Below are 57,671 nucleotides of genomic sequence, written 5' to 3'. Positions count from 1 at the left end.
GGCCGCTGCCTGTATTCCACTACGATCCGACACGCAAATCAATTCGTCAATCGCATAATTTATGCCTTACTTTGTCATTCTAAGCGACCGCCAGCCCAGATTCGGCTCGCGGGCAAGGCCGGGCCGGTCATGGTGTTCCATCACCTGTGCGGCGCTGGCACTGTCGACAGTTGCGCGAGACGAGCGTTTCCAATTTCGCGGCGTCATATGGGGCGACATTCCGCAGGTCGGAGGGCGTTTGCCCCCAGCCGTTTGGAAGGGGGATTTCGCCGGCCTGAAGGTGCGGTGAGAGAGTGGGTGGACTTGCGAGGCATGCCGCGTGATCGGCAATCCTCGCTTGACACCGCGCAACTGCCGATCGATAATTAAATCGTCGTGGAAATAATTATACGCGGCGTGGTACATGAGGCGTTATTCCTAGGAAAATGGGAGATTTGTATGACTTGCAACCTTAAGACGCGATTGGCCCTGCTTGCATTGACGTGCGCCACGCCGCTGGCGGTGGTGGCACGCGAGGCGCCCGCAGAGGCGGCGCCGGCCGACGTTGTCCAGGAACTCCATGCCTTCTACGCCGGCCAAGATCAGGCCAATCGTGACGGTTTGACATCGACCGAACTGGCCAAGCGCTTTTACAGCGACGATGTGATTATCACCGGCGAGGGGGATGTTGCGGCGCGGCGCGGGATCGAGGCTTCCGTCAAGGCCCTTGACGACTGGTTTGCCTATCTTGGTCCCAATGGTAATAAGGGCTGCGCGTTCGCCGTCCAGGATACGGTTGTCTCGTCCGAGCGGGACATGGCTTCGGTTTTTGCAGTGCTGACCTGCCAGCCCAACCCGCCCGCGACTACGAAGCAGGAGACGATTCGCCAGCTTTTCGTGCTGAAGCGCAAACCTGAGGGTTGGCGCGTCGTGCGAGAGATGTGGCAGGCCGGCGGCTTCGGTAACTGATTGCTTCCGGGAAGGCCCATTGCGGTTTTTTGAAACAGCCGCTCGAAGCAATGGGCCTTCCTGATAAAGTTTTCGGAGACGCTGCACGCATTGCAATCCCCCGATGATGGACATGGCTCGTTTGGCAGTTACCCGGAACTGGGCGGATTGGTCTTCTTTCTGGACCTTTTGCAGGTGCTTTCAATCCTCGCAGCTTCCATTCGACGATGTCGGGTACGACATCCTCGACATTCCTGTCCCCCGTTTCGTTCTTAATCCGCAGCCACAAGTTGGCGTCTCGCTTTGCTCGACCCGCAGGTATATTGTGAAGCCGCCGCCACCGGCAAGTCTGGCCGGCCCATCACGCCTTTGTCAGGCCTATCGCGACCCGGGCTCTCGAAGAAGACGAGGGGCCAGGTCTGATGCGGCGAGTCTGCTATACCGCCCTCTCGATCAGCGCGGCGGCGACTGCCAAGATCAGCCCCGGCAAGACGGGAATGGCATATCGGCCTTGCTTGGGCCGGGTTCCTCTCCGCTTCGGTCAATCCGCCGCGCACCCTCCTTCACCGCGTGCCAGGGAAGCGAGATCGGGAGCGTCACTCAGATTTGCGGAGGGTGTGCTACTTGTTCGACCGCGTTGCAGCGCGCGCGGTATGCGGCCCGCTGCCGCGGTGAGAACAGTCAAAGCCAGCGGGGCTGATCTCGTCCCAGCAAGGGCGACCCGCAATCGAGAGACAGGCCGGCATGTTCAAACATCAGTGGTGTGCGTAATCCGTCGACCGGGGATGCGCCCGTCCGATCAAATTGTCTCACCAGTCCGCGCGCCGCGATCTGGGGATCGGCCAGTGCCTGCGCGACCGTGTTGATTGGGCCGGCTGGTACTGTCGCGACCTCCAGCGCGCCCAGCAAGTCGTGCCGCAACCAATTTTGCGTGACTGCGCTGATTATGGCGGTCAATTCGTCCCGGTTGGCTACCCGCGAAGAATTGGTCGCGAATGAAGGTGACGCCGGCAGTTCGTCGAGCCCGACGACCTTGCAAAAACGGTCAAACTGACCATCGTTGCCCACCGCAAGAATTAGTCAGCCATCCTTGGCCGGGAACACGGCATAGGGTGCGATATTCGGATGTGCGTTGCCCAGTCGGGCCGGATTTTCCCGCGTTGCCAGGTAGTTCATCGCCTGATTGGCAAGGACGCCGGTCATGCAGTCAAGCAGGGCAACATCCACATGGTCGCCCCGGCCGGTCCGCTCGCGGCGCGTGAGGGCGGCCTGAATACCGATGACGGCGTATAGGCCCGTCACGATGTCAGCCAAGGCCACGCCGATTTTCTGCGGTGCGCCAGCCGGGTCGCCGGTCAGGTCCATGATCCCGCTCAGACCCTGCACGATGAAATCATAGCCGGCACGGGCGGCATAAGGACCCTCCTGACCAAAGCCACTTATGGAGCAATATACGAGGCGCGGGTTCAAGGCCGAGAGGCTTGCATGTTCCAGCCCGAACTTGGCCAGACCGCCCACCTTGAAATTCTCGATAACGACATCGGCTTCGATCGCCAGGCGGCGCACCTCCTCAAGATCTCGGGCATTGCCGAAGTCGGCGGTAATCGAACGCTTCCCACGATTGCAGGCGTGGAAATAGGCTGCATCATGTGTTCCGTTGCCATTGTCGATAAATGGCGGCCCCCAACTGTGCGTGTCGTCGCCGTCCGGACTTTCTACCTTCAATACGTCAGCGCCAAGATCCCCGAGGATCTGGCCGGCCCACGGGCCGGCCAGAATTCGGGCCAGTTCAAGGACCCTCAGGCCCTTTAGCGGCTGGCTTGCGCTTGCGGGTTCTTGCTGCATCAGAAAGCCGCGATGTCCGTGATTGCCCGCCCGATAATCAGGGCGTGGACATCATGAGTACCCTCGTAAGTGTTGACCGTCTCGAGGTTCACCATATGACGGATGACCTGATATTCTTCTGAAATGCCGTTTCCGCCGTGCATATCGCGAGCAGCGCGTGCTACGTCGAGCGCCTTGCCGACGTTGTTGCGCTTGACCATCGAGATCATCTCGGGTGCGAAGCGATCCTCGTCCATCAGGCGGCCCACCCGCAGGCTCGCCTGCAGGCCTAGAGCGATGTCGGTGGCCATATCCGCCAACTTCTTCTGATAAAGCTGGGTTGCTGCCAGCGGTCGCCCGAACTGTTTTCGGTCCAGCCCATACTGGCGGGCAGCGGCATAGCAAAACTCGGCCGCTCCAAGCGCGCCCCAGCTAATGCCGTAGCGGGCACGGTTGAGGCAACTGAATGGCCCGCGCATCCCTTCGACGCCTGGCAGTAGGGCATCTTCTGGCACGAAGACCTCGTCCATCATGATCATGCCCGTAATCGAGGCGCGAAGTGACAATTTTCCGGAGATCTTGGGAGTGTCGAGACCCTTGGTTCCCTTTTCAAGGATGAACCCGCGGATCTTCCCGCCATGAACTTCCGACGTCGCCCAGACAATGAAGACGTCGGCGATCGGAGCGTTCGAGATCCAGGTCTTGGACCCCGTCAGCACGTATCCGCCATCGACCTTGCGCGCTCGGGTCTTCATTCCAGCCGGATCGGATCCGGCATCCGGTTCAGTAAGGCCAAAGCAACCAATTAATTCGCCGCTGGCTAAGCCGGGCAGAAACTTCGCCTTCTGCTCATCCGAGCCAAAGACATGGATCGGGTACATGACCAGGGAGGATTGCACCGACATCATCGAACGATAGCCGGAGTCAACGCGCTCGACCTCTCGAGCGACGAGGCCGTAACTCACATAACTTGCGCCCGTGCCGCCGAACGCTTCGGGTATCGTGATACCGAGTAAGCCTCGACGTCCCATTTCGGCAAAAATCGCCGAGTCTGTGTGTTCTTGTGCATAGGCTTGGGTGACACGGGGCTGCAGCTCGTTTTGAGCGTAGGCCCGCGCCGCATCGCGGATCATGCGCTCTTCTTCCGTCAGCTGGTCTTCAAGCTGAAAGGGGTCCGCCCATGAAAAACGCTGCATCTAAAATCCAATCAGAAATTGAAAATTGCGATGCGAAGCATGCGTCGCTTATGGAAATCAAAGCCAACAAACCGGAGGTCTAGGCTGGAGGTGGAGCTCCCCTTGTTGCATGGATTCCGCCATGCCCGAGGAATGAGGGCCCAGCGACCGTTCGAATTTTTCCGTCCGATATGACGGGATCACGACTCGTCCAGCTGAATGGCGGCGAACCGGGAAGGCCGATACCGGCGCAGCCACAGTCCGAACCCTATGCCTGCGGCCATCGCGACCGGGATGCCAATTGGCAATCGATTGACCACCGGATTCTGGCTACCGCTAAGGTACTCAAAATTGTTGACGGCGAAGTACAGCGCCACCAACAGGCCGACAAACGCCAAAATCGGTGCAATAACGTGCTGCCAAAGGTGGCGCTCGGGATGCTCCCGGAAATACGACACCACCGCCAGGCTGGTGAGCGCCTGCATGAACATCACGCCAACGGCTGCAAAACCCAGGACGATCAGCCCCAGTCCGAGCATCGGGTGCAGCCCCAGATAAGCAGCGCTCGTGAAGACGACGAGCGCGACGACTGAAACGGTGGCGCTGGCCGCAGAGGGCGAGCCATGGACAGGATGCGCCCGGCCGAGAGCGCGGGGCAAGCAGCCCTGACGGCCGAGGACGAATAAATAGCGCGCGGCCACATTATGCATCGAAAGGACGGTAGCAAACATGCTGGTGACCAGCGCGACCTGGATGATGGTGGTGAATGCACCGCTGACGTACTGATTGCTGAGCTTAAAGTAGATGAGTCCGACGTCTGCTTCGGGTATGCCTTTGATGTTGTCGGGTCCTATTGCGCCTACGGTGATCCACGATGTGACGAAGTAGAAGATGCCGATGGTGAATATCGCGATGTAGGTGGCCCGCGACACAGATTTCTGAGGCGATTTAGCCTCCTCGGAAAACAGAGCGGCAGACTCGATGCCGAAGTAGCAGGTGAACGCGAGCAGGATCGCAACACCCGGCGCGCCAGTCGTCAGACCACCGATATCCAACGACTGCGTCGGGAATGCCGCCCCGCCCAACTGTCCGACAAGGATGGCATCGAAAAACAGCAGCAGCATGAACTCGATAAGGATGACGGCCAGCACGACCCGGGCGCTGAAGTCGATCTGGCGAAGGCCGAAGAAACCGATCACGACCCAGGCCGTCAGCGAATAAACTACCCAATGAAGGTTAAATCCGAGCAAGTCGCTGAACGTGGTCTGCATCATATAACCGAGATAACTGAAGCCCCCAGGCACGAACATGGTGTAAGAGACTACCGCGACGCCGGCTGCCCCTAGACCGGTGATCGGGCCAAGGCCGCGTGCAATGTAGGTGTAAAATGCGCCGCCAACCAGCACCTCTCGACTGAACGCGGAATAGCCCACTGCGAACAATGCCGTGACGACCGTCGAAATGACGAAGGCAAGCGGCAGGGCGGTTCCACTGCCGAACACCAACGCTACGGGGAGCACCCCGATAACGCAGGCGAGCGGCGCGACAGCGGCGATGACAAAGACGGCCAGCCGAAAAGTACTCAGCGAGCGCGGCAGTGCAACGGTCTCGCTCTCGACGGGAGACGGAACGAGTGCCGATGCAGTGGCGGCATTAATTTGTGTCATGCGTATCTCCATGAACGGCTTTCGGTTGCGTCAGATGCTGATCGTAACGACGGCGGCCTTGATCTCGACGAGCTCCCCGAAACCGCTGCGCTCTGCGCGCCAGCCTTCGATGGCCCATTGCAGCCCCGAAAAAAGGTATGCGATCAAGAGCGTTTGCTGCGGATATCGCCAAGTCCAGATTGCGCATCCGCCTTGCCCCCATTTCGTTCACGCCCGATTTCACAAGACCCGCGTCGGCGCCAGCGGATGTCAAACTGCCGCTTGCGAGGTCGTTCGAGAAATCGACTCGGCCGCGAGCGTCTCGAATTCGTAGCAATTTCGTCACCGTTCGCAACTAATTTATGCGATTGATGATTTTTTCCAGATGCGGACAGGTGGCAGGTCTGGTGTGACACTGCGGATATTATAACGTAGTTAAATAGTTGATAAAATGATGTTAAACTGTGGGCCACGCTTCCCAGCGGATTTGCGGCCGGGGGTTCTTGCCAGTGGGTTCGCATAACCATTGACAACCACCTTAATTATGCGGCAGAATAATTTACTGCATTTTTGCATGACCGAGCTCCTCCCGATGGCGGATTCTGTTTCCCGCGCAGGGGTGTGAGGTGAGGAAATCTCAAATGCTGAGGGGCGCCTCGGCCGAGGCAAACGGGGAGTGGCTTGCGCATTGGCAGGGTGCTCTCGACCGGCGGGGATGAACTATGCAAAAAAGGGAGAAGTATAATGACTGCTCGATTGACTAGGGGTTCGGCCCGTTCCGCACTGGCGATTTCGCTTGCTTTGCTACCGCTCGCAGCTCCCTCGAAGGCTTATGCCCAGGAGAGTGCGGAGCCTGAATCGGGTGCAACGGCCGCAAGCGGCTCCGGCGATATCATCGTTACCGCACAGCGCCGCGAGCAACGTCTTCAGGACGTACCGGTCGCCATTTCAGCCTTTGGCGGTGAGTCGATCGAGAAGCGCCAAGCGGTGCAGATTTCCGATTTGATTACGCTTTCGCCGAACTCGCAGGTGAACTACCCTTTCGGTGAAGGTGGCCCGCCCAACTTTGTCATTCGCGGTATTTCTTCGACCGACTATTCCGCCAATCAGAGCAAGCCGATCGCAATCTATATCGACGAAGGCATCCGCGGTCTGTCGACGTTCGAGACGATGCCTCTCTATGACGTCGAGCGCGTCGAGGTGCTGCGCGGCCCGCAGGGCACGCTCTACGGCAAGAATGCGACAGGCGGCGCCGTGAACATCGTCACGAAAAAGCCCGGCTTTTCGACCGAGGGCTATGTGACGGGCAGCTATGGCAATTTCAATCGCGTTCGGCTGCAAGGTGCGCTGCAGGCCCCGCTGATCCAGGATGTGCTGGCGGTACGCGTTGCAGCACTTTATGTGCACGACACGGGGGTTCTCAAGAACGTCACGCCCGGCCTTGGGGACCTCGACCAGACTGATGTCTTCTCGTTCCGCGCGGCGCTGCAGTTCGAGCCCGCGGACAACTTCGAGGCGACGCTGCGCTTCAACCACGTCAGGAGCGGTGGCCGCAATTACGCGCCGTTCGCGGGAAACATCGACTTTAACGATCCCGCTATTCTTTTTCCCGGCAACAATCTGTCGAACCTCCCCGGGTCGAACCGCGACGGCCTTGGATTCTTTGAGACGGCTACCAACAGCACGCCCGAACGCACGATCCGCAGCAACGGGTTCAACCTTATCATGAACTGGGACGCGTCCGACGTCCTCAGGCTGACCTCCGTGACGACCTATGACTGGGGAAAATGGGTCGACATTGGCGACGATGACGGTCTCGTTATCGAGGTGGACGATCCTATCGTTACCTTCGGCAAAGACATGAAGCAGTTCGTCCAGGATCTGCGGCTGGCGACATCGTTTGACGGGCCGTTCAATGTCCAAGCGGGCCTCATCTATACCTATGACTCGGTAAACGCCGGCTTTGATTATTCGCTGCTCACGGATCCGGGCTGCGGCGCGGCCTGCACCTTCGGCTTTACGCCCACCGGGACGGGCTTTATCCAGTCGAACAGCTTCGACCAGAAGCGTAGAAGCTATGCGGGTTATCTTCGCGGCGACTTCGAAATAACCGACACACTTTCCATGTACGGCGGTGTGCGTTTCAGCCGGGACAAGGTCGCTGTTTCGAATTTCAACGCATTCCTCGGCGATAACGTAGACCCCGTCGCGGTCCCGACGATCAGCAACTTTTCTGATCGCCGCACCTTCAACAATACCAGTTTCGAGGTGGGGGCCAATTGGAAGCCAACTGAAGACGTCTTGCTCTACGCCTCCATGCGCGAAGGCTATCGCAGCGGCGCTGTGAATGCGCAGGCCTTCAGCGATCCCTCCGAAATCACCTTCGCGCCGCCTGAGACCGCGCGGACTTATGAGTTCGGGTTCAAATCGACCTTGCTCGACCGCGCGCTGACCGTGAACGGTTCGTTGTTCCAGACCGATTACAAAAACCAGCAGGTCGTCGTGACCGAGGCGGGCGGCCTGTTTCCGCTCCGTTCGATCAGTGGCGCGCGTGTCCGCGGTTTCGAGGCTGACATCACCGCGCGGCCGGTCGATCGGGTGACGCTTGGCGTCGGCGTGGGCGTATTGGATCCAAAATATAGCGGTGATGCGACCGTGTCGGGTTCGAGCGGCATCGATGTCTCCGGGAACCAGATATCCAACGCCGCCAAGTTCAGCCTCAATCTCACCGGCGATTTCGTGCTGGCGGAGATCAATGACGGAACGGTCGATCTTAATCTCGACGGCACTTATACCTCGCGCGTCTTTTTCGACATCGCGGAAACGGCGACTGTGTCTCAGTCGGGCTATTGGGTCGCCAATGCGCGACTGGCCTATAATACGGATCGCTTTTCGGTTGGCGCAGGGGTGAAGAACCTCTTCAACGAAAAGTATTTCACCTACGGTCTGGGCCTGAGGTTCGCCGGGCTGGACTATCTGATTCGTGGCACGCCGCGTACATATAGTGTGGATGCTACCATCCGGTTCTAACCGAAGGGACCGTCAACAAGTAATTGGCCAAACACTTCCTCCTCGCTGCATCGCTGCAGTGAGGAGGAGGCAATCCGGGAGAAACGCCAGGCCCGCCCGCTGAGCTTGGGCGGCAGGCGCTGACCTGGGGCAGGGTGCACGGTCGGACGGGCGTCCGGACCAGAAGCAAGGAACTGCCGCGGGGGTAGCTGCTTGTTGTTTTCGATGACTGCGAGCGGGCGTTCGACCGATCTCGAACCGCCTTCATCAATCTTCGGCGCAGGTCGTTGGGGATCGATCTTTCGATGGGTTCTGACCCCAACCCCCCACTGACCGCCTGCTTTTCATTCGATGTATCGCGGCCGTGGCGCGACGCGTTGAACTCGTGAGGGATGCTCACGCGATGGACGACAGGCCGCGAAAATAGCGCACAGGTTCCTGCCAATTCCCCTGGATTCGCGGCGCGGCCGTTTAGCTGCTGGGCAGGAATCATGAGCGCCTTGCAGAAATCCGGCGGGCGCAGAATTTAATCTTGGATCCCGATCCCTTGCTATTGTCGAGCGGCGCGGGTCTCGACCGCCATGGTGCACGGCGTGAGCTGTTCGATTCAAGCTGGAATTTGGTCCTGAGAGGGTATCATAATACCATGTTTTATCTGTGATATTTATGCATGGCATCTTGAAGAGAAGGCGACCTTGCGGTCGCGCGCCGACGCCCCGGCTCAATGGTGCACCCGGAGCCGTTCGAGCGGTCAATTCTCCTTGAATTTATACGAATGACGAATTATTACCACTCCTAGCTACAAGGAGACTCTGATGAGAACCTATCGCATCGGCCAGATCGTGCCGAGCTCCAACGTGACGATGGAAACGGAAATTCCGGCGCTTCTGCGCGCGCGTGAGACGATTTCGCCCGAGCGCTTCACATTCCATTCCTCGCGCATGCGGATGAAGCATGTCACGAAAGAAGAATTGGCCGCGATGGATGCGGCGAGCGATCGCTGCGCGCTTGAGTTGTCCGACGCTGCGGTCGATGTGATGGGCTATGCCTGCCTCGTCGCCATCATGTCGATGGGGCAGGGCTATCATCGCGAGTCACAGGCCCGGCTGCACCAGGTCACCGTCGACAGCGGCAATTCGGCGCCCGTCGTCTCCTCCGCCGGAGCGCTTGTCGATGGCATTAAGGCGATTGGCGCCAAGAAGGTCGCCATCGTTGCTCCCTATATGAAGCCGCTGACGGAGATGGTCGTCGATTATATCCGCAGCGAGGGTGTGGAAGTGGTGGAGTGGCGCGCGCTTGAGATTTCCGACAATCTCGCGGTTGCCGCGCACGACCCGGCCCGTCTTCCCGGCATTGTCGCCAGCATGGAGCAGATCGGCGAGGTCGATGCGGTCGTGCTGTCGGCATGCGTGCAGATGCCTTCGCTGCCCGCCGTCTCGATTGTCGAGGCGCAGGTCGGCAAGCCCGTCCTGACGGCGGCGATCGCCACAACATGGGCGATGCTGAGGTCGCTCGATCTCGACACGCGGGTGCCCGGTGGCGGCACGCTGCTTTCCGGTGCCTATTAAGGGGATGGCGATGCGCGGCTATAACGTCCATGCGAACGGCATCCGGCACCACCTGATCCAGCACGGTGAGGGCGGTCCGCAAATGCTGCTGATACCGGGGATTACCTCGCCGGCGGTCACCTGGGACTTCGTTGCAGAGCCTCTTTCGGCGCATTTCGAAGTCCATGTTCTGGATGTGCGCGGACGCGGGCTCAGCCAAGGGGGCGACCTTGACTATTCGCTCGACGCGATGGCGGACGATGCTGTCGCGCTTGTCCAGGCGCTGGGCATGGAAGCGCCCATCGTTCTTGGTCATTCGATGGGCGCGCGCACGGCGATCCGTTCCGCGCGCAAGGCGCCGAAGGCCTTTGGCGGGCTGATCCTCGTCGATCCGCCGGTAAGCGGACCCGGTCGGCGTCCCTATCCATCGGCGTGGCCCTGGTACGAGGACTCAATCCTGTTGGCGCAGCGCGGCTGTTCAGCGGATGACATGAAGGCCTTCTGTCCTACCTGGACCGAAGAGCAGCGCGCGTTGCGGGCGGAGTGGCTTCATAGCTGTGATCTTCATGCGATCGACGTCGCCTATAAGGGCTTTCACACCGACGACATCCATCAGGACTTGCCGCACCTCGACCTGCCGATGCGCCTGGTGGTGGCCGGCGCCTCCCCGGTGATCGAAGAGGCCGACATCGCGGAGATCAAGAGCCTTGCGCCGCACATTGCAATTACGACGGTCGAGGGCGCGGGGCACATGATCCCGTGGGACGACCTTGATGGTTTTTTGCGCGCCGTGAGCGATTTCAGAATTTGACAGAATTGGAGCGTCCGTAATGGACCGCGCAAGCTTTATCGAAATTTGCCTGCATCAGCTGAAGATGTCCGGAGTGCGTGCGGATGAGCGCCTGGTTGTCCTCACCCAAGGCGACGAGCGTCTCGACTATGCCGATGCCTTCCTTGCCGCGGGCAGAATGTTGGGCGCGAATATCTATCATATGCGCCTTCCCGCGGTTTCGCCCATGGGAGGGTGGGCAGTCGGCCAGACAACGCTTGCGGTCATGCCGGAGGCTATCGAGGCCCTCAAGAACGCCGACATGCTCATCGACTGCATCTTTTTGCTGTTCTCGCCAGAACAGATGGCGATCCAGGCGGCCGGCACGCGCGTGCTGACAGTGGTCGAGCCGCCAGAACTGCTCGCGCGCATGTTGCCGAATCTTGAACTGCGCGAGAAAGTCGAGCGGGCGGGAGAACTGCTGGCGCGGGCCAAATCGATGCACATCACCTCCCCCCACGGCACCGATGTGATCTACAAGCTCGGAACCTATCCCACCATCACCGAATATGCTTGCACGGACCAGCCTGGGCGATGGGATCATTGGCCGTCGGGCTTCGTGTTCACGGGGGGCGACGATGACGGTGTGGATGGTCAGATCGTCGTCGGGACGGGCGATGTGCTCCTTCCGCAGAATATCTATGTTCGCGAGCCAATTATCTACACGATCGAGCAGGGACGGATCACGGATATCCGTGGCGGCCTGGAAGCTGAACTGGTCAAATCCTACATGGCGGACTTCGAAGACGAGCGCGGATTCGCAATGAGTCATATCGGCTGGGGGATGAATCCGGACGCCAAGTGGCATCGGATGACGCCGGGCGAATTCCCCGGGGGCATGGGAATGGAGCCGCGCAGCTATCTGGGCAACGTCCTGTTTTCCACCGGCCCCAACAACGAGCTTGGCGGGTCGAACGATACGGCCTGCCACCTCGATATCCCCATGCGCGGCTGCTCGCTCTTCCTCGATGGCGACCCGGTGCTGATCGATGGCGAAATCATGGTCAAGGAACTCCAGTTCGATCGAAACGATGGTTCGAGCGTGAAGGAAAGCAAGGTGTTCGATGTCGCAGGATGAGGTCTATGACAAGGCCGGATTCGGTCGCAGCGCACCAAGAGGAACCCGTCCGGCGATCGTTGTGGTCGATTTCTCCTACGGCTTCACTGACACCAGCTATCCCACTGCCGCGGATATGCGGGCTGAGATCGCTGCGACTCGTCGGCTCACCGATGTTGCCCGCGAACGCGGCTTTCCCGTTATTTACACCACCATCGCCTATCAGCCGTGGGAGGCGGAGGCATTGCCTTGGCTTCGCAAGGCGACGGGCATGAAAGCGCTGATGGCGGGCACGAGGCTGGTCGAAATCGACAGCGCGACCGGTATCACCTCGGGCGATCCCGTCATCATCAAGCATGGCGCGTCGGCCTTTCATGGCACGAACCTGGCCAGTTTGCTCACCGCTGCCGGGGTCGATACGGTTGTTGTTACGGGGGCGACCACATCGGGATGCGTGCGCGCCACCGTCGTTGATGCCGTGCAATCCGGCTTTATCGTGCTGGTGCCGCGCGATTGCTGCGCGGACCGGGCGTCGGCGCCGCACGAAGCCAATCTTTATGATATCGCCCAAAAATACGGAGACATCACCAGCGCCGACGACATCCTGAACTGGCTCGGCCAGATCAGGTCGTCGGACTGACGTCGCCCAGTTAATAATGGAGAGGTAGATCAATGATCCAGCATGTAATTATCGCCGGAGCGGGGCCGACTGGCTTGCTGACGGCCATCGGCCTCGCGAAGGCGGGGACGCGCGTTACGATCCTCGAGGCCGAGGCCGAACTCAACGACAGCCCGCGAGCACTCGTTTACCACTATCCGGTACTACCGCATCTCGAGAAGTTGGGTCTCCTGCAGGATTGTATCAGCGAAGGCTTCCTTCGTCAGAGCTTCGGCTGGCACATCCACAGCACGGGGGAAATGATCGAGTGGACGGGCTCGCCGGCCTATGAGGACGGACAGGCCCTGCATTTGCATCAAGGCTTGCTCTCCCAGGTTCTCGCCCGGCATGTTGCGATGCTTCCCAATATCGAAATCCGCTACCAGACCCGCTTGCAGGGTTGCAGCCAGAATGCGGACGGTGTGATCGCCGAGCTTGACGGACCGGGCGGGGCGGAACGCCTCGACGGCGATTTTCTTGTCGGTGCCGATGGCGCGAACAGCGTCGTGCGCAGGAATGTTCTCGGGCTGCAATTCTACGGTGTGACGTGGCCCGAGCGCTATATCGCCACTAATACCAAAATCGATCTCTCATCGGTGGGATATTCGCCTACGGTCATGCAGATCGACCAAAAACATGGTGCGGTCATCTGCAAGATCGACCAGTCGGACGTTTGGCGCGTCACCTTCGTCGAGAATCCGGAATTGCCAATCGAAGGGCTGCCCGAGCGAATTGACGCGATGTTCGCCGATCACCTGCCCGATTTGCCGTACGAAGTCCTGGCCGCCTCTCCCTACCGTATGCACCAGCGTGTGGCGGACAAGATGCGCGAAGGCCGGATAATCCTCGTGGGCGATGCCGCACATGTGACCAATCCGACCGGAGGTCTCGGTCTCACGGGCGGGATGTTCGATGCGTTCGCATTGATCGAGGCCCTGAACCGGGTTCTCCACGACGGCGCCGATCACGACATTCTGGAATTCTATGAACAAGACCGGCGGCGCATTTTCACCGAAATCACGTCTCCGCGCGCTTCGCTCAACCTGCGCAGCCTCTATTATCTTAAGGAAGGCCAGGAGAAGGAAGAGCGAATTCAGTTCCTGCGCAACGTTGCAGGGAATGAGGAGCTGATCAGGAAGGAACTGAGCTTCACCGAGCAATTGATCACCCGTTTCTGAATTCATGATGGAGCCCTATATACTCCAGGACTTCGGCGGCCGCTTCCTGACCGGTGAACCCGCTCACGCAGAGGGCAAGATCTGGCCGGGCATCAGTGGTTATGTCGAATGGTTCGTACCCGCGGCGTCACGGCCAGTGTCCGTCCTCTTCGTCCACGGAGGGGGTGGGCAAGGGTCCGAATTTCTGCGGACGCCCGATGGTCGGCCGGGCTGGGCGCACAGCTTTCTGCGCGCGGGCTTTCCGGTTTATATCCTCGATCGGCCAGGGCACGGGCGTTGCGCATGGAACGAACGGGTGCACGGCCCGGCCTTGCCGCTTCCGGATTATGGGTTCCTTTATCCCCGCTTTGTCGAACCGGAACGGCATGATCTCTGGCCCGAGGCGGCGAAGCATGATCGCTGGCCGGACGATCCTCGGGCTGGCGACCGGTTCATGGCGAGCCAAGGGCCGATGGCGACTACTCTTGCGGCGAGCCAGCATCATGTCGAGGCGATCGCCGATGCGCTTTTCGAATTGATCGGGCCGACCATCATCGTCAGCCATTCGGCTGGTGGTCCTTGCGGTTGGGCTCTTGCCGCCAAGGGCGGCGACAAGGTCGAGGCAATCGTCGCGATTGAGCCGCTCGGATATCCCGGAATGGTTCATCCTCTGGGCACGTTCGAGAACGATCTTTGTGCGGCGCCTTATGCCGGAGCGGCCGACCCGTTCGACCGACCCGTGGCGATCGTCACTGGCGAGGCAACCTGGATGCGCGAGGCTAATGCGCGCGCGGCGGCTTTCGTCCGTGATCGGGGGAATGTCTTTGAACATATTCGGCTTGAAGAGCATGGCATTGGGGGCAATGGACACATGTTGATGAGTGAGATAAACAGCGCAGCGATCGCGGATTTGCTTGTCGCGTGGATCGAGCGGTCCCTCGGCGGACGGGCCTCCCTTCCTAGCAGTGACGCCATCCTTGGCTAGAAAAGGGTTCGAACTTGACTGCGGAAAGAATAGAAATGGATTCCAGTGCCACTGTTGCTGTCGCTGAAGACAAGGCGGTGAAGGGTGAGAAAAAGAAATCGGCAAGGAAGCCTGGGCGCCCCAAAAATAATGGCAAATTGAAGGAAAAGATCCTGAATGCCGCGGAAATCGCTTTTGCCGAAGGTGGTTATACCGGGATAAGCGTTCGTGATATTGCGGAGCGTGCCGGCGTAAATCAGGGCCTGATCCGTTATTATTTTGATACAAAAGAACAACTTTTCGACGAAGTCTACAAGCGGCGCGGCGGTCTGCTATCCGGACATCGTCATGTGCTGCTGGACCGGTTGCTCGAATCCGGCAAGCCGCCGCAGGTAAAGGATATCATTCGAGCCTATCTCCAGCCCCAGTGGGACTTGAAGCACAGCGGAGAGGCCGGCGCGGCGTTCGCGCAATTGCAGTCCCGCCTGCACTCCGAACCCGAGGAGCATGCCCTGCGCCTCCGCAAGGAGGTTTATGATGCGTCGGTTAAGCGATATATCGACGTCCTAGCTCAGGCCCTTCCACAATTACCCCGACGGACGATCGGATTGCGGATGTCGTTTTTGGTCGGCACATATATGTTCATGCTGAATGACCTGGGACGTATCGAGGATTTGACGGAAGGCAAGATTCATCATCTGTCGAAGGACGAGATGCTCGATAACATGGTGGCGTTTCTTGCGGCCGGGATGGAGGCTGATCGACCCTAATCGCGCTATCGCGCGGCAAGGCATGGCGCAATCGGCTTGAACTGGCCCGGCGTCCGGTGCCGTGGATCGGAGGCGCGCCGCCGTTCCCGCTGGCACGGTGAGCGCCGAGCCGAAAACTCCGCTTGGGCAGAACATGCTGACGCCTTGCGCAGTATCTCATTGGCTTAGCGCAACTCGCGGTTCTCGCGTTCGAGGGACGCGAGGCGATCGGCCATCTCGGTGGCCCCGAAGCGCTTGCCGCCGGCGACCTTGATCTTCTTCACCCGCCCTTGAAGCGTGTCCGGCACCCGCCGATCTTCGCTGAGATCGACGCGATGGCTGCCCATCGTGATGGATGCTCGTCTTCGTGATCCAGGATCATCCGTACCGCATTTGTGCGACCCCAGGTTCAAATATGTTGGTTGTCTTGCTCGTCGTAGCCCTTCCTCTCAGGAGCTAGGGTCTCCGGCGATCCCGGGCGGTTCAATCGATGCGATATATTATTCATATAACCAATATATCCGTGTCAGATTGGCCGCACAGCAATAGCGAGGGATCCGCGTTTGCAGGAGAAGCTATGGAGAGCTATCGGTTAAAGCGACGCATTTTCGCGAATTTCCGGTTCAGCTCTACATCTCCTCGCGGCGCGCACAGTCGAATATCATATGATGAGAGAGGCCGGTCAGAATATTGACACCAAATATATTATTCGATTATATAATTATATATGTTCGAGTGGGTTCAGCGGCACGATCTAGCTAGCGCATCCCCGGGCCGCGAGAATAGCCGAATAGCCGAATAGCCGAATAGCCGAATAGCCGAATAGCCGAATAGCCGAATAGCCGAATAGCCGAATAGCCGAATAGCAGGAGGTGGGAATGGGTAGTATCTTGGTTACCAAAGCAACCGGGACAACGGGACGACATGTGGTGAGCGGCCTCGCGGAGCGCGGGGCCACGGTCAAGGCCGCAACAAGAAACCCCTCATCCGCAGCGCACGGTAATATCATCCCAGTAGCATTCGATTGGGATGACCGCGCGACCTGGGCTTCGGCACTGGACGGAACCGATGCTATCTATCTCGTCAAACCCGAGTCCGATGAGGTGACTCAGATTGTCCGAGACTTCACCCGTTTGGCCGAGGATTCTGGCGCAACCAAGATCGTGCTCCTCTCGGAGATCGCGGCCGAGACGCGCGCTGACGACGCTCATGAACTGCAGGTCGAGCGAGTTATCGATGAGAGCAATCTCGACTTCGCCATACTGCGACCGAACTGGTTCATGCAGGATCTCGTCGATGAGCGCTTCTTCGGAAACCTGATCCGTCAAGACGGAGTCATCGTGATGACAACTGGGGGCGCTGCAACCGCTTGGATCGATGCGAGGGATATAGCCGCCGTCGCCGTCGAACTTCTGCTCGGCCAGAATTGCGGCAAGCAGGCACTCACACTGACCGGTCCTGAGGCGCTCACCCTTGAGCAACTCACGGACCGGGTAGCGGCAGTCACGGGTGCGGTCATACAACCCGTCGAAGAGACGACGGGAGCGGCAGAAGAGCGGCTGAAAAACGCCGATGCACCCGCGGGATTTATTGAATATTTCTCAAACATCGGGCGTAGCATCATGAACGGGGACACCGCCATTGTCACTGATCTCGTCGCCCGTATAACCGGAAACCAGCCCCGCGGCCTTGACGCTTTCCTCACGGAACACGCGCCATCACTGCAGCGGGCTGGACGGGAATGACAATGCAAGATTCAGACGAAATTCAGCTTTCTCGCAAGAACGAGGATTTGCTCAGGAAGCAAGTAGACGCTTGGGCGCGTAATGATCTCGATGCGCTCTTGTCGCTATACAATGATGACATGGAATATATAGATATTCCTTTCTCGGATTTTCCTGTGCGGGGCAAAAAGGCGTTTCGAGAGTATCTAGAGGACTATAATTCGCAGTTCGTTTCTGGAACCGTTCGCGTCGATTATGTAAATATTATAGCAAGCAGCACGTCGGTTGTCGGCGAATTGCGGGCCGAAGCGAGATATGTCGGCGAGGGAGCGCCAGACGGCGGTGTGGAAATCTCGTGGTCGGTCGTTTTGATCGACACCATTGTTGATGGCAAGGTGAGCACTGAACACGCTCATTTCGACTCACTGGCTTTTGCAAAGGCTATCGAACAAAACAAAACCGGGACTCCAGTCGAAACCGGATGACGATTGGGATTCACATGGTCGCCTGAACATGGCGCCGACCAGAGGAGCGGCCTCCCGTGGCGCCGGACGTAGGTGGCGGCCCCGCCGCCTTTGGACAGAAATCAGGCCCGCCCAGCCGCTGACCTCATAATTATTCTTTTGTATAATTGAGTGGCGGTGCTATCGTCAGCAGAGCGTCGATGCGCGTGAGTTTGTGTGATGCCCTCTTAGGCTGTCGAATTTCCAGGCACACCAAATCCCCGGGCATCGCATGGGAGACGGGACGCAAGATGCTCGAAATTGAAGTGAATGGAACGAAGCACCGGCTTGAAGTCGATCCGGCCGTGCCACTACTTTGGGTTTTGCGCGACAGTATAGGCCTCAAGGGGACGAAATTCGGATGTGGGGCGGGTCTGTGCGGAGCTTGCACGGTTCATGTCGACGGGGCTGCTGTGCGCAGCTGCGCTTATTCGGTTGGGCAGGCCGTCGGATCGAAAATCACCTCTATCGAAGGGCTCGGCGAGAGCGGTGAGCATCCTGTGCAGGCCGCCTGGCGCGAAGCGGGTGTTCCGCAATGCGGCTATTGTCAGCCTGGCATGATCATGGCCGCTGCCGCCTTACTAAAAAACAATCCGTCTCCAAGCGATGACGAGATTGCACAAGGCGTCACCAACATCTGCCGGTGCGGCACCTATAACCGCATCCGCAAGGCTATCCGTAGTGCGGCTGAGAACGGGAGAGCCGGCCGGTGAAGGAACCCGTTCTCACCCGGCGAGGTTTCGTCACGGGCGCACTCGTCACCGCGGCGGGCGTGAGTTTTACGCTCTCGCTCGCGGGCTGTAAGGACCGGACGAAGCTCCCCGATGACGGCGAACCGGGGGTTGAACTCCTCTCGTGGGTCGTGATCCATCCCGACAACAGCGTCACATTGCGCGTGCCCCAGACGGAAATCGGGCAGGGGGTTTCGACAACGATCCCGCAAATGCTGGCCGAGGAACTCGAACTGGATTGGTCTACGCTGAAGAGCGAGTTTTACGATCCGGCGGTTAACGCGGCGCGGGAAAATGTCTACGTGTGGACGGCGGTCTTGAGCAGCCATTCCGCGCAGACCTTGTTCGAACCAACCCAGCGGGCGGGAGCTCAGGTTCGAACAATGTTAATTCGCGCCGCTGCATCGCGCCTGAAGGTGCCCGAAGTAGAACTGGAAGCGATCAAGGGCTCAATCCGTCACAAACCGTCAGGAAAGGAACTGAGCTATGCGTCGGTGGCGGAAGCCGCCGCGAAAATGCCGGTACCCGATCCGAAGGTAGTGAAGCTGAAGGAAGTGGGCGACCGGCAATTGGTCGGCAAGCCAATCCCGCGCCGTGATGTGGATGCCGCGATCCGGGGTAAGATTGTTTACGGGATTGATTTCGAACTGCCGGGCATGCGTTTCGCGGCCGTTCGCCAGAGTCCCACCTTCGGCGGAAAGCTGCGCAGCGTCGACAAGGGCAGCATCAAAGGCATGCCGGGCAATCCCGAGGTCGTCAAGATCAAGGGTGCGAAGGTTGGCTATAATGCGCCGGTGCCAGAGGGCGAAGATCCGGATATTTGGGCAGCGCCGGTCACAATGGACGATGCGGTCGCGGTCGTCGCCGACAGCTGGTGGCAGGCCAAGACCGCGCTCGATGCGCTGGCGATCGAATGGGACGCGGGTCCCCATGCGAAATTTTCAAGCCAAGAGTATATGAAGACGCTCGCGAAGCAGGCCCGGGGCGATGCCCCGGTGGTTGTCGAGGCTGGTGACGCCCGGAGTGCGCTTGCCAAAGCGGTTAAGACGCTGTCGGCAGAATATAGCTATCCCTATATGGATCCGGCGCCGCTGGAGCCGATAAATTGCAGCGCGTATGTCGATGGCGGCGAGGTTCATCTTTGGACAAACAGCCAGTTTCCGGACGATGCCTGGCACATTGCCCACAGCCTGTGCGGGGTGTCGCCGGACAAGGCGCATGTCCATATCCTTCCGGCCGGCGGCGGTTTTGGCCGGCGCCTGCAGAATGATTTCGTCCACCAGGCGGTGCAGATCGCGCTGGCCTGCAAGGGCACGCCTGTGAAACTGCTGCTGACGCGCGAGGAGTGCGTGCGTAAAAGCTATTATGCGCCAATCACCGCGGCGCGCTTCGAAGCCGGGCTGGACGGCGCCGGCAATGTGACAGTCTGGACGTGTTCTGTCGCGAGCGGAACGTCGGCGGAGCAGAGCTATGGCGAGACGCGCTTTCCCTTCCAGCCGCCTAATGTCCGCTTTGCGTATAAGCGTAATCCTGACTCGCCGCTCCCTTTCGGCTGGATGCGCGGCGTCGGCTTCACCCAGCATCTCTGGATGAACTTCGGTTTCCTCGACGAACTACGTCTGCTGACCGGCCGTGACGTGCCTGAATTCTATCGGTCGCTGCTCGATCCTTCCTATATTCCAGCCGATTTAGAGGATCGCGAGATCGCAGTCGCACGGGTGAAGAATCACCTTAAGCTGTTCGACTTCGCGATCGAGAAGGGACGCTGGCACGCTCCGAAAGGAAGGGGACGGGGACGCGGCCTCGCGGTAGGGGACACCAGCTACTATCCGAGCTATCCGTCATCGACAAAGGCGGCGATCGTCGACGTCAGCTTCGACGAAAAGGCCGGCCTGCGGGTCGATCATGTCTTTCTCGCTGTCGACGCCGGCACCGTGATCAATCCGGACATCGTCCACGCCCAGTTGGAGGGGGGGATCGCCTATGCCCTGACGACCGCGCTCCATAGCGAGATAACGGTAGAGAATGGGCAGGTGCAGCAAAGCAATTTTCATGATTATCCGATCCTCAAACTTGACCAGATGCCGGCGGTCACGATCGAAATTCTGCCTTCGACGGAACCGCCGGCCAGCATCGGCGAGGACGCCGTTCCGGTGACGATCGCGGCGTTGGTGAACGCGATCGCGGATGCCGGCGGCCCTCGTTTGCGCAGTCTGCCCATTGCCAAGATCCTGGCGAATTGACTGGATGCGACGACAAATGTTGTCGCCTGAAAAGTTGGTACAGGATTCGAGTTCAGGCCCTTCCAATTTCGCACCGCCAGCGCAGAGCGCACGGGAAGGGTGATGTCGTCTGACCACGCGGCCCTTGCTTATGCGGTAGCCACACAGGTTGCCTTGTGCACTATCGTGGGGATCGATGGCAGCTTCTCGCGTCGGTGCGGCGCGCAACTGGCCGTCGGCCGCGACGGCACGCTGGTAGGGGACATGGCCGACAACTGCCTGCAGAATGAATTGGCGGCCCAGGCGACGATTTCCGCGCGCGAGGGGATCATAAAACTGCTGCGCTATGGCAAGGGGTCGCCATTTATCGACTTTCGTCTCCCTTGCGGGTCGGGCCTCGACATCCTGATCGACCCCGCTCCGCAAGCGCACCAACTGTCGAAGTGCGTGGCGGATCTCGGGGCACGCCGGGCGACCGCGCTGCCGTTAGCCGTTCCGGCCGCTGCGGATCGCCGTTTCTTGCGTGTGAGACGCTACATTCCGCGGCTCCGGCTACTTGTGTTGGGAACGGGGGCAGAGTGCAAGGCTCTGCAGCGGCAGGCCGAGGCAACTGACGTCGATGTCGAATTGCGCGCGGCCGGCCAGCAGTTTGCCCTGAATACGGTCCCCACCGGGATTTCGGCCGATCCCTGGACAGCCGTACTGCTCCTGTTTCACGATCATGAATGGGAGCATGCCCTTCTCGCATGGGCTCTTCGCACGCCGGCGTTCTACATCGGGTGCCAGGGCGGCGCGCAGGCGCGCGCGCGGCGGCTAGAGTTGCTGCGCGCGGACGGGTTTGATGATGCCGCCTTGGCCCGCATCAATAGCCCCGTGGGTCTCGTTCCCCGTGCTCGCTCGCCCGAGGTTCTGGCCCTGTCGATTCTTTCGGAAGTGGTTGGTGCATATGAAGCATTGCATCCCCATCCATGAGCGGCCGTCTTTGCATAGCTATCATGGCGGCCGGCGCGGCCCGCCGTTTTGAAGGACCCAAGCTTGACGCGGAATTTTCTTCAAAACGCCTTGGACGCCATGCGGTGGATGCGGCTCTAGGGCTCGATACCAAAAGCTTGGTCATTGTCGTTGGCGATACCTGCCCCAAATTCGCGAGGGAGGCTGAGGCAGAGGGGCACGCCGGGCTTCTGTTCAATCCGGAGGCCGGGCTGGGCCTTGCGGGATCGATCGCGGTCGGCGTAAGGCATGCCGCGGAGACAAAGTGCGAAAAATTGCTGCTTATGCTGGGCGACATGCCGTTCGTCACATCCTCGACGCTGCGCCGTCTCGCCGACGCGGCAACTGTCGGCGGTCTGTCCGCGACGCATTATCCAGGCGGCAAGGCTGGCATCCCCATATGTGTGACCGACAGGCACTTCGATGATATGCTGTCGCTGACGGGCGATCGAGGTGCCTCATCTTATCTGCGCGGAGAGCCGCAATGTCGCAAGATCGACGTACCGGCTCGCGAGTTAGCAGACATCGATACCAGAATGGACCTTGCAACATTATCTATTGCACCATGGCATTGATTCGCGTGAAGCCGGATCGGCGTTTCTCTACCGGGCCATTGCCTGTCGGGGCAAGCACATGCCGGCGCGCTAAATGAAGCCGGAATCCGTACGCTATACAGGTGCTGGCCGGTCGGCGCGATGAATTGATGCTGCTGTCGACCGAACAGCCAAAGTTTCTTGTGCAGCTATGCCGCGCATGTCAGGGACATGCGCAATAAGTGAGCGTGCCGTAGCGGAGGGAATACGAAGTTCGATGTGGTGATCGTAGGTGCCGGGCACGGCGGGGCACAGGTCGCAGTGATGCTGCGTACTCAAAAGTTCGAGGGCAGCATTGCGATCGTCGGCGAGGAACCTGAACTGCCCTACGAGCGACCGCCGTTGTCGAAAAAATATTTCGCCGGCGAGAAGGAATTCGAGCGCATCCAACTGCGTCCCGCCAAATATTGGGACGAGCGCGAAGTGACGATGCTTCTTGGTGAGCGGGTGGTTTCCGTCGACCCGGTGGGCCATATCGTCACGACCGACGATGGCAAGGCGATCCTTTTGCGCCCCGGCTGACATTCTTCGCGCATTGACAGGCTCGCTATCTCATTCCCCTCATCAAAAAACTTGCTCGGTAAATAATGTTATCTATTTAGCAAATTTATGTGATCAGCGATGCGACATGCAAGTCGGGAAAGGATATCATGACCTTCGATCTTTCCGGGAAGAAGGCCCTCGTCACTGGTGCTTCGTCGGGCTTTGGCGCACATTTTGCCGCCGTGCTGGCGAGCGCAGGCGCCCATGTTGTCCTTGCGGCGCGACGTGTCGATGCGCTTGCGGAAGTGCAATCTTCCCTTCGCCGGAGGGGTGGTGACACGCCTCGAAGAGGAGACCCGGATCGGCAAGGGCGGGACCCTGGCGGCGCAGCTGTCGCGGCTCGACCTGATCGTGCTCGACGAGCTCGGTTATCTGCCGTTCGCCCGCTCCGGAGGGCAGTTGCTGTTCCACCTCATCAGCAAGCTTTATGAGCGCACCAGCGTCATCATCACCACCAACCTCGCCTTCGGCGAGTGGCCCACCGTCTTCGGTGATCCCAAGATGACTACGGCGCTGCTCGACCGCGTCACCCACCACTGCGATATCATCGAGACGGGCAACGACAGCTGGTGCTTCAAAAACCGCAGCTGACCGCCACCTTCGGCGCCTTCAAAAATCTATCTTGCGCTGCGCGCGCCTCCGGTCGGGCTACGCCCGCCCTCCGCCGCACGCAGCGCAAGGCGACCCTCAACTAACCAGCATCATATCCGAAAAAGGGGTCCCTCTTCGACGCCGATCGGGGGTCCCTCTTCGACGCCGATCGGGGGTCCCTTTTGAACACGATGACGTAATTGCTGCCGTTGTTCCCATTGGGGCGCGACAGCTGCAGGGTACGAGAAATCATCGTAACGGAGGAGCATCGCCATGAAGCACTATGTCGGACTGGACGTGTCGCAAAAGGAAACGTCGATTTGCATCGTCGATGAGGCAGGACGGCCCATTCACCAGGGCCGGGTGAAATCCGATCCGGGCGTGCTGGCGGCGGTCATCTCCAGGAAAGCTCCCAATGCCGAACGCGTCGGTCTTGAAACTGGCGCCATGTCGAGCTGGCTCTGGCATGAACTCAAGCGCACCGGTTTGCCCGTGGTCTGCATCGATGCGCGTCACGCCCATGCGGCCCTGTCCGTTCGCATGAACAAGAGCGACGAGAATGATGCTCGAGGCCTGGCGGAACTCGTCCGAGTCGGCTGGTATCGAGAGGTTGCCGTCAAGAGCGAGGAAAGCCAGACTGCGCGATCCATCCTCGTGTGTCGATCCCGATTGGTGCGAGTCCGACGCGATCTGGAAAATCAGATGCGCTCTATGCTTAAGGAATGCGGCTTGCTCTTTCCACGCGCAGCCGGCGGGCAGTTCCAACGGCGGGTCAACGACCTCATCGCCGATGGCCATGCTCTCGGCTCCATTCTTCGCCCGCTGCTATCCGTGCACAAGCAAACCTGCGGCGAGCTGGAAAGGATCGATCGAACCATTCGCCAGCTTGCGCGTGAGGATGAAACGACGCGGCGGCTGATGACCGTGCCAGGCATTGGCGTCGTCACGGCCCTGACATATCGTCACACGATCGACGACCCGACGCGCTTCCAGAATGCGGCAAAGGTCGGCGCTTATCTCGGGCTCACGCCCCGCCGAAAGCAATCGGGTGAAATGGACGTAACGGGAAAAGTCTCGCGCTGGGGCGACCGGCTGTTGCGCACCTATTTGTTCGAGGCGGCCAGCGTGCTGCTTCATCGAACCAAGCGGTGGTGCTCGCTTAAGGCGTGGGGGCTGCGGCTTGCAAAGCGAAGTGGCATGAAGAAAGCGCAGGTCGCCGTTGCCCGAAAACTCGCTATCATCCTTCATTGCATCTGGGTGGATGGAACCGAGTTCGAATGGGGGAAACGGCCTGCCTGACCGTCATACCTACCCTGAAATTGCAGGACTGACGCCAGACCTGTGATGATCCACCGGGACGGTGGTTGCGGTGACCTCGTTCAAACGGCTGCGGACTTCCAGGACCGCGTTGCGCACGTTGAGGCACCCGACCCGGACATCATCATGAGGCCATGACCTCGAAAAGGACCATGACCCCGGTTCGGATCAATACACAGGCTTGACAGAAACCCGCAATTAAAGGGCCGTTTGACATCGCTGGCTTTCCTCCCCGGTCCTGACGAGATCGCGCGGTCGAGCAGCGCCGTAGTCATCTTGGGATCACCGAAGATGATGGGCCAGTCTGCTAACGCGGGGTTTGTAGTGATGTGCACACTGAAGCGCTCATAGGCCTTGCTGATCAGAGGGAGCAGCGCCCTCCCTTCGTCTGAAGGGCGGATATCCAAGCTTATCGAGCAGCATCAGGTCGAGCCGTAACAACTGCTTTGCCAAGGTCCCGATCTTGCCGGCCCAGGTCCCTCTTAGCGGCGTGTCGCCATTTCTGATGTGGCGGATGCTGCGTTTCCGGCGCGGACAAGTCTGCCGGCAAATCAGGATCGAGCGCTTTGCGGGGTTGCGATCAAACTTCATTTTCCGATCAATCAGCCCAACTCAAGGGGCGAATTGAAAAGTAAACTGGGCGAAAACGTTATTATATTGACAATTATGACCACTTGGGGGATTTATGCCTGAATGCTGGCGCAGACCAGTTGAAACTATGCGGGTTTCGGGGCTGGCTTGAGCTAGTCGACGGGAGGATGGAAAATCATATATTTTTGAAGATTTTAGCCGTGTGTGCGGCGCCTACCGCTTAGCCGCTGGGCACGCTGCATGTCTGCGCCTCAAAGATCACAGCCCGCAAAAATAAGGATGCGCGCCGAGACGCGCGAATGGGAAGGGAGAGACTGAAGTGATTAATCGATCAAACCAGCTTGCCACAGTGTCCGCGTTGGCAATGGCGGGCATCATGCTCGGTGTATCGACGTCTGCCAGCGCGGCTGACACTACCGAGGGAAGCGAGGCGCCAGCAAGCCGTGATGCCTCGGCCAACACCGATGGAAGTTCGACGGGGCTAAACGAAATTATTGTGACAGCTCAGAAGCGGTCCCAGAATCTCCAAGATGTTCCTGCAGTAATTAACGCGCTCGACGCGGGCATGATCGAGGATCGCCAGATTGGCGGTCTTGAAGAGCTTCAGGGGGCGGTTGCGGGCCTCAAGTTCGACCCTGTTTCCGGCAACTCCAACATTTCCATTCGCGGCGTCGGCACCACCTTCACGACCGGCGCGGGCGAAAATTCGGTCTCCTTGCATCTCGACGGCGTCTATCTTTCGAGCCCTCAGGGCGCTGGCCTCGGCCAGTTCGACCTTGGCGGGATCGAAGTGCTGCGTGGCCCGCAAGGGACACTTTACGGCAAGAATTCCACGGCGGGTATCGTCAACTTCATATCGGCGGCGCCTACCCGCGAGTTCGAAGCGGGCGTTACGGCGGGCTACGGGAATTATGACGACCTCAAAGGCTCGGCTTATGTCAGCGGCCCGCTTAGCGACGGAGTGCGCGCGCGGCTCTACATCGAAGGTGGCCAACGCGATGGCTATGTCAAGAATCTCCAGACCGGCCAGGATCTCGACGATCTGCGCTACATCGGTGGCCGTTTCGGTATCGACGCCGACGTGTCGCCGGGGTGGGATATGGAAGCGCGCCTGACCTACCGGCGCGAAGCCAGCAACGGCCCGGTGCGTCAGCCCTATGACCTCAACCGCCTGTCCTTGCCGATCCAGGATACGATCGTCACCCCTCGCCGGTTGAACTCACCGCTCATTTTTGACGGCAATCGGTCCATCGCGCTCGCATCGCTGAAAAACACGTTCGATCTCGGCGGCAACGTAAATCTTGTCTCGATCACCGGCGCTTCTCGCCTGCGCGTCAATTACAATTCGCTGGACTCGTTGGCGCAAGGAAATCCGAATGACCCGATCTTTGCAAATCTGACCATTCCGATCGCCCAGGGTGTCCGGGTTTCGACCTTCTCACAGGAATTCAACCTCAAGGGCGACAGTGGGCCGGTGGACTGGCTGGTGGGGGCCTTTTACTATAATGAAATCAACCGAACGACCGGCTCAGTTACCCTCGACGGACGGCTGCTTGGCAGCCCGTCCGCACTCATCCGTGTGTCCAACGGCCGCTCGAAGCGCGAAAGCGCCTCCATATTCGCAGATGCCACGATCAGCGTGAGCGACGCTACCCGGCTGTTTGGTGGCGTCCGGGGTCTTTACGAGCGGTCGCAAAATGATCTGTTGGTGACGTTCCAGCTTCCCGGCGGCACGGTCGTTCAGACCGATTGCAGTCCGGGCGCACCGCTTCAGCGCGTGACCGACTGGTCGGCTACGGGACGCATAGGCCTGCAGCATGATCTGTCGGACGATGTCATGGCCTATGGGCAGCTGTCGCGTGGGTACAAGTCCGGCGGCTTTTCCAACAGTACCTGCGGCAATCAGTATAAACCGGAAACGGTCAACGCCATCGAGACGGGACTCAAGACGCGGTTTCTTGACAGGCGTGCGACGCTCAACCTCTCGGCCTTCTACTATGATTACAAGAATATCTCGGTCGAGCAGTCGACGATATTCGGGACCAATGTCGTAGGCGCTCCGAAAAGCGAGATCTACGGGCTGGACATCGACGGGCGGCTGCAGGTCAATGATATGCTGAGCTTCGATGGCAACGCGAGCTTCGTACACAGCGAATATAAGCGCTTCCTGTCGACGGGTGGCGCGATCTTTGGCGAGCCCGATGGTACCGATTTGGCGGGACGGGCTCTCAACAAGGCTCCGGGTGCGTCCGGTACGATCGGCACGCAACTCGAATTTCCCGTCGGTTCGGGCAAGATCACGCTTCGCGGCGAGGCCTATTTCACAAGCGGATACCGCCTCCGCGAATATAATGATCCCTCGCTGCGGCAGAAGGCCTATGAACTGTATAATGCATTCGTGACGTACGAACCCAATGATTTGGTCACCGTACGTGGCTTTGTCCGGAACATCACCAAGACAAATTATATCCAGGGGACTGTGGTGCAGCTCAATGGGGTCACGGGGGTCTATAATCCGCCACGCACTTATGGTGTGGAACTGGCACTGAAAATCCGCTGAGGCACCAAGGGCCGGCCTGCGGGCCGGCCCGTCGCCGAAGAATATTGAACACGGAAAGTTGATTTGAAATGAGTGCGGAAACTGAAGAATTGCAGGGGTTCTACGACAAGTCGGTCGCGGCTGCGAAGTCGGGCTACCCGGAAATTGACGCAGATCGGCTGGCAGCCTTCATTGCTGCGCAGCCCGGCATCGAAGGCCCCGTCACGCTCAGCAATTTCATTGTCCCGCAATCATCCGGTGCCAGCAACGGCATTCTGTTGTTCACGGCCGAGTTCGGGCGGAGCGGCGAGCGTCGCCGGGAAGACATGGTCGCGCGTTACGCACCTGGCACGACCATGATCAAGCAGAAGAGCTTTTCTGACGAGTTCCTGACTCTCGTCGCGGCATACAAGCGCGGTCTGCCCGTGCCCGAGCCGCTATGGCTTGACGCGGACGGTTCGGCTGTCGGCTATCCGTCCTTCGTCATGGCGCGGATCGAGGGCACGCCTCCCGCGTCCGCAATGTACTCCAAGGGACCGCTCGCCGACGTCAGTCCGGAAGCGCGCAAGGCGATGATGCTTGAAGCCGCTGGCTTCCATGGTCGCCTACGCCGCGAGGCGATCGGACGCGACGAACTGCCGCATCTGCTCGCGCGCGGCAGCGGTGAAACCGATATCGAACGCGAACTCAACTGGTTCCTCGCGGAAGCAAGGCTAAGCTCCGAGCCGGACGATCCGAAGCTCGAGCCCATCGTCGAGGCTCACCGCTGGATGGTCGCGCACCAGCCAGCCGTTCGCGAGGGAACGCTTGTACAAGGCGATTCCCAGATCGCGAATGTGATGTTTCGCGACGGGCGGCTTGCGGCGGTGCTCGATTGGGAACTCGCCTATCTCGGCCATAATGAGGCCGACCTTGCGCTCATCGTCTTCCTCACCGAGACGATGAAACAGCTCGACAAGCATGTCGACGGGACACCGACCGAGGCAGAATATCTTGCTCGGTTCGAGGAAGAGGCCGGCGCTCCGGCGGAACATTATGACTTTTTCAAACTGTTTCCTCTCTTCAAGACGCAGTGCATCCTGCTATCGGGGCGGAGCTTCCAGCCAGCCTTCGAACAGGTCTGGACCTATTATCTCGCCCACCTTCATGCCGAACTCGCCAACGCGAAACGCATATACGGCGATTGACGCCGCGGATCGGGGCATGGCGGACAGCACCCGGCCCGAGAAGCAACACAATGGACAGGGGTCGCGCAGCTTGCCAGCTGCGCGGCCCCTCTATCATTAGCATCGGGTCCGGCACTTTCGCGCATTCTCAAACGCGATTGCCGGCTGGGCGTCGCCGTGCCGGCGCCTTTTCCGGGCGCCGGCAACCCACGTCGATTCAAATAATATAATCCTCGGCCTTGCTGAGCCCCTCGGCAATCGCAAGAAAACTGACGTCCGCCTGGTTCGGGATATATGAACCCCGGCCAGGATTCGTACACATTTCGAGATCGACGAACCCTGTTTTCCCGCCATATTCAAAGGTCGAGATATTGTCCTGCGAGAATGTGCCCATCGCCGGCAGAGGTGTGAGGAACCCCTGAACGACCTTGGATTCGATCCTGAGCTGCTCGCCGGACTCAAGCGTCATGATGCCGATGCTCCCGAGCGGGGTCAGGCCATCATAATCAAAGGTCACGGCAACCCGCAGGTTGGTGATCGCCTCCTGCTTGCCGTTGCGATCGACGAAGCCCATTGTCATCGGGGTCGTTTCGTTGAAATCGAGAAAGAAGCCCGCGAAGCTGAGTTCGGAACCACAGGTGCCGGTGTACATGCGATATCGGTGCATCATGGGCGCGCTGTCGCTTCGCTTCCCCCATGACCGGTCGCGATGGGCAAAAGCGTCAATTTCATATTCATTGTCGCCAATTCGGACTTTCCCGCGAATGCGGCCGCCGCATTCGAGGTGACCATCGGAATTGGTAGCTTCTTCGAAATGCTCTGTATTCTTGCCCGACGGCCAGTTGCGCGGTGTATAGAAGCTCTCGTAGAATTCGATATCAGCCGAAGACTCAGGCTCGTCCCAAGTGTAGCGCATCCTGCCGTCGCCGAGAGCCTCGGCCGTGTGGCTGCCAACGACCTGCTTGCGGGACTGGCGCGCGTCCGCACCCAATTGTACCTCGTTGCGCGGGGCGCTGTTGAGGACAAATCGTTCACCGCCCGTCTTGAAGACGAACAGCATCAGCTGGCCGGTGCCCTTGTTCGGCTTCTGGCCGATGCGATGGAAGCCTCCCACGCCCAATTTGACATCATAGAACCAGTAGCAATCGCTCTCCTGCCAGCTAGGTTCGTCGCTGAACTGGTGCGGGCAATCCCAATGATCCGAGAACACGGCTTCCATTACCTCAATCCCTTCTTTTCTGTTTGTAATGACTAAAGATCACGCCCCCGCACCGGCCATGCCATTGACCATCGCCATGAAACCTTCGCCCGGCGATGCGTCCGGCATACCGAGTTTGCGCGCCATCAGCATCGTCGCGGGATTGTTTGTCAGCACGTCCGTCCCCGCTGGCATCCGCCCTTCGCCGACGAGGCGATCCGAGAAGCGAATTCCCACGATGTTCATGCGGAACCAGGCGAGCATCGAATAATAGTCCAGATCGGCAACCGGCCGACCGCGTTCGGCTTCGTAATGGGCGATGATCTCGGCGCGGCTTGGCAGACCCTCGAGCCGCGCTACCCCCGACAGCGTCGAGAAATTTTCCTCGGCCTCGAGCCACCACGCGAGATCTGCTTCGCCGGGACCGAGGGAAGCCATTTCGAAGTCGATCAGGGCTGCTACGCTGAGGTCGGGTCCGAACATCATATTCGCAGGTGTCGGATCGCCCCACAGGACGCTGACATCGGTGTCCCGGGGCTTGTTTGCCATGAGATAGTCGAGGGCGGCGTCGGCAACTTCGAGCCGGCGACCAGCCTTGGCCCAGATATACCAGTCTCTGGTCCAGGCAAGGAACTGATCGATGCCGGGTTCGCCCCGCTGGCTGTCGTCCAAAAAGGAAAAGCCTTGCCGCCAGTCGATCCGGTGGAGCCGCGCCAGCGTTGCGATCGCTCGCAGCCATATCTCGCGTCGCTGTTCGATCGGCAAATCGGCGAGCCACCCTTCGACGTTATAATTCGGCACCTGGTCAACGACCCGTCCTTCGATCGCCTCCATCACGAGGAAGGGGCTCCCTATCGGCGCCGGGTCGGGTTCGACACCGAGCGCGCGCGGGGCAGGAATATGGGGGTGGAGCGCGAGCGCCTCCATCATCCGGTGCGGCAGCCTGATATCGGCGTCCAGGAAGAGGTCCGTCCCGGCGAGTTGTCGCCTGATGACGAGTGCGCGTTCACGATGTTCGCCATCGGCTTCATAAGCCATGGTAGCGAACATCGTTTCAGCGGAATTACCCGTGCCGCTGGGAAAACGCAGGGGCGACAAGGTCAGGTCGCCCAGATCGGCGAATTTCTGCCGCAACCAGGCCTGAAGGCCTTTCCGCATCGCCTCGCGGTCGATCGTCTGCGAGCCGCTCATGGATGATTCAACCCGGCCCGGCTGCGGTAAAGACCGTTGTCGAGTCTGCCGCTCGCCACGAAGGTCGGACGATCGGTCCCATTGCGTGGGTTCAAGATCGTGTCGATGAGGCCACCGCCCGTGCGATTGCCGCAACGTATTGTGCATGGCATCGCCATCTCGAAATGCTTCTGACCAAGTTCCAGCCAGACATTGCCATATCCTTCGGCCTCGAACGTCAGCCGGCCAAATTTTTCCGAAACGGCCACGACGGTTCCGCCCCGATTGGATAGCCCGTCAAATGCCATCAGCACGGACGCATCCTCGATCACGGCGGTGTCCACTTCGCCATCCTTTACGATATAGCCGAAAAGACTTTCGAGCCCGGAGCGCATACGCCCGCCGCCGAAGCCAAAAGAAAAATCCTCACCAAGCGAGCCCACGAGCCACCAGGCGGCATACATGTCGGCATTGGGGTTATCCATGTGCCGTGGGCCCCAGCTATGGTCGCGATAGGTAAAGCCCGAAATGGCGCGCTCGGGCTCGTCGCCGATCCGAACGGACCCGGAAAAAGTGCCGCCGGCCTGGAGATGATTGGCTGCCATCACGCGGCTCGTTTCGTTCCGCATGCCAGTGAGGTCCCAGAAATCATAGGGTGCGTGCACATCGCGGACCTGGATATCGAGATCGACATTCTCGTCGCTGGCACGCCACCGGCTTGAGCGGACGCCGAATGTGGCGGACTGGAAACCATCGGCATGGAACGTGTCGACGGACCGGTCGGCTTCGCGAAGGGGAAGCCCTTCAGCTGTGCGGGAATAGTTGAGCCCGTTACGCGAGGTCACGCCAAAGCAGGACCGGGTAAGGCCGAGGTTCGGTTGATGGCCGATCCGGATGAAGCCGCCGATTTCCTGGGAGGGATCGGCCCAGCCAAGGACAATGCTTTCCTGCCATTGCGGATCTTCCCCAGGATCGTGCGGAAGCTCGACATCATCCGGCAGCGGTGACAGTTTCGAAATTTCCATGGCCTCGTCCCTTCATTGCGCATTGCGCGCGATTCCTCGAAACCCGGGAATCGTTCGTTCATTAATTACTCATCTAATTATATTTTCTTTTCGCCGTCAACAGGGCTGCTGCTGCGGCGGGTTTAACGGTGCGTTGCGGCGGAGGAGCGGGCAGCGGGCACGCGCCACGAATTTTTTAGGTATTCAATTAATTATCCGTTGACTTTCGCTGCTCAATCGGCCCGATGGTGCTTCGCCCTCGTTGCGGGAGCGTCGTCTGCGGTCACGAAACATGGCACAATCGTTCGAGCACCGCGGATGATCGCCCGAGGATCCCGCCTGGGCGATGGGCGCCAACCTGCGGTCGAGAGCCGGCCGCGCGGCAGAACAGAAACGGGAGAGTCATGTCGGAACTCGATGTCGATCAGATTGGCGCAGCTATCGTCAAGCATCAGCGTGGTGCGCGGTTCGCCGAAACCACTCCCGATCAATGGGGCGACCGGCTCATGCAGTTTATCGGCGCGCAGGCGGGAGTCTCGGACGTCCGAGTCGCCAACGTGCGCGAAGTCGGCACAGCTGCGGGTGGTTCGAACGGAACTCTTCTGTTCGAGGCAAGCTGGACCGAAGACGGCGAGCCGCGCTCGTCGGGTCTCGTCTTGCGTTTCATGCCGACGCGCGGCCTGTTCCACGCCTATGACGTCACCGCGCAGTTCAACCTGCAGCGCGCGCTTGAAGCCACCGATGTGCCGGTTCCGCCACAGATCTGGCTCGATCCGGACGGCAACCTTCTCGGTCGCCCGGGCTATGTGATGGGAATGGTCGAGGGGGCGAGCGCGCCGATGACCTGGATGACTTCGGGCATCATCGCCGACGCTGAGCCGGCAGCGCGGCGCGAGATGCAACTGGGCTATCTCGAAGCGCTCGCGCGCGTGCATGCGCTGGACTGGCGGGCGCTCGGGCTCGAATGGCTGGAAAAGCGCGCGGCGGGTGCGCGTCCGATCGAGCGCGAGGTAAATTGGTATTGGGATTCGCTCGAATATGCCGACTGCAAGCCCTATCTCGAAGCGCTGCGACCGCTCCGGGATTGGCTCGTCGCAAATGAGCCGGCCGACATTGATACGGTCCTGTGTCATGGCGACGCGAACTTCGGCAATTATCTCTATCTCGGGACTGCGGTGTCGGCCGTGGTCGATTGGGAGATGAGCTTTCTCGGGACGCCCGAATGCGATGTCTGTTTCACGCAAATGGGCGACCAGATCATCCAGAATGATGTCCCGGCTCTGGAAGGGACGCTGAGTTATCAGCAGCGGATTGCAGAATATGAGCGACTGTCGGGGCGCAAGCTTCGCAACATGCCCTATTTCGAGCTGTTTACGGCCTATCGGCTGGCGGTCATCAACGTGCTGACGTTCCGGCATTTCCCGGAGCCCATATTGCGCCAGTTGTTGCCAGTCATCGAACGCGGGCCGAAGATCGCCGCGGATTTGGCCGCCAGGGTCGGACTGGAGATTTTGCTGCCGCCGTCGGGCACGATCGACTGAAATTTAGGGTCCACTTGTTCGCTCGACCCCGAGCGTCCTCTCCGCACTGCGACGCTCGCGAGATCGCGAGTCCTTGCGGCTGCGGCGACCGCAGCAGTTACATACGCGGTCGCCTGCCTTTTTTAGCGGAGCCAGGAGGGGTCAAATCCCCGCTGGGAAATTCCGTCGTTCGTGTTGGCGAGAAAGAGGTGCGACACCGCCTGATTGCCGCGATGGGCATTATCGATCATGTTGAAATCGCACACGCCCTCCAGGCCTTGCCACCTGGGGATAGACAGAACTTCGATCCCTGCCGGAGAAGAGTTCGGACCGCCATTGTTGAGGTCTGTGGAAGTCACGACGCCATCGACAGCTTCGACGTCGATACGAAGGGTCTGGCCGTTCTCGAGCTGCGCCACAGTCCAGCCGCCGATCGACGAGAGGCCGTCGCCCAGCGTGCAATTGACGGTATGGAAATCCCGGATAGGCTCGCGCTTTCCATCGAGCATCACATAGCCCATCTTGGCGAAGGCGCCATCCTCGGCCTGCATCGTGAGCAGCGAGTAGCTCAGCTTCTCGCCCACCGTGCCGGCATGCCAGCGCGCCGAGCGAAACATCGGTAGCGGGCGCGGTCCGTAGCCATGATCGCGGTAGCCGATGCCATTCTCGATGGTGACCACCCGGTCGCCGATCCGGACGCGGCCTTCCACCCGGCCGGCGCTTTCCGGGTGGCCATGATCGTCGCCTCCCGAAGTCAATGTTCCATGACCCGGTCCTCCGACCACCTCCCATTCCTGCGAAGGATACCAATCATAGATGCGCAGGTCCGCTTCCGCATCGTCGTCGAACGCCTCGAAGCGACAATATTCCATATCGGGAATCGTGAATCGCATCGTTCCGGAACTGGCCATGACATCGGTTCGATCGCCTGCCTCCAGAGGACGGTCGAGCAGGTGGCGACGGAAGCGGGTTCCGTCGGGGAATGCCATCCCCCAATGCGTCTGCGTGGTCTTCTGATTCACATAGGATCCCGTGCGCAGGAAGCCGACGAGGCCAGTGTCCGGATCACGAAACACCAATACCCAGGATTCCTGCCAGAACGGATGATTTCCAGGGTGATGGGGCAAATCAATCGCAGAATACAGGCTCATCGGTCTCTCCACTATTTTTGACCTTCAACATCTCGAGGCCTCAGGATTCGGGATCAAAACCCGATCTTCGCAGGATCGAGCCGGCCGCGGTCCGAGCCTAAAATTACTCGATTAATTAAATGATGACAAGTTTGCATCTCGGCGGTGCGGTCATTCCGCGCGCCAAGGGCTCCAGGTGGGCAATCTTGCGATGTGGCGCAAAGCGAGGACGGAGCGGCTCGGGGAACCGCTGATACAGAGCATGAGATGTTTTTATCGCCTCAAGCCATTTTCGAGCCTGGTCTACCTGCGAGACTGCGCCGCGGTCTCCAAGTGCAATACTGGCATCGCCGCGCGGCCCAGGCGGTCGCTATGCCATTGTTAAAGCCGGTGCGGCTGGTATGCTTGAGTCCTGTCGGCACGACAGGACCGAATTCAGGAAGCGCTGGGGAGATCGATGAGGGCGCCTGCGATGAAACCAAGAGGCCGACGGGCCAAGACAGCCGAGCCGGAAACCCCGCCGCGCGATCGGCTGGTTGAGGCAACGGCCAATCTCATGGTTGAGCGAGGATCAATTGATGTTTCGCTCGCCGATATTGCACGGCGGGCCGATCTCAATTCTGCTCTGATCAGCTACTATTTCGGCAACAAGGCGGGGCTGATGATGGAGTTGCTTCGCTCGGTTCTGGGCGGCGACATATCAAAGCTCGATGCCTTCTCGCAGCGACAATTGTCGCCTGAAGAGAAGCTGTCGGGCTTCGTTCGCGGGATGATCGACAGCTATTTCACTTACCCGTTCATCAACCCGCTGACCCACCAACTCGTCACCGAAGAGCCCGAAACCTACGGTCCGCTGATCGCGGAGGAGTTCAGCAAGCGGGCGGCAACGATTCTCCGGAACATCCTCGCCGAAGGGCAGGCCTCGGGAGTTTTCGCAAAGGTCGATCCGCTTCATCTTTATTTTCACATCGTCGGTGCCTGCGATCAATTCTTCCATGGCCGTTATCAAATGCAGCATATCTTCGGCATCGGCGCGATCGACGAGCCCATGAAGCAAGGATATTCGAATTATCTCGCCAACGCCGTGGTGAAGAGCCTGCGTCCCGCAACTTAGCCGACTGCCGGTCAGCACTGGCCCGATCGATATCGAAGGCGTCGGCCGTGCCGTACGTCTCCTTTTGCCATGCCCGGAACAGCAAGGCGCAGGAACGCGCCGCGGGAGAAGCTTGCCCCAACCCCTGATGGCGCTCTAAGGTCGAATTATAACTATATGGACGATCGTATATATATTTTGCGTTGACATTAATCCTAATGATGCCACCACTATGAAGCTCGCGAACCTTCGGGGTCGCGAATGCACGGAGGCAATCTCCGGCGGTCAATGGGAGGAGGCTGACAATGCGCTACGGCAAGAGACCGGATGGGCAGATGCATCGATCGGCGCGCGCTATCGCGGATGGCCTCATCCCCTCATCATCGCGTCTCAGGCTCCATCGACGCGGCAGCAGCGCTGCCGACGGCGAGCCGCGAGACGGCTTCCTGGAGGGAATTGGAATGCGGAGCAAGGCACTGGCACTTTGTGCGTCGATCGGCGTGTTGGCATGGGCTGGGGCAGCGCGGGCCCAAACGGCGCCCGAAGCGCCTGCGGCCGACGAACCGTCGCAGCTGGGCGAAATCATCGTCACGGCCCAGAAGCGAAGCGAGTCGCTCCAGCGCACGCCCGTTGCGGTCAGCGCCTTCACATCCGAGACGCTGGAGCAGCAGCAGATCAACGGCGTTCAGCAGTTGCAGTACAATGTTCCGTCGCTGGTGTTCGCCCAGCTTACCGGCTACTCGCAACTTTCGATGCGCGGCATCGGCTCCGACCTGACGGTTACGGCCGGCGAGCCGACGGTCGCGACGTTCCAGGACGGCGTCTACATGGGTCAGCTCTTTGCCCAGAGCGTCCCCAGCTTCGACCTCGAGCGCATCGAAGTTCTGCGTGGCCCGCAAGGTACCCTGTACGGTCGCAATTCGACCGGCGGGACGATCAATTACATCACCAAGCCACCGTCCTACGACACGGCTGCCAATCTTGCCTTCACTTATGGAAATTACGATCGCGTCGCGGTGGAAGCCGGGGCAACCGGTGCGATCGTGCCGGACAAGGTGGCAGCACGGGTCTCGGTGAAATATGACCGGAGAGACGGCTACCGCTTCAATGTCTTCGACGGCAAGCGGTACGATGCCAACGACCATCTGAGCGGCCAGGCTGCGCTGCTTATCGAGCCGTCGAGCGACATCAAGCTGACCTTGCGCGGCGACATGTCACGGCAGGTTACGTCCGCGGTACAGCAGTTCATCGATGCGCTCCCGACGCCGTCGAGCATCTCACCCGAAACGCCGACCGGAATTTTCTCCCTTCCGGGAACCGCGCTCGCCGGAATTCCCGGCCTCCTGTCGCCCTCGGACCTCGCGCTGCTGGGGAATCGAAGCATCTCCGACCTGTTTGGCCTCTCGGAGCCCGGGCTGCGCGGAGGCGATCCCACCAAATCGACCCGCATTGCCAATGACTTTCCGTCGCGGACCGAAGTCAATCTTCGCGGGGCCAGTGCGACACTCGACTGGGACATCGGGAATGTATCGCTGAAGTCGATCACGGCTTATCGGTTCAGCAAATTGTTCATCCAGACCGACAATGACGGCAGCAGTGCGGCCATTCTCTACGAGGATCCGATCCAGCAAACCTCGAAGCAGTTCACGCAGGAAGTGAATATCTCGGGGAAGGCGTTCGACGACCGGCTGGACTGGCTCGCAGGAGTCTTTTACCTGCACGATCGCGCAAGTCTGAAAGCGGACATCTATCTGCCCTCGCTCGGCGATCTCATCATTGCCTCCGCCAGCCTGGGCACCGCGGCACCGCCACCGGTCTTCGACCTGTCGCAGCCTCTCATCCCCAATCTCCTCCTCCTCGGGTCCGATCCGCTGCTCGGCAATACCCTTTATGGCGGGCAACCGACGCCCGTCGCCTTTCTGGGCTTCGGTGCCGAGCAGAAAAGCTCCTCGCTGGCGGGCTTCGGTCAAGTCACCTACCGGATCGCGGATCGGTTGCGGGTGACCGCGGGCCTTCGCTACACGCGCGATGAAAAGGACGTCTTCCGGCGGCTCCACTCCAACTTCGTACCGACTGCGGCCTTGTGCGAAACCCAGTCGAAGAAGAGCTGGACCGCGTGGACCGGAACGGCCGGGGTGGATTTCGACCTCTCGGATCGCGCGATGCTCTACGGAAAGGTGTCGCGGGGCTACAAGGCCGGGGGGTTCAATCCGGCGGAATGCACGGGGAGTTTCAACCCCGAAATCCTCTGGTCCTACGAAGCCGGGCTCAAGTCGACGCTCGCCGACAATCAGCTGCGCGTCAATTTGGCGGGCTTCTATTATGATTTCAGCGACATCCAGTTCACGACCTATCTCAACAACTCCTCGACGATCAGGAATGCCGCCGATGCGACGCTTTACGGCATCGAGGCCGAGTATATGCTCGCGCCGCGCGGCCTTGCCGGATTCTCGCTCGATGGGTCCGGTTCGTGGATCCACAGCGAATATGGCAGCCAGCTTCTCCAGGACCCGCTCGGCCTTGCGACGCTCGACATCAAAGGGAACCGCCTTATCCGGGCCCCCGAATGGAAGCTCAACTTCGGAGCGCAGCAGCGGATAGAGACCGCGAACGCCGGCGCCTTCACCCTCCGGGGCGAAGCGGCCTACACCAGCCAAATCTTCCATGATGTGTTCAATGGGAAGGCGCCCTTCCAATCGCAAACCCGCGAAGCGCCTTATTGGATCTTGAATGCCCGCCTGAGCTGGTCGTCGCCGGGCGATCGGTTCCAGGCGCAATTGTTCGCCGAGAATATCACGAACAAGCTTTATGCCTACAGCCGCGTCGCAGCGGCAACGGGGGCCTATGTGTCCGGACAATTCTCGCCGCCACGGACCTATGGCATCCGCCTGTCGATGAAGCTCGGCGCGAACTGAGGCGCGCGATGGCGGAGACACCGAAACCGGACGTTATCGCGAGCGTGATGCGGGCGACCAAGCCGGACTTTACCGACATAGACCCGGCGGACATTGCCCGCTTCCTGGCACAGCAGCCGGACATCGCGGGGCCGGTGGAAATCGCCAATGTTCGCGGTGGCGGCGCCAATGCGGGCGCGTCGAGCGGTGTTGTCGTGTTCGATGCAATATTGGAGGGCAAGGTCGAGCCGCTCGTGCTGCGCTATGCACCGCTCCGCAACGAGGGGCGCATATTCTTCGACTATGGCATCAGGCAGCAATATGAACTGCAGGCGCGTCTGGCGGATGCCGGCCTCGCGGTTCCGCGCGCGCGCTGGATCGATCCCGACGGCGCCGTGCTCGGGCTGCCGGGCTTCATCATGGAGAAGGTCGAAGGCGATGTCGCGCACGCGTCGCCCTTCAGCGCCGGGCTGATCGGCGACGCGGCGCCCGATGTGCGCGAGCGGCGGATCGCATCGATTTTCCGGGCCCTGGGCAGCGTGCATGGCGCCGACTGGCAGAGCAGCGCGGTCGCGTCCTGCGTTCGCCAGGCTGCGGGCCGGACCCATTTCGAACGCTATATCAACTGGTATTGGGAAACCGTCAAGTGGGTGCAGCCGCCGCATCGCGAGCGGCTCGAGCGGTTGCGGTCCTGGCTGTTTGCGAACCAGCCCGATATTCATCATGATGACCTGGCGCTGATCCATGGCGATCCAAGTCTCGGCAATTACATGCTCGAAGGCGACGAGGTACGCGCGATCATCGACTGGGAACTCGCGGGTATCGTTGCTCCGGCTTACGACATTGCCATGCAATGTATGGCAAATTCCTATTATCGAGCCGTGTCGGCGCCCGAAGTCGCCGCCAGGATTCCCGATGACGCGAGCTGGGTGGCCCATTATGAAAGCGTGACGGGTCGCAGGGTCGAGCATTTCGAGTTTTTCCGCAGGGCGGTGACGCTGCCGCTTCTGGTCGTCCAACTGTCGATGTCGCGCAATTTTCCCGATGGTCTGCGCGATGAATTCCTCGCTGGTATGGAAGCGATTTGGGCGGTTGGGGAGGGCCGTTAAGCCGGAGCCGCCCAAGTCCGTGCTCGGCTCCGGGAATTGCGAGCAAACTTCCGGGCTGGCGTGCTGCGCTGACAACCGATACGGAGACGCGGCCGGCATCCGCCGGAGCGGGCTAACTGGAAACGGGCGATATCCATGAGCAGCGACATCCTCGACGATCTCAATCGGGCGATCATTGCCGCGCTTCAGGAAAATCCGAGCAGAACGAACAAGGACATCGGGGAAACGCTCGGCGTTTCCGAACCTACTGTGGCGAACCGGATCCGGGCGCTCGAAGATGCCAATATCCTGCGCGTCATGATGCAGCGCGATATGCGCGCTCTGGGTTATTCGGTGTTCGCTTTGGTCGATCTCAATGTTGAAGGCCGCACGCCCGAAAATGTCGCTGAAGACCTCGCCAAGCTCGATGCATGCACCAGTGTTTCGGTGGCGATGAGCAGCCCGGACATCTTCGCCAATATAAATGCGCCCGATGGCGCTGCGCTCCAGCGGATCGTCGACGAGCAGATTGCGAAGATCGAAGGCATCGCCTCCTACGAGGTCAATACGGCGCTGGAGATCGTGAAACTGGATCCTCGCTTTGGCAAGCTGGGATCCGAATGATGCGCCTCGATGATCTGGACCAGCGTATCATTGGCCTCCTCGCCGAAGATGCGCGCATCAGTAACCGCGAAGCGGCGCGCCTGTTGGGTATCTCGGACACTGCGGTCCGTAAACGCCTGAAGAAGCTGTCCGATTCGGGCGCTGCGAAGATCACGGCGGTGGCTGATTCAGCCGCGTTGGGAATGACCACCGCTGTTCTGGTGCGGGTTCAGACATCTCCCGAAACGGCGCGCGACGTGGTCGAGGCGATGGCCAGTTTCGACGAAGTGAGTTTTGCTGCCTTGATGACAGGACGCTTCAATATCGTTCTGCTCGTGGCGGCGCAAAGTCGTCAGGCCGTGGCAGATATTATTCACATGCATTTACGGCGGCGATCCGGCGTACACCGGGTAGAAACGGTCGAGATCGTCTCGGTCGCCAAGCACAACCTCGAAATCGCCCTGGTCTCCAGAAAACGCTGACCCCACCCGGCCGAGGTGCCGGGACTCGGGCTCACGGGCTCCGCACTAGCGACCCAGTGGAAGGGGACGGCCTGCGCCCCCTTCCGGAGAATCATTATCATTCTGCGGCGATCGCCATTGGATGCATCAGCTGCTCATCCATGTCGGCGCCGCCCGACCCGACCAGTCGGCCCGGTGTCGCACCAGTGCACTCGGTGCCATTGACGAAGGTCGTCTCGCCATTCACCATCACCCGCTCGATGCCCTGGGGCTTGCAGACGCGCCGCCAGTCGCCATCGGGAAGATCATGGGCGATCTCATATTTGAGCCGCGGATAGTCGAGCGCCTCATAGTCATAGATGAAAAGATCGGCCGCTTGCCCCGCTGCCAGCGTGCCCCGATTGTGGAGTCCGAGCACTTCTGCCGGAACCGCGCTGAGCTTGTAGTGCATTTCCTCAAGCGTCATCAACCCGGTCTCGCGAACCATCCAGATGATCGCGTCCGTCGAATATTGACCGCCAGCCCAGAATTTCACATGCGCTCCGCCGTCCGAGGTTCCCGGAATGGTGAACGGATGTTTGAGAACCTGTGCGACTTTCTCGTCGTCAAAGCTCATGCCTTCGGCCACGAGGAAATCGCTGTCGGCATTGGTATCGACCACGATATCCATAAACACGTCGATCGTGGGCCGATTGCCAACGGCGGCCGCGATTTCGCCGACCGACTTGCCTTCATACTGGTTCCATGGGGCGACGCCGCAAGCGTCGTTCAGGACATAATGCTCGAGCGGTCCGCCGGCCGGTGCGAGCAGTTCAGGCCTGTACACGTTGCGCAAGCGCGTGCGATAATCCTCGTCCGCCGCTTTTGCGACTTTTGCCGCGCGATCGCCCGCGAAGGTGAATTCGCGGAACTCGGGAATGATGTTCCAGATATCCCAGTCCATCGGTTTGAATTCGTTCCAGCCGCGCGTGGTCAGGGTCTGGGTGAAGATTTCCAGCCCCTCTTCCCGCGCCTTGTCGATCAGAGCGAGGACTTCCTCATGATAAGTGGGCAGAAAGTCGTTGACGATGACGACATTGTGAAGGACGGGCCGGCCCGACACCCGTGCAACCTCTAGCGCGATCTCACCGAAGCGCGCACCCGGGGTATCGACGAGGGCCTGGATCGAGCCTTCGCCGCGCTCGCGAAGCACTTCCGCGAGCGCCAGAATGTCCTCGCGGCTCATCGTGTCGCTCGGCATCGGGGTGCCGTCACAGTCGATGTGGGTGTTATGCTCGCCCTGGTAGGAAAAGCCGAAGCCGATTGCGCCCGCGTCCATGGCGGCGTGCAGTTCCTGCTTCATGCGCTCCCGCTCTTCCGCAGTTGCCGGACGGCTTTTCGCTGCTTCGAGGCCCATCACATAGATTAGGAGCGGATTGAGGGGAACATAGCTGGCGACGTTGACCCCCTTGGGCACCCGCTTGAGATGCTCGATCCATTCGGGGAAGCTGACCCAGTCCCAGCCGAGCGCTGTCCGCATCGCATTTACGGGAACCTGTTCGGTGGTCTCCATCATCTGCATGTAGCGCTCCCGGTCCTGCGGATGGCAGGGGGCAAAGCCAAAACCGCAATTTCCCACGCCGATTGTCGTGGTGCCATGCCAGCCAGAGTTTGTGGCATAGGGATCCCAGTGCAGTTGAGCGTCATAATGCGTATGGGCGTCGATCACCCCCGGCGCGACGATCTTCCCGGTGCCGTCGATGACATCGCTCGCGTCGCCGCTGATCCCGGCGCCAATGTCCGTTATGATCCCGTCCTTGATTCCGATATCGCCCACGAACCGCGGCGAGCCCGTGCCATCGACGATCGTGCCGCCTTTGATGAGCGTGTCAAACTTAGGCATCCCATTCTCCCATCTCTCTGTGTTGCTCGACATTATGGTCGGCCTTTGGTTCTCAAATTCGACAAAAATGATGCGCGTATCTATATTATGCGATCCACACTTGAGTCAAATATAATGGGAAATGATGTCATGGCCGGTCTGGACTGTCTTGATGGCGTTTCGACCCTCCCTTTGCGCGAAAGGGGCAGGCCGATGCGCCGACGGGATGCTCAAACCGCGGTGTAGCCACCATCGACGATGAACTCGGAACCCGTGATGTAGCGTGCGCCGTCGCTTGCCAAGAACGCGACCAACGGCGCGATGTCATCGACATTGCCCATCCGGCCCACGGGAATCTTGCTGTTCCATGCGGCAACAACCTGCTCCACCGACGCTGGTTCGCCGTTCGCGGCGGTAGGTCTCTCGTGATGGGCGCCGAGCCTGGTTGCCGTCGGACCCGGCAACACTGTATTCACTCTTACGGCACGCTCGGCCAGTTCGACCGCGACAGCCTTGCTCAACATACGGATTGCGCCCTTGCTCGCGCTATAAGCGGCATAACGGTCCCCTGCCACCGTCCCATAGATTGATGAGATATTGACGATGGCGGCGGTTGACGTGCCGTCCGCCTGACGACGCATCGACAAAAGCGGCAGTGCCATCTGCATCCCCATGAACGGACCCTCGACATTGATCCGATATTGCCTTCTCAGATCGTCGAGAGGAGCGGTCGCAAGGCGTGTCGAGCATGATGCCGGCGTTGTTCACGAGAATGTCGAGCCGGCCGAGCTTTTCGGCGAAGCCGATCGCCGTCTCCCAATCGGCTTCGCTTGTCACGTCATGCCGGCAGGCGTGCGTTCCCTTGGTGCCATCGCACCACTCAAGGCGAGAGGCATCGATATCGGTCGCAAGTACCTCGGCGCCGGCGGCAAGCAATTGCTTTGCCACGGCAAGGCCTATCCCGCTTCCCGCGCCCGTCACGATCGCAACGCGGCCCTCCAATTCGATCGAATTCACCATCACCTCCAGGATCGAAAACTGAGAAGCGCCATCGAGCCAATCGACGGCGTCGCGCAAATTGCGCGCGCGCTTCCGTGCTTCGCCGCCATTCGCGCCTCCGGATTGGCATTGACATGCGCGGCCGTCAAATGCGATTATACAAGCAATTAATTAAATATCGGAGGGCGCGGTGGAGGGTGTCGATCTTGTTTCGCTTGATCGCTGGATGGAAGCCCGGAGCCTTGGAAGTGGCTCGATTTCCGGCGTCCGGCTTCTGGCTGGCGGAACCCAGAATATTCTCCTCCGCTTCCATCGCGGGCCGTCCGAATTTGTTCTCCGCCGGCCGCCGCCGGTCCTGCGCGCGGGATCCAATGAGACGATGCGCCGCGAAATGCGCGTCCTCGAGGCACTGCGCGGTAGCGATGTTCCTCACCCTGGCTTCATCGCCGGATCTAGCGACGAGACGATCCTTGGCGCTGCTTTCTATCTCATGCAGCCGGTCGATGGCTTCAACCCGATGTCCGGGCTCCCCGCCTTGCACGCTCGCGAGCCGCTGCTGCGCCGCCGCATGGGCCTCGCCGTGGTCGAGGCGATCGCCGCACTCGGCGCGCTCGATTATCGGGCGGTCGGCCTCGCGGATTTTGGAAAGCCCGAGAATTTCCTGGAACGCCAGGTGGGGCGTTGGCGCCGCCAGCTTGAAAGCTATGCCGATCTAGCCGGGTGGCCGGGGCCTGGCGCCATCCCGGGGGTGGACGCGGTGGCGGCCTGGCTCGATCGCCATCGCCCAAGCTCATTTCAACCGGGGATCATCCACGGAGATGCGCATCTTGCAAATGTGATGATCCGGCCGGACAGCGGGGAACTCGCAGCCCTCGTTGATTGGGAATTGAGCACGATTGGCGACCCCCTGCTCGACCTCGGCTGGCTGATCGCGACATGGCCGACCGATGGCTCATCCTTCGCCACGGACGCCATGGCAAATCAGCTCACCGATCTTGCATCTCCTGCCGACCTCGCGGCGCATTACGCAGCGTCAAGCGGCCGGGATCTCGCGGCTCTCGACTGGTACATCGTGCTCGCCTGCTACAAGTTGGGCATCATTCTGGAAGGGAGCTTTGCGCGGGCCTGTGCCGGAAAGGCGCCGCGCGAAACCGGCGAACGGCTTCACGCGCACACGCTCGCTCTGTTCGAGCGCGCCCTCAGCATCATTCGTTGAAAAGGAAAGATGATGATCGACGATACCGATTTTAGCGGACGCAATATTCTCGTCGTCGGCGGATCGAGCGGGATCGGCAACGGCATAGCCCAAGGGTTTCGCGCCCGCGGCGCCAATGTTCATATCTGGGGGACGCGCGCCTCTGCGTCCGACTACAGCGCCGATGAAGGGTCCGACCTTGAAGGACTGGGCTATCATTGCGTCGATGTCGGGACGCCCGAGGCTATCGAGACGGCGGAGATTCCCTTCGACACGCTGGACTCCCTCATTTTGTCGCAGGGAACCGTATTATATCGGCGCCAGGAGTTCGAGCGCGAAGGGTGGGATCGTGTCATGGCGGTCAATATCGACAGCCTGATGCATTGCGCGCGCAAGTTCCGGCCACTGCTTTCGGCGTCCGGCGGGTCGATTATTATCGTGAGCTCGACGTCCGGCTTGCGCGGCAATATCGGAAACCCGGCTTATGCCGCGTCCAAAGCGGCCGCGATCAGTCTGACCAAAACGCTGGGCCAGGCTTTTGCCGGTGACGGGATTCGGGTGAATGGTCTCGCTCCGGGGCTCGTCGATACCAAATTGACACGGATCACGACCCAGAATTCCGCTCGTCTCGACGGCGCGCTCGCCACGATCGCGCAGCGACGCATGGGGACGCCCGCCGATATGGGGGTGCCGCCATATTCCTCGCATCCCCGCTCGCTTCCTACGTCACCGGCCACACGCTGGTCGTCGATGGTGGCCTGACGCTCTGATTTGCCATTCTGACAGGAGATACACATGCAGTTCGAACATAGCGAAAAGGTCCGTGACCTCCTGCAGAGGGTCGAAACGTTCATGGATGCGCATATCTACCCCAATGAGGAAGAGTATTACCACTTCATCCACGACCAGAGGAATCTGTGGCAGGAGTGGCCTGGAATGCCCGCCCTCAAGGCCGAGGCGCGTGCTCAGGGCTTGTGGAACCTCTTCCTCCCACACGAATATGGCCGCTTCTCGCCCGGGCTCAGCAATCTTGAATATGCTCCACTTGCCGAGGTGATGGGCCGATCGCCGTGGTCGAGCCAGGTGTTCAATTGCTCCGCGCCCGACACGGGCAATATGGAAGTGCTCGCGAAATTCGGGACCCCCGATCAGCAGCAGCAGTGGCTTCAGCCCCTGCTCGACGGGGAGATTCGCTCGGCCTATGTGATGACCGAGCCGCAGGTCGCCTCATCCGATGCCACCAATCTTGAGCTGTCCATCAAGCCCGACGGCGACGACTATGTCATCAACGGCCGGAAGTGGTGGATTTCGAATGCGATGCACCCCGATTGCGCGATCTTCATCGTGATGGGAAAGACCGACTTCGATGCTCCCCGCCATGCCCAACATTCGCAGATCCTCGTGCCGCGAGATACGGCAGGGATCACGGTCGTGCGCAACCAGACCGTCTTCGGATCGATGAACTCGCCGGGCGGCGAGTGCGAACTGCGCTTCGACAATGTACGCGTACCGAAGGAAAATCTCATTCTTGGTGAGGGGCGGGGGTTCGAGATCGCGCAAGGGCGTCTCGGGCCGGGACGTATTCACCACTGCATGCGTTCGATCGGCCAGGCGCAGCGCGCGCTCGAGATCATGGCGCGCCGCGCGGACAGCCGCGTCGCTTTTGGAAAGAAGCTCGCCGATCAAAGTAGCATCCGCCAGGACGTCGCACGCAGCTTCTGTGAAATCGAGATGTCGCGCCTGCTCACGCTCAAGGCTGCCGACGCCATGGACCGCTATGGCAACAAGGTTGCCAAGGATCTGATCGCGGCCATCAAGGTGATCGCTCCGCAAATGGCGCAAACCGTCGCGGATCGGGCCATCCAGGTTCATGGCGGAATGGGCGTAAGCGACAACACCCCGATCGCCTACTTCTTCACCCTCAATCGCTATCTGCGCATCGCGGACGGTCCCGACGAGGTGCACATGTCGCAGCTCGGGAAGCAGAAGATCGCCGAATATTCGGCGATGGCGAAGTAGGAGGCCGGCATGAAGGCGCTGCTTTATCACGGGGCAGGGGATATCCGCTACGAAAGCATGGCCGATCCGATGCCGGTCGAGGCGGGCGACGCCATCGTTCGGGTCACCGCCTGCTCGATCTGCGGAAGCGACCTCCACATTTATCATGGTCACGGATTTTCCGAGGATCGGGGCTTTTGTGTCGGTCACGAAGCGGTCGGCGAAGTGGTCGAAACCGGACGCGCCGTCTCGCGGCTCCGCGTCGGTGACCGGGTCATGATCCCCGCAGCAGCGGGCTGCGGCGCCTGCCGACCCTGCCAGTCGGGCAATGTGATCGGGTGCGAGAATGGCGCAGCGGCCTGCTACGGGTTGTCCGCCGCGCTTCAAGGTTCGCAGGCCGAGGCCGTTCGCGTCCCCAGCGCGGACGCCAATGCGGTGCTGATCCCGGAAGGGATATCGGAAGAGCAGGCGCTGCTGATGACAGACGCCCTTTCGACCGCCTGGTTCGGTGCGCGCAGCGCCGATATCGCCCCGGGGAGCAGCGTCGCCGTAATTGGTTTGGGGCCGATCGGCCTCATGACGGTCGACTCCGCCTTCGTGCTGGGCGCCCATATCGTATATGCCATCGATCCCGTTCCAGAAAGGCGCGCGCTGGCGGCAGCGGCGGGCGCCGTCGCTCTGCACCCTGACGAAGCCGTCGCCGTGATCCGGGAGGCGACGAAAGGACGTAAACTCGATTCCGTCGTCGAGGTGGTCGGGAGCGACGCGACGGTCGATATGGCATTACGCTTGGTAAGGGCGCGCGGCACCGTCTCGGTAATCGGTGTGCAGCAATCGCGCCGTTTCGCCTTTCCGCTTGAACGCGCGTTCGCGGCAGGGCTCACATTCCGGGTCGGGACCTGCTCGGTCCCCGAAGAATTGCCGACCCTTTTTCCACTTGTCCAGGCGGGGCGTCTCAAGCCGGAAACCTATGTCTCCAATCGGCTGCCGCTGCGAGACGGCGCCGAAGCCTATGCGATGTTCGACCGCCGGGAGGCGGGAACCCTGAAGATCATCCTCGAGCCCTGAAGACGCGACTGGCTGGATCTGAGTCCGGCGCGCCCCTACTGACCGCACGCGGAAAGGGGGGGGCGACACGGCAAAAAATGCGCGCCTCTGCTTGCGGCGCTTCGCCGGCAAAACCGTTCGCATTGACCGCAGAGCTATGCAGTTGATCGGGCGAACGCATTTGTGTATCTAATAATCGAGCAATTAATTAATTGTCGAATCGCTCGCGGAGAGGACGCCATGGAATCGGGATTGTCGGTAGAGTTGCGGGTCGACGGGCCAACCGCACATATCATCCTCAACCGTGAGGACCGGCTCAACGCGATCAACAACGACATGTTTCGGCGGCTTGAAGATCATGTCGCGCGGCTCGCGGGCGAGGCCGAAACTGTTCGCAGCGTCATCGTGCGTGGCGCGGGAAAATGTTTTTCTGCGGGGCATGATCTGCAGGACATCGCGTCTGGCGATGCAGCGCATGATGTCTCTTTTCAATCTTCGGTGCTCGAGCGTCTCGCGAATCTGCCCCAGGCGGTTATCGCGGCGGTGCACGGTCATTGTTACACCGGCGCGCTCGAGTTGGCGCTGGCCAGTGATTTCATTCTCGCCGCCCGGAGCGCGCGGTTCGCGGACACGCACGCCAAATGGGCGCTCACGCCTGTGTGGGGTATGAGCCAGCGGCTGCCCCGTCTGGTGGGCCAGGCCAAGGCGCGCGAGATGATGTTCACCGCGCGCACGATCGATGGCCGGGAGGCGGCGGAGATCGGACTGGCGGCGTCCTGCTTCGAGGATACTGAGTTTCTGGAGCGGGTCGATGCGATCGCGTCGATGATCGCTGAAAATTCGGCTTTCAGCATTGCCGCCTATAAGCGACTGCTCGCCGAAACGGACAATGTCCCGCTGCATCTCGGCCTCGCACACGAAGTCCGCAACAGCGCAGGCGTCGGACCCGACATGGGCGAACGTATCGCGGCCTTTTCAAAACGCAAAGCATGACCGCGCCATCTGGAGCGCTGGTCGATCGGGAGTGAGTGACGATGAGCAATGAAACCCAAGACCTGGCCGCGCCAGCCGAAATGGCGGCCCGGCTTGTGAACCCGGCGTCGTTCGGCGACCCCGCGACCCTGCACGCCGACCTTGCCTGGCTTCGTGGCCACCAGCCCGTTTCGCTTGTCGATACCGCCGGTGTCGATCCCTTCTGGCTCGTGAGCCGACATGGCGACATCATGGACATAGAGCGCCAGCCCGACATTTTCCGCAACGGTGATCTTTCGACGGTTCTCATCGGAAGTCCGATGCTCAAGGCGGTGGAGAATGCGACCGGCTGTCCGCACCTCACCCGTAACATGGTCAACATGGACGGAGCAGAGCATCGTGCCTATCGATCGCTGGTCCAATCCTGGTTCATGCCAGGCAATGTCAAGAAGCTCACGGACGACATTCGCGAGATCGCGCGCGCGCATGTCGATCGGATGATGGGGCTCGGCGGCGAATGCGACTTTGTCGCCGATGTGGCCCTGCATTATCCGTTGCACGTCATCATGAGCATCCTTGGCGTTCCCGAAGAGGACGAACAGCGCATGCTGATGCTGACCCAGCAACTTTTCGGCGCCCGCGATCCGGAACTCAGTCGAAAAGCCGATGCCATGGCCGATCCGGATACCGCCATAAAGGTGTTCGGGGCCGTCGTGGCGGACTTCCACGCCTATTTCTCCAATATCACGGCGAGCCGCCGCGCCGAGCCGCGCGACGATCTAGCGACCATCATCGCGAACGCCATGATCGACGGCAAGCCGATCGACGAGCGCGCTGCCAACGACTTTTACATCCTGGTCGCGACCGCCGGGCACGACACCACCTCCGCCTCGACGGCCGGTGCGATCTGGGCCCTCGCGGAGCGGCCCGCCTTGCTCGCCGAGGTGAAGGCCAATCCCGACCTGATCCCGGCTCTCGTCGATGAGGCGATTCGCTGGGTCACGCCGGTGAAGCATTTCATGCGCGCCGTTGCCCGGGATCATGAGGTGAATGGCCACCAGTATAAGGCCGGGGACTGGGTCATGCTGTCCTATATGTCGGCAAACCGTGACGAGGCGGTGTTCGACGATCCGTTCGAGTTCCGGCTCGACCGCCCGGCAAACAAGCAGATCGCATTCGGTTACGGGCCCCATCTATGTGTCGGCCAGCATCTCGCGCGCCTCGAGATGAAGACCCTGTTCGAGGAACTTCTGCCCCGGATCGAATCGCTCGAAATCGCCGGCGAACCGGCCTGGACCCAGGCGACGCTGGTCAGCGGGCCGAAACGCCTTCCGATCCGCTTCACTCAGAGTTGATCGGCGGGTCGACGCGCGGCGGCGTTGGCAGAGAGACGACAGCATATTCGCAGGACGGATACGGGAATGGGAATCAGAACACGCATAACCGACTTGCTCGGGATCGAGCATCCGATCGTCCAGGGCGGCATGATGTGGGTGGGAACCGCGGAGATGGCTGCGGCGGTTTCCAATGCCGGTGGCCTCGGAATCATCACCGCGCTCACCCAGCCGTCTCCCGATGCGCTGCGCGCCGAGATCGAGAGATGCCGGGAGCTTACCGACAAGCCATTCGGCGTCAATTTGACGATCCTGCCGTCGATTAATCCCCCGCCCTATGCCGACTATCGCAAGGCGATCATCGACAGCGGCACCAGGATCGTCGAAACCGCAGGCTACAAGCCACAAGAGCATGTCGACGATTTCAAGGCGCATGGCATCATCGTGCTCCATAAGTGCACGGCTGTCCGGCACGCCCTCTCCGCCGAACGCATGGGCGTCGATGCCATTTCGATCGATGGCTTCGAATGCGCCGGGCATCCGGGCGAGGATGATATTCCCGGGCTTATCCTGATTCCCGCCGCTGCCGACAAGATCAAGGTTCCTATGCTCGCATCGGGCGGATTCGGCGATGGGCGCGGGCTGGTGGCAGCCTTGGCGCTCGGCGCTGACGGTATCAACATGGGGACGCGCTTCTGTGCGACCAAGGAAGCCCCCATCCACGACGATATCAAGCGCGCCATGGTCGATAACGACGAGAGGGGGACCGACCTGATCTTCCGCAGCTATCGCAACACCGCGCGCGTCGCAAAGAACAGCGTTTCAGCCGAAGTCATTGCGGCCGAACGGGAAGGAAAGTCCTTCGAAGCGATCGCGCATCTCGTCAAGGGCGCGCGCGGGAAGGAAGGGCTGGACCGCGGCGATCCCGATCATGGGATATGGACGGCTGGCATGGTTCAGGGTCTCATCCATGATATCCCGACGTGTCACGAACTCATCGACCGGATCATGGGCGAGGCCGAGTCGATCATCACGAAGCGGCTGGCGGCGATGATGCCTGGAGCGCTCACGTCATGAACGTCGATTTCGATCCATCGCTCGAAGCGTTTCGCGAGGAAGTCTGCGCATTTCTCGATACGGCACCCACCGACGCGATCCGCGAGGCGGGGCGGAAGACCACAAGCGTTTTCGCGCCGTTCGAGGCGACAATGGAATGGCACCGCCTTCTATATGCGCGCGGCTGGGCCGCCCCGGCCTGGCCCGTCGAATATGGCGGGACCGGTTGGTCGCTCGAGCAACGCTATATTTTCTCCGAGGAGCATTGGAAGCGCGATCTGCCGCCGCTCCTGCCCAACGGCCTGATCATGGTCGGCCCCCTGCTCATGGAGCTTGGCACGCCCGAACAAAAGCGCCAGCATCTCCCCGGGATCCTTTCGGGCAAGGATTACTGGACCCAGGGCTATTCCGAACCGAGTGCCGGTTCTGATCTTGCCGCCCTGTCATGCTCGGCCCTGGCCGACGGTGACGATTATATCATCAACGGCCAGAAGACATGGACGACCCTCGCCCACAAGGCCAACAAGATGTTCATGCTCGTGCGCACGAACCGGGACGGCAAGAAGCAGCAGGGCATTACCTTTCTCCTCCTCGACCGGACCGACTATCCCGGCATGCACATCCGTCCCATCATCGGCCTCGATGGTGTGGCCGAGCAATGCGAAGTATTTTTCGATAACGTCCGCGTCCCCCAGGGGGGCCGCGTGGGCGCCGAGAATGAAGGCTGGAGCGTCGCCAAGGCGCTGCTCAAGCATGAGCGGGGCGGCGCTGCGCATAGCCCGGCGATCAGGCGCAAACTCGATGCGATCCGGGCCGCGGCGAGGGATGCAACGGCGTCCTTTGGCGGACCCCTCAGCGAGGATCCGGTATTCCAGCGCGACCTTGGGGAACTCGAAGCCGAAGTCGCGTCCTTCGAGCATGTCGAGAAGCTGGTGCTAAGCGGCCACGCCCTCGCCGACGATCCCGCGATGCCGTCGCTCAACAAGGTGATGAGTTCGGAACTCTCGCAGCTGCTGTCGATCATGATGACGCGTGTTGCCGGGATCGACGCGCTGCCGTTGCAATTGGAAGCCCTTGAGGTCGGGTCCGGCGTTCAACCCCTGGGCGATCCCTTCAGCCTCGTGGCGATGCCCTATTATCTGAATACCCGAGCCGCTTCCATCTATGCCGGCAGCAACGAGGTCCAGCGGGACCTCATCTCCCGCAATCTCCAGACCCTTCGCGCCTGAGGCAGAGCCCATGAATTTCGAATTCTCCGATGAGCAGGTCATGCTCCGCGACAGCCTCTCCCGGCTGCTCGATCAGCGTTACGCCTTTGAATTGCGCCGACGCATCATGGCTGGTCAGGCGGAAACCGGAATCTGGAGCGAACTCGTCGATATGGGGATTGTCGCGATGCCGCTTCCCGAAGCCTGCGGGGGACTGGGCGGTTCGGCCTCCGACATTGTGGCGATATCGGAGCTCTTCGGTCGCCATCTGGTCATCGAGCCTTTGCTTCCCTCGGTGATCCTCACGGGCCGGGCGCTCGCTCGCTTCGATCCCGCGGGACCGGTGCCGCAATGGATTGCCGATATTGGCACCGGAGCTTTGCGCGGCGCCTTCGCCCATGAGGAAGGTAGCGGCACCGGCGCCTCTTCGACGCTGTCGACCAAACTCTATGAAGGTGAGGCCGGTCCGCGCATCCGGGGTAGCAAGAAGCTCGTTCTTGGAGGCGGAGAAGCAGGGGTGCTGCTCATCTCGGCGCTCTCGGAGACGAAGGCGGTCTGCCTGGCCGCAGTGCCCGCCGATGCCGAAGGCATCGAAGTGCGGCGATATCGCGCGCTCGATGGCAGGCCCGTTGCGGATATCCTGCTCCATGACGTCGCGGTCGACAGGGCTGCCATCATGGCGGGCGCCGATGCGGCGCTGGAGGCCTTGCTCGCGGATGCCCGGCTCGCACTCGCAGCCGAAGCCGTCGGGGCCATGGCCGTCCTGATGGCAACCACCGCAGACTTCGCGGGCACGCGCGAGCAATTCGGTCGGCCGATCGGAAGCTTTCAAGCGATCGCGCACCGGCTCGCCGATATGAAAATTGCCTATGTCAAGGCGCGAGCGTCGCTTCTCTATATCGCGGCGCTGGCCGACAGCGGACGGGCAACGAGCCGGGATATTTCGGTATTGAAGGCGCAGGTTGGCAGGCTGGGGCGCGAGATCGCGCAGGGGGCCGTACAAATCCACGGCGGCATCGGCATGACCGACGAGCTTCCGGTCGGTCATTACCTCAAACATATTCTCACGATCGACGGTCTGTTCGGCAACACGGACTATCATCTGCGTGAAATCGGCAGGGTAGTCGCCGCTGCGTGAACAGGGGGGAAGCGTCAGCTTCCTGTTTCAGAAGCTATGGAAGGTACGAAAAATGACCAAGAGCTTACGCGCTGACACGATGGCTACCGATAGCGCTGCTCTCGAGCAGATGCTGCAGCGCCAGCGCAAGGCCCATATTGCAGACGGTCAGGCGAGCGCGGAGTTGCGTATTGACCGGCTCGATCGCTGTGCTGCCTTGCTTCGCGACTATTCCGCGCGGTTCGAAGAGGCAATCAATGCCGATTTCGGCAACCGGTCGCGCCATGCATCGGCTATCACCGACATCATGAGTCCGCTTGGCGCGCTGCGCGACTGTCGGGCCAATCTGCGTAAATGGATGCGCAGCGAACGACGGCCGGTCGAACCGAGGTTGCTCGGCCTCTTCGGCGCCCGGTCGGAAATCCGGTTCCAGCCCAAAGGCGTGATCGGCATCATTGCGCCGTGGAACTTTCCGGTGGGTCTCGTCTTCTCTCCGCTTGCCGGCGTTCTGGCCGCCGGGAACCGGGCGCTGATCAAGCCGTCGGAATTCACGCCGCGAACGTCGGATCTGCTCCAGCAATCGATCGCCGAATATTTCGCGCCCGACGAGGTCGCGGTCGTGACAGGCGGTGCCGATGTGGGGGCCGCCTTCGCGGCGTTGCCCTTCGATCACCTGATATTCACCGGCGCCGGCTCGGTCGCAAAGCATGTGATGCGCGCTGCGGCGGAGAATCTCGTGCCCCTGACGCTCGAGCTTGGCGGGAAGAGCCCTGTGATCCTCGGTGCGAGCGTGGACATGCCCGTCGCCGCAGCGCGGATCATGGCCGGAAAAACCCTGAACGCCGGTCAAATATGCCTGGCGCCTGATCATATATTCGTGCCTCGTGGGCTACGCGACAGCTTTGTCACCGAGGCACGGCAGGCGACCGAGGCGATGTTCGGCTCCCTCAAGGATAATCCTGACTACACGGCCATGATATCGGACAGGCACTTCGAGCGCGTGCGCGGCTATGTCGCGGACGCGCGTGAGAAGGGTGCCACGATCGTCGAGATCAACCCCGCTGGCGAGACGTTCGAACAGCAGGAGCATCGCCGGATACCTCCGACACTCATTCTCGATGCGACCCGCGACATGGCGGTGATGCAGGACGAGATATTCGGGCCGCTTCTGCCGGTCGTTGCATATGACAGCGCCGAGGAGGTTGTGGCGGAGATCAATGCGCACGACCGGCCGCTTGCGCTTTACTATTTTGGATCGGAAGCGGGCGAACGCGATCGCATCATCGATGCCACGACCTCGGGCGGTGTGTGCGTCAATGACGTGATCATGCATTGCGCGCAGGAAAATCTGCCTTTCGGCGGCATCGGGCCTTCGGGTATGGGTGCCTATCACGGGATCGACGGCTTTCGCGAATTCAGCCATCGCAAGGCGATCCACACTCAGCTCGGCAGGGATCTGGGGCCGATGAAGCTTTTCAGGCCGCCCTATGGCGCCAAGCTTCGCGCCTTCGTCGACAAGCAGATCGGAGCGGGCGCCCGGTAGAAGGAGCTAGCCGTCGAATCTGAACACGCTGTCCGCGCGCGCCAGACCAATCGACTGATCGGGGACGCATTGGTACATGAGATATTCGACGGCCCTCCCGTCCCCCCGACCCTCGGCGACCGCCATCACATGGTTCAGCCAGGAATAGCGCGCGTGGCTGGTTTCGAAGCGGGGCTGCGTCGCAAAATAGGTCTCGCCGAAATCGACCGTCTCGCCGGCCTTGTATTTGGCCGCAGCCTGCGGCGTCGTGTTGGCGACCCCGAAATATTGGACGAAGATGTTCGCCATGTCGTGGGTGACGATGACGAGCCGAACGTCGATGTGAAAGACGCCCTCCTGGTCGATCAACTCGAACTCGCCTCCGACAGGCGCGACCGTGCCCTTGATACGTGGGCCTTCGACGGTGCCGCCGCCCAGCTGCCACACGTTGCGGCGACCCTTTGGTATCGGTCCGATCGGATAGCGGTTGCCCAGATCGACGCGCATGCGCAGCAGGGGTTCAAGGTGCATGCTCTTCTCCATCAAGTTGGAATGCTCGGCTGCTACGGGCTGTCGTTTGGAAGCGGGCAGCGTCGCATCCTAAGACGGGCCGCGATAATAATCAATTGACCAATTAACTTGCCACCTGACGTCCGCTTGCCTATCGATCGGTTTTAGGAAGACGCTGCGCGCGCAAGTGGCGAGCCGGACGTATAAGGATGGGAGACAGCTGAGATGAAAGGGACAGCAGCAGCGCAGACGCCCGTGATCATCGCCGTCGGCGAGATTGTGGATCGCCCGGATGACCCGGGCAAGGCGCTCGAACCTGTGGCGCTGATGGCAGAAGCGCTGCGCCGCGCGGCGGCGGAAACGCCGGCCGTTCTCGGCGCGCTGGACTCGATGGATCTCGTCGGACAGGTCACCTGGCGCTACCGCGACCCCGTAGCTCTTCTTTGCGAGAAGCTCTCGATCGGCCCCGCCCGTGCCCAAAATGCCAGCATGGGCGGCGAAACGCCTATTCGCCTCCTGCACGAGGCAGCACTCCGTATCGCGCGGGGTGACAGCGCCGTTGCCGCGATCGTGGGCGGTGAGGCCGTCAATGCGATGGGCAAGGCGCGCAAGGCCAAGGCGAAGCTCGACTGGACCCCGCTCGCTCCCAAAGAGGAAACCGTCGCGGTCGACTTCGCCTCGCTTCCGATGCGCAAGGCCTCGAAAAAGCTCGGAATGACTGCGCCCGTTCATATCTACCCGCTCTATGAGAACGCCTTCCAGGCCGCCCGCGGGCAGACCCCGGCCGAGGGCCGCGCCGCTGCCGCCGAACTCTGGGCGGACTATGCCAAGGTAGCCGCGTCCAATGAAACCGCATGGTTGCGTTCCGCGCCGGGAGCGGCAGAGATCGGCACGCCTTCGGAGAGCAACCGGCTGGTGGCCTTTCCCTATCCCAAGCTCATGGTCGCGAACCCTTCGGTCAACCAGGCGGCCGCGATCGTCGTGGCAAGCCTCGAATGGGCCCTCGCCAACGGGATTCCCGAAGAGCGGCTGATCTATATCTGGGATGGCGCGGCAGCGCAGGAGCCCGGGGATTATCTGGAACGCGACCGCTATGACCAGTCGACCGCGCAGCGCGTGGTTCTGGAGCAGGCAGTCGAGATCGCTGGCGGCGATGCCTCCGCGATCGATCTGGCGGAACTGTACAGCTGCTTTCCGATTGTGCCCAAGATGGCGCTCAAGACGCTGAAGCTGCGGCCGGACGTCAAGCCGACGGTGACCGGCGGGCTGACCTTCTTTGGCGGCCCGATGAACAATTATATGAGCCACGGCGTCTGCGCGATGGTCCGGGAGCTGCGGGCCGGAAAGGGAACCACAGGCCTTCTCTACGGCCAGGGTGGCGTCGTATCCAAACATCATGCGCTGTTGATCTCGACGCGGCCCCCGGAAAAGACTTTGAGCCCGGACTATTCGGTTCAGGCCAGGGCGGACGCGTTGCGCGGCTCCGTGCCCGAATTTACAGAGACCTATGAGGGCGCTGCCACCGTCGAAACGCACACGATCATTTATACGCCGAAGGGCGAGGTCCTCCACGGCGTCGTGATCGCGCGCACCGCAGATGGCCAGCGAACGATCGCGAAGGTGCGGCGTGACGATGATC

Annotated in this window: 43 protein-coding genes and 8 pseudogenes (1 of these 51 only partly in view); 38 read left to right on the top strand and 13 right to left on the bottom strand. The window is 60.5% G+C overall.

What is annotated here, in order from left to right:
- Positions 1–462 precede the first annotated feature (462 nt).
- Positions 463–948 (top strand): nuclear transport factor 2 family protein, encoded by a 486-nt coding sequence (locus ATE70_RS06380; protein ID WP_058537118.1) that lies wholly within the window; start codon positions 463–465, stop codon positions 946–948.
- Positions 949–1,608: 660 nt separating this feature from the next.
- Here ATE70_RS06380 and ATE70_RS06375 read toward each other — a convergent pair.
- The 3 genes and pseudogenes from ATE70_RS06375 to ATE70_RS06365 all read right to left on the bottom strand — a co-directional run bounded on the left by ATE70_RS06375 (position 1,609) and on the right by ATE70_RS06365 (position 5,593).
- Positions 1,609–2,772: pseudogene (locus ATE70_RS06375) on the bottom strand (CaiB/BaiF CoA transferase family protein).
- Positions 2,772–3,947: an acyl-CoA dehydrogenase gene (locus ATE70_RS06370; RefSeq protein WP_058537117.1), complete on the bottom strand. Its 1,176-nt coding sequence runs from the start codon at positions 3,945–3,947 to the stop codon at positions 2,772–2,774. The pseudogene ATE70_RS06375 and the gene ATE70_RS06370 overlap by 1 nt, the downstream one beginning before the upstream one ends.
- 179 nt (positions 3,948–4,126) lie before the next feature.
- Positions 4,127–5,593 (bottom strand): APC family permease, encoded by a 1,467-nt coding sequence (locus ATE70_RS06365; protein ID WP_197411403.1) that lies wholly within the window; start codon positions 5,591–5,593, stop codon positions 4,127–4,129.
- 723 nt (positions 5,594–6,316) lie between these two features.
- Between ATE70_RS06365 and ATE70_RS06360 the strand changes: the two genes are divergently transcribed.
- The 8 genes from ATE70_RS06360 (at position 6,317) to ATE70_RS06325 (ending at position 15,563) form a co-directional block, all read left to right on the top strand.
- Complete coding sequence (locus ATE70_RS06360) at positions 6,317–8,602, top strand: TonB-dependent receptor (RefSeq protein WP_082639796.1); 2,286 nt, start codon at positions 6,317–6,319, stop codon at positions 8,600–8,602.
- A gap of 842 nt (positions 8,603–9,444) precedes the next feature.
- Positions 9,445–10,149 (top strand): maleate isomerase, encoded by a 705-nt coding sequence (gene ndpH, locus ATE70_RS06355; RefSeq protein ID WP_156419695.1) that lies wholly within the window; start codon positions 9,445–9,447, stop codon positions 10,147–10,149.
- 4 nt (positions 10,150–10,153) lie between these two features.
- Positions 10,154–10,939, top strand: coding sequence for an N-formylmaleamate deformylase (gene ndpF, locus ATE70_RS06350; protein WP_156419689.1), 786 nt, complete (start codon positions 10,154–10,156; stop codon positions 10,937–10,939).
- 19 nt (positions 10,940–10,958) lie between these two features.
- Positions 10,959–12,035, top strand: a complete 1,077-nt coding sequence (gene ndpE / locus ATE70_RS06345; RefSeq protein WP_058537113.1) for a 2,5-dihydroxypyridine 5,6-dioxygenase — start codon at positions 10,959–10,961, stop codon at positions 12,033–12,035.
- Positions 12,022–12,654 carry a maleamate amidohydrolase gene (gene ndpG / locus ATE70_RS06340; RefSeq protein ID WP_058537112.1) on the top strand — a complete coding sequence of 211 codons (633 nt, stop codon included), beginning with the start codon at positions 12,022–12,024 and terminating at the stop codon, positions 12,652–12,654. Before ndpE ends, ndpG begins: the two co-directional genes overlap by 14 nt.
- 32 nt (positions 12,655–12,686) lie before the next feature.
- Positions 12,687–13,850, top strand: coding sequence for an FAD-dependent oxidoreductase (locus tag ATE70_RS06335; RefSeq protein WP_058537111.1), 1,164 nt, complete (start codon positions 12,687–12,689; stop codon positions 13,848–13,850).
- 4 nt (positions 13,851–13,854) lie between these two features.
- A complete protein-coding gene (locus tag ATE70_RS06330; protein ID WP_231732606.1) occupies positions 13,855–14,814 on the top strand; it encodes an alpha/beta fold hydrolase in 960 nt (319 codons plus the stop codon).
- Between the two features lie 35 nt (positions 14,815–14,849).
- Positions 14,850–15,563 carry a TetR/AcrR family transcriptional regulator gene (locus tag ATE70_RS06325; RefSeq protein WP_058537109.1) on the top strand — a complete coding sequence of 238 codons (714 nt, stop codon included), beginning with the start codon at positions 14,850–14,852 and terminating at the stop codon, positions 15,561–15,563.
- A 167-nt stretch (positions 15,564–15,730) separates the two neighbouring features.
- Here ATE70_RS06325 and ATE70_RS24715 read toward each other — a convergent pair.
- A pseudogene (locus ATE70_RS24715) lies at positions 15,731–15,995 on the bottom strand (IS3 family transposase); the annotation flags it as partial.
- 425 nt (positions 15,996–16,420) lie between these two features.
- On the opposite strand from ATE70_RS24715, the gene ATE70_RS06315 reads away from it, so the two are divergent.
- The 10 genes and pseudogenes from ATE70_RS06315 to ATE70_RS06280 all read left to right on the top strand — a co-directional run bounded on the left by ATE70_RS06315 (position 16,421) and on the right by ATE70_RS06280 (position 24,738).
- Positions 16,421–17,287: an NAD(P)H-binding protein gene (locus ATE70_RS06315; protein WP_058801044.1), complete on the top strand. Its 867-nt coding sequence runs from the start codon at positions 16,421–16,423 to the stop codon at positions 17,285–17,287.
- 2 nt (positions 17,288–17,289) lie between these two features.
- Positions 17,290–17,751, top strand: a complete 462-nt coding sequence (locus ATE70_RS06310) for a nuclear transport factor 2 family protein (protein ID WP_058799888.1) — start codon at positions 17,290–17,292, stop codon at positions 17,749–17,751.
- Between the two features lie 269 nt (positions 17,752–18,020).
- Entirely contained in the window at positions 18,021–18,482 is a 462-nt protein-coding gene (locus tag ATE70_RS24155) for a (2Fe-2S)-binding protein (protein ID WP_082639794.1), read from the top strand.
- Positions 18,479–20,743 (top strand): xanthine dehydrogenase family protein molybdopterin-binding subunit, encoded by a 2,265-nt coding sequence (locus ATE70_RS06305; protein WP_058537106.1) that lies wholly within the window; start codon positions 18,479–18,481, stop codon positions 20,741–20,743. The genes ATE70_RS24155 and ATE70_RS06305 overlap by 4 nt, the downstream gene beginning before the upstream one ends.
- A 102-nt stretch (positions 20,744–20,845) precedes the next feature.
- Complete coding sequence (locus ATE70_RS06300) at positions 20,846–21,694, top strand: XdhC family protein (protein WP_058537105.1); 849 nt, start codon at positions 20,846–20,848, stop codon at positions 21,692–21,694.
- Positions 21,691–22,287, top strand: a complete 597-nt coding sequence (locus tag ATE70_RS06295; RefSeq protein WP_058537104.1) for a nucleotidyltransferase family protein — start codon at positions 21,691–21,693, stop codon at positions 22,285–22,287. Before ATE70_RS06300 ends, ATE70_RS06295 begins: the two co-directional genes overlap by 4 nt.
- 237 nt (positions 22,288–22,524) lie before the next feature.
- Positions 22,525–22,809: pseudogene (locus ATE70_RS06290) on the top strand (FAD-dependent oxidoreductase); the annotation flags it as partial.
- 146 nt (positions 22,810–22,955) lie between these two features.
- Positions 22,956–23,060 (top strand): annotated as a pseudogene (locus tag ATE70_RS24150) (2-deoxy-D-gluconate 3-dehydrogenase); the annotation flags it as partial.
- Positions 23,061–23,118: 58 nt separating this feature from the next.
- Positions 23,119–23,439, top strand: a pseudogene (locus ATE70_RS06285) (ATP-binding protein); the annotation flags it as partial.
- A gap of 273 nt (positions 23,440–23,712) precedes the next feature.
- A complete protein-coding gene (locus ATE70_RS06280; RefSeq protein WP_058537102.1) occupies positions 23,713–24,738 on the top strand; it encodes an IS110 family transposase in 1,026 nt (341 codons plus the stop codon).
- A 269-nt stretch (positions 24,739–25,007) separates the two neighbouring features.
- Here the strand turns inward: ATE70_RS06280 and ATE70_RS25380 are convergent.
- Positions 25,008–25,224: pseudogene (locus tag ATE70_RS25380) on the bottom strand (ATP-binding protein); the annotation flags it as partial.
- A 487-nt stretch (positions 25,225–25,711) separates the two neighbouring features.
- On the opposite strand from ATE70_RS25380, the gene ATE70_RS06275 reads away from it, so the two are divergent.
- Both ATE70_RS06275 and ATE70_RS06270 read left to right on the top strand, forming a co-directional pair.
- Positions 25,712–27,907 (top strand): TonB-dependent receptor, encoded by a 2,196-nt coding sequence (locus ATE70_RS06275; protein ID WP_082639785.1) that lies wholly within the window; start codon positions 25,712–25,714, stop codon positions 27,905–27,907.
- A 68-nt stretch (positions 27,908–27,975) separates the two neighbouring features.
- The gene (locus ATE70_RS06270) at positions 27,976–29,073 is read left to right on the top strand and encodes a phosphotransferase family protein (protein ID WP_058537101.1); all 1,098 of its coding nucleotides are present in this window, start codon (positions 27,976–27,978) and stop codon (positions 29,071–29,073) included.
- A 196-nt stretch (positions 29,074–29,269) separates the two neighbouring features.
- Here ATE70_RS06270 and ATE70_RS06265 read toward each other — a convergent pair whose 3' ends face one another.
- The 3 genes from ATE70_RS06265 to ATE70_RS25130 are packed head-to-tail and all read right to left on the bottom strand — an operon-like array spanning position 29,270 to position 32,445.
- Positions 29,270–30,271, bottom strand: coding sequence for a DUF7064 domain-containing protein (locus ATE70_RS06265; RefSeq protein ID WP_058537100.1), 1,002 nt, complete (start codon positions 30,269–30,271; stop codon positions 29,270–29,272).
- Between the two features lie 39 nt (positions 30,272–30,310).
- Complete coding sequence (locus ATE70_RS06260) at positions 30,311–31,441, bottom strand: phosphotransferase family protein (protein ID WP_058537099.1); 1,131 nt, start codon at positions 31,439–31,441, stop codon at positions 30,311–30,313.
- On the bottom strand, positions 31,438–32,445 hold the full coding sequence (locus ATE70_RS25130) for a DUF7065 domain-containing protein (RefSeq protein ID WP_058537098.1): 1,008 nt from the start codon (positions 32,443–32,445) through the stop codon (positions 31,438–31,440). Before ATE70_RS25130 ends, ATE70_RS06260 begins: the two co-directional genes overlap by 4 nt.
- Before the next feature lie 383 nt (positions 32,446–32,828).
- Between ATE70_RS25130 and ATE70_RS06250 the strand changes: the two genes are divergently transcribed.
- The gene (locus tag ATE70_RS06250; RefSeq protein ID WP_058537097.1) at positions 32,829–33,965 is read left to right on the top strand and encodes a phosphotransferase family protein; all 1,137 of its coding nucleotides are present in this window, start codon (positions 32,829–32,831) and stop codon (positions 33,963–33,965) included.
- Positions 33,966–34,087: 122 nt separating this feature from the next.
- Here ATE70_RS06250 and ATE70_RS06245 read toward each other — a convergent pair whose 3' ends face one another.
- Positions 34,088–35,095, bottom strand: a complete 1,008-nt coding sequence (locus ATE70_RS06245; RefSeq protein ID WP_058801215.1) for a DUF7064 domain-containing protein — start codon at positions 35,093–35,095, stop codon at positions 34,088–34,090.
- Between the two features lie 451 nt (positions 35,096–35,546).
- On the opposite strand from ATE70_RS06245, the gene ATE70_RS06240 reads away from it, so the two are divergent.
- From ATE70_RS06240 to ATE70_RS06220, 5 genes are all read left to right on the top strand, one after another.
- A complete protein-coding gene (locus ATE70_RS06240; protein WP_158213701.1) occupies positions 35,547–36,188 on the top strand; it encodes a TetR family transcriptional regulator in 642 nt (213 codons plus the stop codon).
- A gap of 440 nt (positions 36,189–36,628) precedes the next feature.
- Complete coding sequence (locus tag ATE70_RS06235; RefSeq protein ID WP_058537096.1) at positions 36,629–39,082, top strand: TonB-dependent receptor; 2,454 nt, start codon at positions 36,629–36,631, stop codon at positions 39,080–39,082.
- Between the two features lie 8 nt (positions 39,083–39,090).
- Complete coding sequence (locus ATE70_RS06230) at positions 39,091–40,170, top strand: phosphotransferase family protein (protein ID WP_058537095.1); 1,080 nt, start codon at positions 39,091–39,093, stop codon at positions 40,168–40,170.
- A 135-nt stretch (positions 40,171–40,305) separates the two neighbouring features.
- Positions 40,306–40,773: an Lrp/AsnC family transcriptional regulator gene (locus ATE70_RS06225; RefSeq protein ID WP_054586677.1), complete on the top strand. Its 468-nt coding sequence runs from the start codon at positions 40,306–40,308 to the stop codon at positions 40,771–40,773.
- Entirely contained in the window at positions 40,770–41,234 is a 465-nt protein-coding gene (locus ATE70_RS06220) for an Lrp/AsnC family transcriptional regulator (protein WP_058537094.1), read from the top strand. The genes ATE70_RS06225 and ATE70_RS06220 overlap by 4 nt, the downstream gene beginning before the upstream one ends.
- Positions 41,235–41,331: 97 nt before the next feature.
- On the opposite strand, the gene ATE70_RS06215 is transcribed toward ATE70_RS06220, so the two are convergent.
- From ATE70_RS06215 to ATE70_RS25805, 3 genes and pseudogenes are all read right to left on the bottom strand, one after another.
- A complete protein-coding gene (locus ATE70_RS06215; protein WP_058537093.1) occupies positions 41,332–43,095 on the bottom strand; it encodes an N-acyl-D-amino-acid deacylase family protein in 1,764 nt (587 codons plus the stop codon).
- A gap of 209 nt (positions 43,096–43,304) precedes the next feature.
- Complete coding sequence (locus tag ATE70_RS25615; RefSeq protein WP_231744499.1) at positions 43,305–43,769, bottom strand: SDR family NAD(P)-dependent oxidoreductase; 465 nt, start codon at positions 43,767–43,769, stop codon at positions 43,305–43,307.
- A 97-nt stretch (positions 43,770–43,866) separates the two neighbouring features.
- A pseudogene (locus tag ATE70_RS25805) lies at positions 43,867–44,094 on the bottom strand (SDR family NAD(P)-dependent oxidoreductase); the annotation flags it as partial.
- A gap of 169 nt (positions 44,095–44,263) precedes the next feature.
- Between ATE70_RS25805 and ATE70_RS06200 the strand changes: the two are divergent.
- From ATE70_RS06200 to ATE70_RS06155, 10 genes and pseudogenes are all read left to right on the top strand, one after another.
- Complete coding sequence (locus tag ATE70_RS06200) at positions 44,264–45,289, top strand: phosphotransferase family protein (protein ID WP_231732605.1); 1,026 nt, start codon at positions 44,264–44,266, stop codon at positions 45,287–45,289.
- A 12-nt stretch (positions 45,290–45,301) separates the two neighbouring features.
- A pseudogene (locus tag ATE70_RS06195) lies at positions 45,302–46,038 on the top strand (SDR family NAD(P)-dependent oxidoreductase).
- Positions 46,039–46,063: 25 nt separating this feature from the next.
- Positions 46,064–47,287 (top strand): acyl-CoA dehydrogenase family protein, encoded by a 1,224-nt coding sequence (locus ATE70_RS06190; RefSeq protein WP_058537090.1) that lies wholly within the window; start codon positions 46,064–46,066, stop codon positions 47,285–47,287.
- Between the two features lie 9 nt (positions 47,288–47,296).
- The gene (locus tag ATE70_RS06185; RefSeq protein WP_058537089.1) at positions 47,297–48,334 is read left to right on the top strand and encodes an alcohol dehydrogenase family protein; all 1,038 of its coding nucleotides are present in this window, start codon (positions 47,297–47,299) and stop codon (positions 48,332–48,334) included.
- Between the two features lie 162 nt (positions 48,335–48,496).
- Positions 48,497–49,306, top strand: coding sequence for an enoyl-CoA hydratase/isomerase family protein (locus ATE70_RS06180; protein WP_231732917.1), 810 nt, complete (start codon positions 48,497–48,499; stop codon positions 49,304–49,306).
- 41 nt (positions 49,307–49,347) lie between these two features.
- A complete protein-coding gene (locus ATE70_RS06175) occupies positions 49,348–50,640 on the top strand; it encodes a cytochrome P450 (protein ID WP_054586684.1) in 1,293 nt (430 codons plus the stop codon).
- 66 nt (positions 50,641–50,706) lie between these two features.
- Positions 50,707–51,696: an NAD(P)H-dependent flavin oxidoreductase gene (locus tag ATE70_RS06170; protein WP_058537087.1), complete on the top strand. Its 990-nt coding sequence runs from the start codon at positions 50,707–50,709 to the stop codon at positions 51,694–51,696.
- Positions 51,693–52,904, top strand: coding sequence for an acyl-CoA dehydrogenase family protein (locus tag ATE70_RS06165; protein ID WP_058537086.1), 1,212 nt, complete (start codon positions 51,693–51,695; stop codon positions 52,902–52,904). Before ATE70_RS06170 ends, ATE70_RS06165 begins: the two co-directional genes overlap by 4 nt.
- Before the next feature lie 10 nt (positions 52,905–52,914).
- Complete coding sequence (locus ATE70_RS06160) at positions 52,915–54,021, top strand: acyl-CoA dehydrogenase family protein (RefSeq protein ID WP_058537085.1); 1,107 nt, start codon at positions 52,915–52,917, stop codon at positions 54,019–54,021.
- A gap of 52 nt (positions 54,022–54,073) precedes the next feature.
- The gene (locus tag ATE70_RS06155) at positions 54,074–55,543 is read left to right on the top strand and encodes a coniferyl aldehyde dehydrogenase (protein ID WP_058537084.1); all 1,470 of its coding nucleotides are present in this window, start codon (positions 54,074–54,076) and stop codon (positions 55,541–55,543) included.
- 6 nt (positions 55,544–55,549) lie between these two features.
- Here ATE70_RS06155 and ATE70_RS06150 read toward each other — a convergent pair whose 3' ends face one another.
- Positions 55,550–56,053: a DUF3237 domain-containing protein gene (locus ATE70_RS06150; protein WP_058537083.1), complete on the bottom strand. Its 504-nt coding sequence runs from the start codon at positions 56,051–56,053 to the stop codon at positions 55,550–55,552.
- A gap of 204 nt (positions 56,054–56,257) precedes the next feature.
- Here ATE70_RS06150 and ATE70_RS06145 point away from each other — a divergent pair, with 204 nt between their 5' ends.
- Positions 56,258–57,671: the 5' portion of an enoyl-CoA hydratase-related protein gene (locus tag ATE70_RS06145; protein WP_058537082.1), read on the top strand. The gene runs 914 nt beyond the window's last position; 1,414 of the gene's 2,328 nt are visible here — the first part of the coding sequence; its start codon is at positions 56,258–56,260; its stop codon lies beyond the right edge, outside the window.

The sequence above is a fragment of the Sphingopyxis sp. H053 genome, assembly GCF_001468225.1.
Taxonomy (GTDB): Bacteria; Pseudomonadota; Alphaproteobacteria; order Sphingomonadales; family Sphingomonadaceae; genus Sphingopyxis.
This window is presented reverse-complemented; position numbering and strand designations above follow the sequence as displayed.

Coding starts and splice junctions, on each gene's coding strand:
- ATE70_RS06370 (WP_058537117.1), bottom strand. CDS start 3,947: ATGCAGCGTTTTTCATGGGCGGACCCCTTTCAGCTTGAAGACCAGCTG.
- ATE70_RS06365 (WP_197411403.1), bottom strand. CDS start 5,593: ATGACACAAATTAATGCCGCCACTGCATCGGCACTCGTTCCGTCTCCC.
- ATE70_RS06360 (WP_082639796.1), top strand. CDS start 6,317: ATGACTGCTCGATTGACTAGGGGTTCGGCCCGTTCCGCACTGGCGATT.
- ndpH (WP_156419695.1), top strand. CDS start 9,445: ATGGAAACGGAAATTCCGGCGCTTCTGCGCGCGCGTGAGACGATTTCG.
- ndpF (WP_156419689.1), top strand. CDS start 10,154: ATGGCGATGCGCGGCTATAACGTCCATGCGAACGGCATCCGGCACCAC.
- ndpE (WP_058537113.1), top strand. CDS start 10,959: ATGGACCGCGCAAGCTTTATCGAAATTTGCCTGCATCAGCTGAAGATG.
- ndpG (WP_058537112.1), top strand. CDS start 12,022: ATGTCGCAGGATGAGGTCTATGACAAGGCCGGATTCGGTCGCAGCGCA.
- ATE70_RS06335 (WP_058537111.1), top strand. CDS start 12,687: ATGATCCAGCATGTAATTATCGCCGGAGCGGGGCCGACTGGCTTGCTG.
- ATE70_RS06330 (WP_231732606.1), top strand. CDS start 13,855: ATGATGGAGCCCTATATACTCCAGGACTTCGGCGGCCGCTTCCTGACC.
- ATE70_RS06325 (WP_058537109.1), top strand. CDS start 14,850: ATGGATTCCAGTGCCACTGTTGCTGTCGCTGAAGACAAGGCGGTGAAG.
- ATE70_RS06315 (WP_058801044.1), top strand. CDS start 16,421: ATGGGTAGTATCTTGGTTACCAAAGCAACCGGGACAACGGGACGACAT.
- ATE70_RS06310 (WP_058799888.1), top strand. CDS start 17,290: ATGCAAGATTCAGACGAAATTCAGCTTTCTCGCAAGAACGAGGATTTG.
- ATE70_RS24155 (WP_082639794.1), top strand. CDS start 18,021: ATGCTCGAAATTGAAGTGAATGGAACGAAGCACCGGCTTGAAGTCGAT.
- ATE70_RS06300 (WP_058537105.1), top strand. CDS start 20,846: ATGTCGTCTGACCACGCGGCCCTTGCTTATGCGGTAGCCACACAGGTT.
- ATE70_RS06295 (WP_058537104.1), top strand. CDS start 21,691: ATGAGCGGCCGTCTTTGCATAGCTATCATGGCGGCCGGCGCGGCCCGC.
- ATE70_RS06280 (WP_058537102.1), top strand. CDS start 23,713: ATGAAGCACTATGTCGGACTGGACGTGTCGCAAAAGGAAACGTCGATT.
- ATE70_RS06275 (WP_082639785.1), top strand. CDS start 25,712: ATGGCGGGCATCATGCTCGGTGTATCGACGTCTGCCAGCGCGGCTGAC.
- ATE70_RS06270 (WP_058537101.1), top strand. CDS start 27,976: ATGAGTGCGGAAACTGAAGAATTGCAGGGGTTCTACGACAAGTCGGTC.
- ATE70_RS06265 (WP_058537100.1), bottom strand. CDS start 30,271: ATGGAAGCCGTGTTCTCGGATCATTGGGATTGCCCGCACCAGTTCAGC.
- ATE70_RS06260 (WP_058537099.1), bottom strand. CDS start 31,441: ATGAGCGGCTCGCAGACGATCGACCGCGAGGCGATGCGGAAAGGCCTT.
- ATE70_RS25130 (WP_058537098.1), bottom strand. CDS start 32,445: ATGGAAATTTCGAAACTGTCACCGCTGCCGGATGATGTCGAGCTTCCG.
- ATE70_RS06250 (WP_058537097.1), top strand. CDS start 32,829: ATGTCGGAACTCGATGTCGATCAGATTGGCGCAGCTATCGTCAAGCAT.
- ATE70_RS06245 (WP_058801215.1), bottom strand. CDS start 35,095: ATGAGCCTGTATTCTGCGATTGATTTGCCCCATCACCCTGGAAATCAT.
- ATE70_RS06240 (WP_158213701.1), top strand. CDS start 35,547: ATGAAACCAAGAGGCCGACGGGCCAAGACAGCCGAGCCGGAAACCCCG.
- ATE70_RS06235 (WP_058537096.1), top strand. CDS start 36,629: ATGCGGAGCAAGGCACTGGCACTTTGTGCGTCGATCGGCGTGTTGGCA.
- ATE70_RS06230 (WP_058537095.1), top strand. CDS start 39,091: ATGGCGGAGACACCGAAACCGGACGTTATCGCGAGCGTGATGCGGGCG.
- ATE70_RS06225 (WP_054586677.1), top strand. CDS start 40,306: ATGAGCAGCGACATCCTCGACGATCTCAATCGGGCGATCATTGCCGCG.
- ATE70_RS06220 (WP_058537094.1), top strand. CDS start 40,770: ATGATGCGCCTCGATGATCTGGACCAGCGTATCATTGGCCTCCTCGCC.
- ATE70_RS06215 (WP_058537093.1), bottom strand. CDS start 43,095: ATGCCTAAGTTTGACACGCTCATCAAAGGCGGCACGATCGTCGATGGC.
- ATE70_RS06190 (WP_058537090.1), top strand. CDS start 46,064: ATGCAGTTCGAACATAGCGAAAAGGTCCGTGACCTCCTGCAGAGGGTC.
- ATE70_RS06185 (WP_058537089.1), top strand. CDS start 47,297: ATGAAGGCGCTGCTTTATCACGGGGCAGGGGATATCCGCTACGAAAGC.
- ATE70_RS06175 (WP_054586684.1), top strand. CDS start 49,348: ATGAGCAATGAAACCCAAGACCTGGCCGCGCCAGCCGAAATGGCGGCC.
- ATE70_RS06170 (WP_058537087.1), top strand. CDS start 50,707: ATGGGAATCAGAACACGCATAACCGACTTGCTCGGGATCGAGCATCCG.
- ATE70_RS06165 (WP_058537086.1), top strand. CDS start 51,693: ATGAACGTCGATTTCGATCCATCGCTCGAAGCGTTTCGCGAGGAAGTC.
- ATE70_RS06160 (WP_058537085.1), top strand. CDS start 52,915: ATGAATTTCGAATTCTCCGATGAGCAGGTCATGCTCCGCGACAGCCTC.
- ATE70_RS06155 (WP_058537084.1), top strand. CDS start 54,074: ATGACCAAGAGCTTACGCGCTGACACGATGGCTACCGATAGCGCTGCT.
- ATE70_RS06150 (WP_058537083.1), bottom strand. CDS start 56,053: ATGCACCTTGAACCCCTGCTGCGCATGCGCGTCGATCTGGGCAACCGC.